The sequence below is a fragment of the Deltaproteobacteria bacterium genome (assembly GCA_035063765.1).
Lineage (GTDB): Bacteria > Myxococcota_A > UBA9160 > UBA9160 > PR03 > CAADGG01.
Genome location: JAPSFT010000011.1, coordinates 55,758 through 112,163 on the forward strand (window position 1 = coordinate 55,758; position 56,406 = coordinate 112,163).

General features: G+C 75.0%; 52 protein-coding genes and 2 pseudogenes (2 of these 54 running past the window's edge). 32 read left to right on the top strand and 22 right to left on the bottom strand.

Translation table 11 applies throughout. From position 1 onward, the window contains the following. The 6 genes from tatC to OZ948_10500 form a co-directional block, all read right to left on the bottom strand. Positions 1-692 carry the 5' portion of a twin-arginine translocase subunit TatC gene (gene tatC / locus OZ948_10475; protein ID MEB2345159.1) on the bottom strand. It extends 85 nt beyond the left edge of the window, so the window shows 692 of its 777 coding nt (coding positions 1-692); it begins with the start codon at positions 690-692; its stop codon lies beyond the left edge, outside the window. Then, positions 685-1,002, bottom strand: coding sequence for a Sec-independent protein translocase protein TatB (gene tatB, locus OZ948_10480; protein MEB2345160.1), 318 nt, complete (start codon positions 1,000-1,002; stop codon positions 685-687). The genes tatC and tatB overlap by 8 nt, the downstream gene beginning before the upstream one ends. Positions 1,003-1,044: 42 nt before the next feature. Then, positions 1,045-1,368, bottom strand: coding sequence for a PilZ domain-containing protein (locus tag OZ948_10485; protein MEB2345161.1), 324 nt, complete (start codon positions 1,366-1,368; stop codon positions 1,045-1,047). A gap of 122 nt (positions 1,369-1,490) precedes the next feature. Beyond that, positions 1,491-2,702, bottom strand: a complete 1,212-nt coding sequence (locus tag OZ948_10490) for a response regulator (protein MEB2345162.1) — start codon at positions 2,700-2,702, stop codon at positions 1,491-1,493. 250 nt (positions 2,703-2,952) lie between these two features. Beyond that, the gene (locus OZ948_10495; protein ID MEB2345163.1) at positions 2,953-4,320 is read right to left on the bottom strand and encodes a sigma-54 dependent transcriptional regulator; all 1,368 of its coding nucleotides are present in this window, start codon (positions 4,318-4,320) and stop codon (positions 2,953-2,955) included. A gap of 33 nt (positions 4,321-4,353) precedes the next feature. Then, on the bottom strand, positions 4,354-6,327 hold the full coding sequence (locus tag OZ948_10500) for a hypothetical protein (protein MEB2345164.1): 1,974 nt from the start codon (positions 6,325-6,327) through the stop codon (positions 4,354-4,356). 287 nt (positions 6,328-6,614) lie between these two features. Here OZ948_10500 and OZ948_10505 point away from each other — a divergent pair, with 287 nt between their 5' ends. From OZ948_10505 to OZ948_10520, 4 genes are read left to right on the top strand one after another with little or no spacing between them, the layout of a single operon-like run. Continuing rightward, complete coding sequence (locus OZ948_10505) at positions 6,615-8,204, top strand: FAD-dependent thymidylate synthase (protein MEB2345165.1); 1,590 nt, start codon at positions 6,615-6,617, stop codon at positions 8,202-8,204. Next, positions 8,204-9,190, top strand: coding sequence for a hypothetical protein (locus tag OZ948_10510; protein ID MEB2345166.1), 987 nt, complete (start codon positions 8,204-8,206; stop codon positions 9,188-9,190). Before OZ948_10505 ends, OZ948_10510 begins: the two co-directional genes overlap by 1 nt. Further along, positions 9,187-9,660 (top strand): GNAT family N-acetyltransferase, encoded by a 474-nt coding sequence (locus tag OZ948_10515; GenBank protein ID MEB2345167.1) that lies wholly within the window; start codon positions 9,187-9,189, stop codon positions 9,658-9,660. Before OZ948_10510 ends, OZ948_10515 begins: the two co-directional genes overlap by 4 nt. 33 nt (positions 9,661-9,693) lie before the next feature. Next, complete coding sequence (locus OZ948_10520; GenBank protein ID MEB2345168.1) at positions 9,694-11,031, top strand: aminotransferase class I/II-fold pyridoxal phosphate-dependent enzyme; 1,338 nt, start codon at positions 9,694-9,696, stop codon at positions 11,029-11,031. On the opposite strand, the gene OZ948_10525 is transcribed toward OZ948_10520, so the two are convergent. Next, positions 11,028-12,428 carry a M20/M25/M40 family metallo-hydrolase gene (locus OZ948_10525; protein MEB2345169.1) on the bottom strand — a complete coding sequence of 467 codons (1,401 nt, stop codon included), beginning with the start codon at positions 12,426-12,428 and terminating at the stop codon, positions 11,028-11,030. The two genes, OZ948_10520 and OZ948_10525, sit on opposite strands and share 4 nt — an antisense overlap. Before the next feature lie 882 nt (positions 12,429-13,310). Here OZ948_10525 and OZ948_10530 point away from each other — a divergent pair. From OZ948_10530 to OZ948_10565, 8 genes and pseudogenes are all read left to right on the top strand, one after another. Beyond that, positions 13,311-14,165, top strand: a complete 855-nt coding sequence (locus tag OZ948_10530; protein ID MEB2345170.1) for a peptidoglycan DD-metalloendopeptidase family protein — start codon at positions 13,311-13,313, stop codon at positions 14,163-14,165. 209 nt (positions 14,166-14,374) lie between these two features. Further along, positions 14,375-15,736, top strand: coding sequence for a glutamate-cysteine ligase family protein (locus OZ948_10535; protein ID MEB2345171.1), 1,362 nt, complete (start codon positions 14,375-14,377; stop codon positions 15,734-15,736). Between the two features lie 31 nt (positions 15,737-15,767). Further along, on the top strand, positions 15,768-16,316 hold the full coding sequence (locus tag OZ948_10540; protein ID MEB2345172.1) for a YkvA family protein: 549 nt from the start codon (positions 15,768-15,770) through the stop codon (positions 16,314-16,316). A 22-nt stretch (positions 16,317-16,338) separates the two neighbouring features. Beyond that, complete coding sequence (locus tag OZ948_10545; protein ID MEB2345173.1) at positions 16,339-17,505, top strand: response regulator; 1,167 nt, start codon at positions 16,339-16,341, stop codon at positions 17,503-17,505. A 55-nt stretch (positions 17,506-17,560) separates the two neighbouring features. Next, positions 17,561-19,249 (top strand): hypothetical protein, encoded by a 1,689-nt coding sequence (locus OZ948_10550; GenBank protein ID MEB2345174.1) that lies wholly within the window; start codon positions 17,561-17,563, stop codon positions 19,247-19,249. A 108-nt stretch (positions 19,250-19,357) separates the two neighbouring features. Beyond that, positions 19,358-19,591 (top strand): annotated as a pseudogene (gene grxC / locus OZ948_10555) (glutaredoxin 3). 60 nt (positions 19,592-19,651) lie between these two features. Further along, positions 19,652-20,572, top strand: a complete 921-nt coding sequence (trxB, locus tag OZ948_10560) for a thioredoxin-disulfide reductase (protein ID MEB2345175.1) — start codon at positions 19,652-19,654, stop codon at positions 20,570-20,572. Between the two features lie 17 nt (positions 20,573-20,589). Next, on the top strand, positions 20,590-21,663 hold the full coding sequence (locus OZ948_10565) for a response regulator (GenBank protein MEB2345176.1): 1,074 nt from the start codon (positions 20,590-20,592) through the stop codon (positions 21,661-21,663). Between the two features lie 87 nt (positions 21,664-21,750). Here the strand turns inward: OZ948_10565 and OZ948_10570 are convergent, their stop codons facing one another. From OZ948_10570 to OZ948_10615, 10 genes and pseudogenes are all read right to left on the bottom strand, one after another. Next, positions 21,751-22,242, bottom strand: a complete 492-nt coding sequence (locus OZ948_10570) for a hypothetical protein (GenBank protein MEB2345177.1) — start codon at positions 22,240-22,242, stop codon at positions 21,751-21,753. A gap of 213 nt (positions 22,243-22,455) precedes the next feature. Beyond that, the gene (gene gpmI / locus OZ948_10575) at positions 22,456-23,976 is read right to left on the bottom strand and encodes a 2,3-bisphosphoglycerate-independent phosphoglycerate mutase (protein MEB2345178.1); all 1,521 of its coding nucleotides are present in this window, start codon (positions 23,974-23,976) and stop codon (positions 22,456-22,458) included. Positions 23,977-23,987: 11 nt separating this feature from the next. Then, positions 23,988-24,356, bottom strand: a complete 369-nt coding sequence (gene rsfS, locus OZ948_10580) for a ribosome silencing factor (protein MEB2345179.1) — start codon at positions 24,354-24,356, stop codon at positions 23,988-23,990. Further along, the gene (gene nadD / locus OZ948_10585) at positions 24,353-25,051 is read right to left on the bottom strand and encodes a nicotinate-nucleotide adenylyltransferase (protein MEB2345180.1); all 699 of its coding nucleotides are present in this window, start codon (positions 25,049-25,051) and stop codon (positions 24,353-24,355) included. Before nadD ends, rsfS begins: the two co-directional genes overlap by 4 nt. A 2-nt stretch (positions 25,052-25,053) precedes the next feature. Continuing rightward, on the bottom strand, positions 25,054-26,322 hold the full coding sequence (locus OZ948_10590; protein ID MEB2345181.1) for a glutamate-5-semialdehyde dehydrogenase: 1,269 nt from the start codon (positions 26,320-26,322) through the stop codon (positions 25,054-25,056). A 56-nt stretch (positions 26,323-26,378) separates the two neighbouring features. Further along, positions 26,379-27,509: a glutamate 5-kinase gene (proB, locus tag OZ948_10595; GenBank protein MEB2345182.1), complete on the bottom strand. Its 1,131-nt coding sequence runs from the start codon at positions 27,507-27,509 to the stop codon at positions 26,379-26,381. Continuing rightward, on the bottom strand, positions 27,506-28,585 hold the full coding sequence (gene obgE / locus OZ948_10600) for a GTPase ObgE (GenBank protein ID MEB2345183.1): 1,080 nt from the start codon (positions 28,583-28,585) through the stop codon (positions 27,506-27,508). The genes proB and obgE overlap by 4 nt, the downstream gene beginning before the upstream one ends. Positions 28,586-28,689: 104 nt before the next feature. After that, a complete protein-coding gene (gene rpmA / locus OZ948_10605) occupies positions 28,690-28,944 on the bottom strand; it encodes a 50S ribosomal protein L27 (GenBank protein ID MEB2345184.1) in 255 nt (84 codons plus the stop codon). 10 nt (positions 28,945-28,954) lie between these two features. Continuing rightward, positions 28,955-29,266, bottom strand: coding sequence for a 50S ribosomal protein L21 (gene rplU / locus OZ948_10610; GenBank protein ID MEB2345185.1), 312 nt, complete (start codon positions 29,264-29,266; stop codon positions 28,955-28,957). Between the two features lie 519 nt (positions 29,267-29,785). Next, positions 29,786-31,303, bottom strand: a pseudogene (locus OZ948_10615) (Rne/Rng family ribonuclease). A gap of 717 nt (positions 31,304-32,020) precedes the next feature. Here OZ948_10615 and OZ948_10620 point away from each other — a divergent pair. The 6 genes from OZ948_10620 to rho all read left to right on the top strand — a co-directional run bounded on the left by OZ948_10620 (position 32,021) and on the right by rho (position 38,252). After that, complete coding sequence (locus tag OZ948_10620; GenBank protein ID MEB2345186.1) at positions 32,021-32,716, top strand: HNH endonuclease; 696 nt, start codon at positions 32,021-32,023, stop codon at positions 32,714-32,716. Beyond that, entirely contained in the window at positions 32,713-33,756 is a 1,044-nt protein-coding gene (locus OZ948_10625; protein MEB2345187.1) for a P-loop NTPase, read from the top strand. Before OZ948_10620 ends, OZ948_10625 begins: the two co-directional genes overlap by 4 nt. An 18-nt stretch (positions 33,757-33,774) precedes the next feature. Next, positions 33,775-34,626, top strand: a complete 852-nt coding sequence (locus tag OZ948_10630) for a helix-turn-helix domain-containing protein (GenBank protein ID MEB2345188.1) — start codon at positions 33,775-33,777, stop codon at positions 34,624-34,626. A gap of 9 nt (positions 34,627-34,635) precedes the next feature. Beyond that, entirely contained in the window at positions 34,636-35,610 is a 975-nt protein-coding gene (locus OZ948_10635) for an RluA family pseudouridine synthase (GenBank protein MEB2345189.1), read from the top strand. Then, on the top strand, positions 35,607-36,332 hold the full coding sequence (locus tag OZ948_10640) for a polyphenol oxidase family protein (GenBank protein MEB2345190.1): 726 nt from the start codon (positions 35,607-35,609) through the stop codon (positions 36,330-36,332). The genes OZ948_10635 and OZ948_10640 overlap by 4 nt, the downstream gene beginning before the upstream one ends. Positions 36,333-37,034: 702 nt before the next feature. Further along, positions 37,035-38,252 (top strand): transcription termination factor Rho, encoded by a 1,218-nt coding sequence (gene rho / locus OZ948_10645; GenBank protein MEB2345191.1) that lies wholly within the window; start codon positions 37,035-37,037, stop codon positions 38,250-38,252. Positions 38,253-38,311: 59 nt separating this feature from the next. On the opposite strand, the gene OZ948_10650 is transcribed toward rho, so the two are convergent. Further along, a complete protein-coding gene (locus tag OZ948_10650) occupies positions 38,312-38,806 on the bottom strand; it encodes a hypothetical protein (protein MEB2345192.1) in 495 nt (164 codons plus the stop codon). 331 nt (positions 38,807-39,137) lie between these two features. Between OZ948_10650 and prfA the strand changes: the two genes are divergently transcribed. From prfA to hisF, 9 genes are read left to right on the top strand one after another with little or no spacing between them, the layout of a single operon-like run. Beyond that, on the top strand, positions 39,138-40,217 hold the full coding sequence (gene prfA, locus OZ948_10655) for a peptide chain release factor 1 (protein ID MEB2345193.1): 1,080 nt from the start codon (positions 39,138-39,140) through the stop codon (positions 40,215-40,217). After that, positions 40,214-41,179 (top strand): peptide chain release factor N(5)-glutamine methyltransferase, encoded by a 966-nt coding sequence (gene prmC, locus OZ948_10660; GenBank protein ID MEB2345194.1) that lies wholly within the window; start codon positions 40,214-40,216, stop codon positions 41,177-41,179. Before prfA ends, prmC begins: the two co-directional genes overlap by 4 nt. An 8-nt stretch (positions 41,180-41,187) precedes the next feature. Further along, positions 41,188-42,450 (top strand): UDP-N-acetylglucosamine 1-carboxyvinyltransferase, encoded by a 1,263-nt coding sequence (murA, locus tag OZ948_10665; protein ID MEB2345195.1) that lies wholly within the window; start codon positions 41,188-41,190, stop codon positions 42,448-42,450. A 2-nt stretch (positions 42,451-42,452) separates the two neighbouring features. Next, positions 42,453-43,832, top strand: coding sequence for a histidinol dehydrogenase (gene hisD, locus OZ948_10670; GenBank protein ID MEB2345196.1), 1,380 nt, complete (start codon positions 42,453-42,455; stop codon positions 43,830-43,832). Next, entirely contained in the window at positions 43,829-44,422 is a 594-nt protein-coding gene (hisB, locus tag OZ948_10675) for an imidazoleglycerol-phosphate dehydratase HisB (GenBank protein ID MEB2345197.1), read from the top strand. The genes hisD and hisB overlap by 4 nt, the downstream gene beginning before the upstream one ends. Before the next feature lie 4 nt (positions 44,423-44,426). Continuing rightward, complete coding sequence (gene hisH, locus OZ948_10680; protein MEB2345198.1) at positions 44,427-45,089, top strand: imidazole glycerol phosphate synthase subunit HisH; 663 nt, start codon at positions 44,427-44,429, stop codon at positions 45,087-45,089. Then, on the top strand, positions 45,086-45,736 hold the full coding sequence (locus OZ948_10685; protein ID MEB2345199.1) for a hypothetical protein: 651 nt from the start codon (positions 45,086-45,088) through the stop codon (positions 45,734-45,736). Before hisH ends, OZ948_10685 begins: the two co-directional genes overlap by 4 nt. Before the next feature lie 13 nt (positions 45,737-45,749). Then, entirely contained in the window at positions 45,750-46,520 is a 771-nt protein-coding gene (hisA, locus tag OZ948_10690) for a 1-(5-phosphoribosyl)-5-[(5-phosphoribosylamino)methylideneamino]imidazole-4-carboxamide isomerase (protein ID MEB2345200.1), read from the top strand. Next, a complete protein-coding gene (gene hisF / locus OZ948_10695) occupies positions 46,511-47,332 on the top strand; it encodes an imidazole glycerol phosphate synthase subunit HisF (protein MEB2345201.1) in 822 nt (273 codons plus the stop codon). Before hisA ends, hisF begins: the two co-directional genes overlap by 10 nt. Here hisF and OZ948_10700 read toward each other — a convergent pair. Next, a complete protein-coding gene (locus tag OZ948_10700) occupies positions 47,329-48,351 on the bottom strand; it encodes a hypothetical protein (protein MEB2345202.1) in 1,023 nt (340 codons plus the stop codon). The genes hisF and OZ948_10700 overlap by 4 nt on opposite strands. A 255-nt stretch (positions 48,352-48,606) precedes the next feature. Here OZ948_10700 and rpsU point away from each other — a divergent pair, with 255 nt between their 5' ends. The 3 genes from rpsU to rpoD are packed head-to-tail and all read left to right on the top strand — an operon-like array spanning position 48,607 to position 52,585. Then, a complete protein-coding gene (gene rpsU / locus OZ948_10705) occupies positions 48,607-48,804 on the top strand; it encodes a 30S ribosomal protein S21 (GenBank protein MEB2345203.1) in 198 nt (65 codons plus the stop codon). A 42-nt stretch (positions 48,805-48,846) separates the two neighbouring features. Further along, positions 48,847-50,658 (top strand): DNA primase, encoded by a 1,812-nt coding sequence (dnaG, locus tag OZ948_10710; GenBank protein ID MEB2345204.1) that lies wholly within the window; start codon positions 48,847-48,849, stop codon positions 50,656-50,658. A gap of 22 nt (positions 50,659-50,680) precedes the next feature. After that, positions 50,681-52,585, top strand: coding sequence for an RNA polymerase sigma factor RpoD (rpoD, locus tag OZ948_10715; protein ID MEB2345205.1), 1,905 nt, complete (start codon positions 50,681-50,683; stop codon positions 52,583-52,585). Between the two features lie 42 nt (positions 52,586-52,627). Here the strand turns inward: rpoD and OZ948_10720 are convergent, their stop codons facing one another. Beyond that, positions 52,628-53,953: an FAD-dependent oxidoreductase gene (locus OZ948_10720; GenBank protein MEB2345206.1), complete on the bottom strand. Its 1,326-nt coding sequence runs from the start codon at positions 53,951-53,953 to the stop codon at positions 52,628-52,630. A gap of 118 nt (positions 53,954-54,071) precedes the next feature. Continuing rightward, positions 54,072-54,623: a DUF456 domain-containing protein gene (locus tag OZ948_10725; protein ID MEB2345207.1), complete on the bottom strand. Its 552-nt coding sequence runs from the start codon at positions 54,621-54,623 to the stop codon at positions 54,072-54,074. 69 nt (positions 54,624-54,692) lie between these two features. Between OZ948_10725 and OZ948_10730 the strand changes: the two genes are divergently transcribed. Then, complete coding sequence (locus OZ948_10730) at positions 54,693-55,163, top strand: PaaI family thioesterase (protein MEB2345208.1); 471 nt, start codon at positions 54,693-54,695, stop codon at positions 55,161-55,163. Between the two features lie 27 nt (positions 55,164-55,190). Next, the gene (locus tag OZ948_10735) at positions 55,191-56,090 is read left to right on the top strand and encodes a sterol desaturase family protein (GenBank protein MEB2345209.1); all 900 of its coding nucleotides are present in this window, start codon (positions 55,191-55,193) and stop codon (positions 56,088-56,090) included. Here the strand turns inward: OZ948_10735 and OZ948_10740 are convergent. Continuing rightward, on the bottom strand, positions 56,087-56,406 hold the 3' portion of the coding sequence (locus tag OZ948_10740; GenBank protein ID MEB2345210.1) for an adenylate/guanylate cyclase domain-containing protein. Its footprint extends 220 nt past the window's final position; the window shows 320 of its 540 coding nt (coding positions 221-540); its start codon lies beyond the right edge, outside the window — the gene reads right to left on this strand; the stop codon is at positions 56,087-56,089. The genes OZ948_10735 and OZ948_10740 overlap by 4 nt on opposite strands.

Below are 56,406 nucleotides of genomic sequence, written 5' to 3' on the forward strand. Positions count from 1 at the left end.
ACCCCGAGCAGGTAGAGCACGCACATCGGGACGGCGAGCATGCTCTGGCTCACCCAGTCGGGCGACGGGGTGAGCACGGCGCCGATCACGAAGTTGATCAGGATCGCGTAGGGGAAGTAGCGGAGGAGCTGGCGCACCGTGAGGATGCCGGCGCTGGCCAGGAAGAAGACCACGACGGGGAGCTGGAAGGCGACGCCGAAGGCGAGGAACATGCTGGTCGTCATCGACCACACCTCGCGCATGCTCCAGGCCGCCTGCACGAACTCGCTCTCGAACTCGCCGAGGAAGGTGAACATCGCCGGGAACACGAACCGGTGGCCGAAGAAGGCACCCGCCACGAAGAGCAGCGTCGAGGTCAGGACGAAGGGCACCGCGAGCTTCTTCTCGCCCGGGTAGAGGCCGGGCGCGATGAAGGCCCACACCTGCCAGAGCACGCCGGGGAGCGCCAGCACGAAGCCGGCCAGGGCGGCGCCCTTCAGGTAGGTGAAGAAGATCTCGCCGGGCGCGATCGCCTGGAGGTGGCCGCCCTCGCGCGCGAGCGCCGCGACGGCGGGCCGCAGGAGCTCGCGGAAGATCGCCTCCCGGAACCACCAGGCGACCCCCGTCCCGGCCACCCAGAAGAGCAGCGCGCGCACGATCCGCCGCCGCAGCTCGGCCAGGTGCTCGGTCAGCGGGAGCCGGGTCTCATCCATTCGCGGGCGAGGAGGACGGCGGCGGAGCCGCCTGCCCGGCAGGCCCTGCCTCGGCCGCGGGCTGGTCGAGCGGGGCGGGGGCGGCCGCCGGGGGCGGGATCGCCGACGCCGGGTGGGGCGGCTCCGGGCGCGGGGGCGGGGGCGGCTCGATCGCCTCGTTGAAGCTCGCGCGCAGGTCGTTCGAGGCGCGCCGGAACTCGTGCATGGCGCGCCCGAGGGAGCGCGCCAGCTCCGGCAGCTTGGTCGGCCCGAAGACGATCAGGGCCACGACGAGGATCACGAGCAGCTCCGTCATCCCGATGCCGAACATGGCGGCAAATTAGCGGTCGCCTCGACGGACGGCAGGCAGGGGTCAGGAAGCCAGGGCGACGGGCCCCCCCGTGATCAACGCACCCCCGTCCGCGGCCGGTACCGTGATCGGCCGGCGGTCGCGCGCGGCCACGATCTCGAGGCCCATGCGCGGGTGCGCGCCCGGCGCGTGCGCGATCCACGCCACGCGGGCCACCGCGTCGAGGGACGGCCGCCCGTCGACGCTGCGGACGATGATGCGGAGCAGGGAGCCGATGGGCGCGACGACCTTCGCCCGGACACACAGGCCCCGCGGCGATAGATCGAGGGTGAAGCCGTGCCGCCACTGCTGGTCGCGATGGACCCGCGGGAACGGAGCGTACTCCACCAGTCGCACGGTCGCGTCCCGCCGCACCCTGCGAACGGTCCACGACCCTCCCGTGCCCGCGCTCCCCCCGAAATCGAACGCGAGCTGACCCCCTGCTCCGCGCATCGGTTGCCCCCCTCTGCTCACCATGCGTTCCGCAGCGCCGACGGTCCGGCCGAAGATCGCGTCCCGGCGGCTGCGGCTCCGACCGCGACCGCCACCAGCTCGAGGTCGGTGTCGCACGCGCCGCTCTCGACGAGCGCCGTGAGCTCCTTCGCGAGCGCCGGATCGAACTGGCGGCCCGCCTCCTGGCGCAGCTCGGCGAGCGCGGCGCCCTGCGTGCGCGCTCGGCGCCAGGGGCGGTCGCTCGTCATCGCGTCGAAGGCGTCGGCCACCTGGACGATGCGGGCGCCGAGCGGGATCGCCTCGCCGGCCTTGCCGTCGGGATAGCCGCAGCCGTCCCAGCGCTCGTGGTGGGACCGGACCGCCGCGACGACGCCCTCGCCGAGCCCGAGCGGCTCGAGCAGGCGGCCCCCGATCTCGGGATGCTGCTCGACGATGCGGCGTTCCATCTCGGAGAGCTCGCCGCGGCGCACGAGCAGGTCGGTGGGCACGCCGATCTTGCCGACGTCGTGCAGGAAGGCCGCGACGCGGGTCGCCCGCTTCTGCTCGTCGGGGAGGCCGAGGCGATCTGCGAGCAGGGTCGCAAAGAACGCGACGCGCCTGCCGTGGCCGCGCCGGTAGGGATCCTGTCCCTCCACGGTCTGGGCGAGGCGCTCGAAGAAGGGCAGCACGCGGTCCGCGTCGAAGCTGTCCGCGGGCGGCAGCTCGGTGACCTGCCTGGCCAGCAGCTCGCCGAGCCGCCCGCGCAGATCCGCGCTCCCCTCCACCCGCTCGAGGATGCTCCGCACGTCGGCGTCACGGCCGACCAGGTCGCCGAGATCCTCCAGGAACTGCACCAGGCGGGTCCGCCCGCGCCGGCGGCTGAGGGCACGCTGGACGGCCGTGCTCACCTGCATCACGTCGAAGGGCTTCTGGAGATAGTCCGCGACTCCCCAGCGGATGCCCTCGGTCGCGGACTCGATGCTTCCCTGCCCGGTGATCACGATCAGCTCGACGTCGGGGAACTCGCCGCGGAGCTTGCGCATCAGCTCCGCGCCCCGCAGGCCGGGCATCGCCAGGTCGAGGGTCACGACGTCGACCGGCGTCGCGCGCAGCGCCTCGACGGCCTCGGCGCCGCTGCCGACCGCGAGCACGCGGTACGCCGGCGACAGGATCATGCGGAGCGACTCGCGCGGACCGCGTTCGTCGTCCACCACCAGGACGGTGGCTCGGTGCTTGCTCCGATCGGACACGGGGAGCCTCCGGGGTTGGCCTCGCGTGCGACCCGGCGGGGTTTCCGCAAGCGCCGTGCCAACCTCGGAAGGATGTGCAGGAGAAAGGTCAACCCACTGGAGTAGAAGGGATTTCCATGAGGCCACCGGGGCTGACGCGGCGTTCGGGAATCGTTCCGCCAGGAACAGCCACTTGCTGCCGGCGCACCCAAGTCCGCGGTTCCGATGGGAAAGAGACGGCGTTCCAGACCGAACACGGGTCCCGGTCCGTTCAGTCCCCGCCGATCGCGTAGGCGTCCATCTTGAGCTTCAGGACCCGGCGCGTGAGGCCGAGCAGCTCGGCAGCGCGGGTCTGGTTTCCTCCGGTTCGCGTCAGGGCCTCCCGGATCAGCTCGGTCTCGAAGCGGGCGACGGCTGCGGGCAGGTCGAGGCGTCCGGCCCGGACTTCCTCGCGCAGGACGTCCCCGCGGGCTGCCTGCTGGATCTCCTGGGGCAGATCCGCGAACCCGAGCGCCTCCCCGTCGGCGAGCGCCACCGCGCGCTCGATCGCGTTCTCGAGTTCGCGCACGTTGCCGGGCCACGCGTGGCGCTCGAGCGCGGCAAGCGCAGCCGGCGCGATGCGCGCGGGGCCACGGCCCGCGTCCGCGCGCACCCGGGCCAGGAAGGTCTCGGCGAGCAGTCGGATGTCCTCGCGCCGCTCGCGCAGGGGGGGCAGCACGATCGGCACCACGTGGATCCGGTAGTAGAGATCGGAGCGGAAGCGCCCGGCGGCCACCTCCTGCTCGAGATCGCGGTTGGTCGCCGCCACCACCCGCACGTCCACGGGGATCGGCTGGGTCGAGCCCACGCGGTCGATCGTGCGGTCCTGGAGCGCGCGCAGGAGCTTCGCCTGCACCGCGAGCGGCAGCTCGCCGATCTCGTCGAGGAAGAGCGTCCCGCCGTGGGCGGCCTCGAAGCGGCCGATGCGCCGCTCGCGCGCGTCCGTGAAGGCGCCCTTCTCGTGCCCGAACAGCTCGCTCTCGAGCAGCGTGTCCGGGATCGCCGCGCAGTTCACGACGACGAAGGGCGCCTCGCGGCGCGGCCCGAGCTCGTGGACCGCGCGTGCCACGAGCTCCTTGCCGGTGCCGCTCTCGCCGCTGATCAGCACGTTCGAGCGCGACTCCGCCAGCCGCTCGATGCTGCGGTACACGAGCCGCATCGCCTCGCTGCGCCCGATCAGCCGCCCGAGCCGCGCGCGGCCCGCCACCTCGTCGCGCAGGCGCACGACCTCCTGCTCGAGCGCCCGGTGCTCCAGGATCTGGCGCACCTTGATGCGCAGCGCCTCGACCTCGAAGGGCTTGGTCACGAAGTCCGCGGCGCCGAGCTTCATCGCCTCGACGGCGGCCGCGACCGCCCGGGTCGCCGAGACCACCACCACCGGCGGGCTGTCGCCGCGCTCGGCCAGCTCGCGCAGCATGTCGAGGCCGCTGCGGCCGGGCATCACGAGATCGAGGAGGATCACGTCGACGCCGCCCGCGTCGAGGGCCCGCAGCCCCTCCTCGACGCTGCCGGCCGTGGCGACCTCGTGCTCCTCCTTCAGCAGGAGGCGCAGCGACTCCTGGACGCCGCGCTCGTCGTCCACCACCAGCACCCGTCCCATGGCGGCGCAAGGTACCGCGCCGCGTCCGGGGGGTCAGGGCGCGGGAAGCTCGATCAGCACGAGCGTCTCGCCGGGCTCTCCGGGCTCGACGGCGAACGAGCCGCGATGGGCCCGCACGACCGCCTCGACCACCGCCACCGCGAGCGTGTTCTCGCTCATCCGCAGCGCGAGGTCCGGCGTCGTGCCCGCGCCGCGCGAGCGCAGGAGCACGCGGAGCCGGGCGGCGCCCGTGCCCTCGCCGCCGTGGTGGCGCGTCCCGAGGTAGAGGTCCCCCTGGTCGGGCAGGGAGGCGAGCGTCTCCTCGAGCAGCAGGCCGAGCGCGAAGCGAAGCTGCTCGAGATCCCCGAGCGCGAGCGGGTGCTCGCGGTCGAGCTCCTCGAGCACCACCAGGCGGTGCTCCTGGACGCGCGCGGTCTGGAGCTGGAGCAGGCGGGCGAGCAGCGCCGACACGTCGACCGGCTCGCGCGCGGGCGCCGGCAGCCAGCCGAGCCGCGCGAGCGTCTCCACCACCGCCTCGATGCGCCGCGTGTCGGCCTCGACGCGCTCGGCGAACTGGGCGCGGAACTCGGGGTCGTCGAAGCGGCCCGGCAGCATCTGCGCGAAGGTGCGGATGCCGACGAGCGGGTTGCCCACCTCGTGGGCGACGGCGGCGGCGAGGCGGCGGATGGGCGCGGGGTCGGAAGGAGGGGCGGCCGCGAGGGGCTCGGAGGTGACCAAGGGCGCGCGAGCACCGGCGCTCGCACTCGTCGCCGGCGCGCTGGCGTCCTCATGACTTCGCTCGCCTGCGGCTCGCTGCGCGCTCGCTGGGCTCGCTTGCTGCGGGGTCGCTCCGGCTGCCGGTGCCGGTGCCGGCGGCTGCGACTCGCTCGCGCAGGCCTCGCCGAGCGACTCGAAGACGAGCTCGCTGGCGGGGATCGGGTCGCGGGAGGCGGTGGCGAGCGTCCGGCGGACGACGGCTTCGAGCTCGCGGGCGTTGCCGGGCCACGCGTGGGCGTGGAGCACCGCGAGCGCGTCGTCGGCGAAGCGCGGGACCGGCCGGCCGGCGGGGCGCAGGGCGCCCCAGGCCCGAAGCGTCCCGGCCGCGATGCGGTCGATCGCGGCGGGCCGCTCGCGCAGGGGCGGGATGCGCACGACGAGTCCCGCGAGTGCGCTCGCGAGGGCGGGCTCGAGCCGGTCCTCCACGGCCGGGTCGCCGGCGGTTGCCATCCAGCGCACGGCGGCGGCCGGCAGCGCCCCGGGCGGCGGGCCGTCCTCGATCCAGCCGGCGAGCCGGTGCTGGGCCGTGGGATCGAGCGCGTCGGCCGCCTCGACGCAGACGGTGAGCACACCCGCCGGCCCCGGCGACTCCGGCACCAGGCCGGCGAGCAACGCGGCGGGCTCGAGCCCGTGCGCGCCCGTGACGCTTGCGAAGGCGCCGGGCGACGCGCCGCCGAGGCCCGCCTGGAGGTGCAGGGTCCGGGCCAGGAGTCCCCGCCCGGTGCCGCCCTCGCCGCGTACCAGGAGCGGGAGCTGGCGGCGGGCGGGGTCGATCGCGGCGAGCAGCGCGCTCTCGTCGAGGTCCCCGAGCCAGCGCTCGAAGCGCGCCGCGAGCGCCTCGCGCCGGCTCCGTTCGGAGAGCGCGGCGGCGCCGCGCCGCGCGAGCGCCGCGCGCAGCCGCTCGCGCAGCTCGCGCGCGTCGCTGGTGACCGTGACGACCTCGGCTGGGAGCGCGTCGAAGAGGCGGCGCGCCTCCGCGACGTCGCGCGGCTCGGCCAGGATCAGCCAGGAGGGACCCGGCCCGCCGCGCCGCGCGGACTCGCCGGCCAGGCGCGCGGCGGCGCCGTACGCCCAGGCGAGCTCGACCTCGAAGTCGCCGCTGGCGCCGAGCAGCACGGCCCGCGGAGCGGGCTCGCTGGCGAGCGCGCCTGCCTCCCCCGGGTCGGCGACGAGCGGCGTGCCGCCCACGAGTCGCCGCAGCGCCTCGCGCCACCGGGGGTCGCGGTGCACGATCCACAGCCTCGCCGCCACTTCCGCATTCTCCGCAACAGACGATCCGCGAGCGCAGCGCTCGCCTCGGGGCCGGGGCAAGCCGCGTGCCAAGGGTGGCGCGGGAGTGCGCGATCCGCAGCTCGGGTGCAGTGCCTCGCCCAAGGTCTGTCGCGCCCGGCGGAAGTCGGTTCCGGCCGGCGACCGTCGCGCCGTGCCCGGCCCCGGGCTCGCTGCGCGCGCGGAGGCAGGGAGCTGTCCAAAGTGGGAAGCGCGCGGGAGCTTCCTTGCTGGGGGTGGGGGGCTCTGCCAGAGTAGGCGCCAACCCCATGGCGGCACTCCACGGCGCGAGCGAAGTCCTCGGCTCCGGCGCGGATCCGGCCCCGTCCGTCCGCGACGGTGGCCCGGAGGTCCGGCTCCGCAACGGGTTCGAGCGCCCCTACGACGACGCGATCGCCGCCGCCCGCACCTGCTACTCGCCGCGCGTCATCGAGGCCGGCGAGGTCACGGCCCGCCAGCGCCGCCAGATCGGCCCGCTCACCTTCCAGGGCGGACACCACACGGTGTACCAGCACGCAACCTTCGAGTTCTCGCTCTCGGGGGTGTCGCGCCAGCTCGTCTGGTGCTTCCTGCACGCCTTTCCCTTCTACAACACCGAGCAGCAGAGCCAGCGCTACGTGCGCCTCGACGAGCCGCGCGCGCACGTCCCGCCCGCCCTGCGCGGCGAGGCGCGCGAGCTCTACGTGGGCGCCATCGAGCGCGCCTGGCAGGCGTACCGCGAGCTGACGCAGCGGCTGGTCCCGGTGACGCGCGGGATCCTGTCGGGGCTCTGGCGCCTCGACCGGCGCAAACAGACGGCCTTCGCGCGCGACGTCGCCCGCGAGGCCGAGAAGAAGGCGATCGAGACCGCCCGCTACGTGATCCCGATCGCCTGCCACACGGCGATGGTCTACACGGTCTCGGGGCTGGTGCTGCACCGCCTGCGCCGGATGGCCGCCGCCAGCGACGCGCCCGACGAGGCGCGCGACGTGGTGGGCCGCATGGTCGCCCTGGTGGAGCGCGTCGACCCGGCCTTCTTCTCGGAGGTGGGCGACCCCCCGCGCGCCGGCGACGAGGTGGTCGAGAGCCGGACGGCGCCGGCGCGCGTCGGCGACGCCGCCGCGGCCGCCGCCTTCGACGCCGCGCTCGGCGGGCGCCGCTCGCTGCTCGTCGACTGGGGCGCCCGCGCGCCGCAGGTGGTGGCCGAGGCCGTGCGCCACGTGCTGGGCCGTCCCGAGCTGTCGGACCCCGAGGCCCTGGCGCTGGCCCTCGACCCGGCGCGCAACCCGTACCGGCTCGACACCCTGAACGTCTCGACCCACGCCCCCGTGATGCGCGCGCTCGAGCACGCGCACTACACCTTCCGCAAGAAGCTCTCGCACACGGCCGACTCGCAGGACCAGCGCCACCGGATGGTGCCGGGGTCGCGGCCGCTGCTCTCGCGCACGGTGCCGGCCGCCGTCGACGTCGTCGAGCCGGAGCTGATCCGCGGTGACCCGGGCTGCCACGCGCTCTTCGTCGAGGCGGTGGAGGCAGCCTGGGACGCCCGGGCGCGGCTCCTGGCGCTCGGCGCCACGCCGGAGCTCGCGCTCTACGTGCTGCCCAACGCGCTGGCGGTGCGCTTCGAGGAGTCGGGCTCGCTCCTGCACCTGCTCCACAAGTGGACGATGCGCACCTGCTTCAACGCGCAGCGCGAGATCTACGAGGCCTCGCTGGACGAGCTGGCCCAGGTGCGCGCGCTGCACCCCGAGCTGGTGCGCCACGTGGGGCCTCCGTGCTTCGTGCGCGACGGCCTCGCCAGGCCGCGCTGCACCGAGGGCAGCCACTTCTGCGGCGTGCCCGTCTGGCGCAGCTTCCCCGACGTCGAGCGGAGCATCTGATGAGGCGTTCCGGGCTCGCCGCGGCGCTGGCCGCCGCCCTGCTGGCGGCCGCCACGCCGGCTGCCGCCCTCGACCTCGCGGGCACCTGGTACGTGCTCGTGCACTACCAGGACGCCGGGTCGAGCAAGCCGGAGGCCTGGCGCTGGGACGACCGCGTCTGGCGCCTGCAGCGCGCGGGCGACGCGCTCGAGTGGACCGAGTACTCGATCGTCGTCTTCGAGGACGAGGCCGGGCGCTTCGAGGGGCTCGGCGGGAACCGCGCGGCGCGCGTGGTGGCGGCCTGGGAGCCGAGCCCGGCGCAGCTCGCGGACATCCGCGACGGGCTCGCCGTGAACAGCGCCCGCGGCGTGAAGACCAAGACCCTGCGCCCGGGCGAGGGCGGCACGCTCGCCTCGGGCGCGAGCGCGCTCGCGGCCGGCGGCGCCTCGGTGATCTCCTACACCGAGGACTGGACGATCGAGGATCCCGGCGGGCTTCCCGTCTTCGTGCGCGAGGACTCGCTCGGTGGCGCGAGCGCCGAGGCCATGGAGGGCCGCACCGAGTACCGCGCCGAGCAGGTCGCGCCAGACGGCTCCGAGATCACGGGCCGCTTCGAGCGCGACGGCACCCGCGTGGGACGCTTCCGCATGATCCGCTCCGGCGAGGCGTCGGCGGTCGGCAGCAGCGACCAGTCCGAGCGCCAGCGCAAGGTCCTGCTCGACCGCGCGGTGCAGCAGGGCGTCGTGAGCCAGGAGGAGGTGGCGGCCGCCTTTGCGGCGCAGGTCCAGCTCGGCGAGGGCGCCGGCGCACCGGTCGATCGCGCCCAGGCGCGCCAGACGATCCGCGAGAACGTCGAGTCCGCGATCCGCGCCCAGGGCGAGGACCCCCGCGTGCTCGCGCCGCAGGTCGAGAGCCTCACGCGCAAGATCGAGCGGGCGCTCCTCGACGACGGCAAGAGCGTCGCCGAGGTGCAGCGCATGCTCGAGACCGGGCAGCTCCAGCCTTGAGCACGGGCGCCGCGCGCCTCGCGCGGCGCGCCGACCTGGCCGCGGTGGCGGCGCTCTGGGCGGCGCTCGTCGAGGAGCACGCGGCGCTCGATCCCGCCTTCGCGCTGGAGGCCGGCGCAGAGGCCGGACTGCCGGCAGAGGCCGCGCGCATCCTCGAGGATCCCGCGGCCGCCCTGTGGGTCTGGGAGGGTGCGGAGGGCGTCGCCGGCTTCTGTGCCGCCCAGCGCCGGCCCGCGCCGGCCGCGGCGCGCGAGCGGGCGCGGGTCGAGATCACCGAGCTGGCCGTGGCGCCGGCGGCGCGCCGGCGGGGAGCGGGCCGCGCGCTCGTCGCCGCGGCACTGGCCTGGGCCGCCGCGGGCGGCGCGCGCCGGATCGAGGTGCGGGTGGCGGCGCGCAACCCCGCCGGCCAGGCCTTCTGGCGCGCGCTCGGCTTCGCGGACTTCGTGGACGTGCTCGATCGCCGGCTGTAGCTTGACCGGCTCCCGAGATCCAGGAGCCCCTCCGTGGCGTTCAAGACCCTCCCCCTCGCCCAAGAGCTCAACGAGCGCCTCGCGCAGGCCGCCCCCGAGGTGCTCGCGATGCTCTCGCCGCTCGGGCGCCGGCTCTACTTCCCGAAGGGCATCCTCTCGCAGTCGGCGGAGGCGAAGCAGAAGGGCACGCGCTTCAACGCGACGATCGGGATCGCGACCGAGGGCGGGGCCCCGATGTACCTGCCCTCGATGCACCGCCACCTCGACGGGATCGCGCCGAACGACGCCTACAACTACGCGCCGCCGGCTGGCCGCCCGGCGCTGCGCGAGCGCTGGCGCGAGAAGATCCTCGCCGAGAACCCGTCGCTCCGGGGCAAGGTCTGGGGCCTGCCGATCACGACCAGCGCCCTGACCCATGGCCTCGCGCTCGTCGGCGACCTGTTCGTCGGCGAAGGCGATCGCGTGCTGCTCCCCGACCAGCTCTGGGGCAACTACCGGCTCACCTACGAGGTGCGGCTCGGGGCCGAGATCGTCACCTATCCCTTCTACGCGGGCGGCGGCTTCGACGTGGCAGGGCTCACGCGCGCGCTCGAGGAGCAGGCGCGGGGTCGCGACAAGCTCGTCGTGCTCCTCAACTTCCCGAACAACCCGACCGGCTACATGCCGACCCCCGCCGAAGGGCGCGCCATCGCCGACGCGCTGGCGGCGCAGGCGGCGCGCGGCACGAAGATCGTGGCGGTCACCGACGACGCCTACTTCGGGCTCTTCTACCACCTGGGCGCCGAGTCGATGACCGAGTCGCTCTTCGGCCTGCTGGTCGGGCGCCACCCGAACCTGCTGGCGGTGAAGCTCGACGGCGCCACCAAGGAGCTCTTCGTCTGGGGCCTGCGCTGCGGTTTCGTGAGCTTCGGCCCCGGCGATCCGGCGAGCGCCGAGCGGGTCTGCGAGGTGCTCGACACCAAGGCGCGTGGAGCGATCCGCGGCGCGCTCTCGAACAGCCCGATGCTCTCGCAGACGCTGGTCGAGAAGGCGCTCGAGACGGCGTCGATCGCCGACGAGCGCAAGGGGAAGGCGGAGCTCCTGCGTGCGCGCGCGGCGCGCGTCCACGAGGTGGTGCAGCGCCCGGCCTTCCGCGAGACCTTCGACCCCTACCCCTTCAACAGCGGCTACTTCATGTGCGTGAAGGTGAAGGGCGTCGACGCCGAGACGCTGCGGGTGCACCTGCTCGAGCGGCACCAGACGGGCCTCGTCGCGACCAGCCCGACCGACATCCGGGTCGCCTTCTCCTGCCTCGAGCTCGACCAGATCGAGCCGCTCTTCGCGACCCTCGACCAGGCGATCCGGGAGCTGCAGGACCCGGGAAGCAGCTAGGGCCTGCCGCCCAGCTCGGTGAGGATCCGCACGGTCGCGTCGATGCCGCGCTCGAGGTTCTCGATCGAGACGCGTTCGTTGGGGCCGTGGATGCCGCGCGTTTCGCTGGGCGGCAGCCAGCGCGGGACGAAGCCGTAGGAGACGATCCCGAGCTCGCGGAACCAGTGCGCGTCGGTGAAGCCCGCGATCACCCGGGGCACCACCAGCGCGCTCGGGTCGATCTCGAGCGCGACGTGCTCGATCGCCCTGAACAGATCGGTGTCGGGAGGGGACGCCAGCGGCTCGAAGGCGAGCAGCGGCTGGAGCTGGATGCCGGGGTCGGCGATCTGCGCGGCGAGCTGGTCGAGGAAGGCGTGGCAGCTCTCGCCCGGGAGCAGCCGCACGTCGAGGTCCGCCCGCGCCTCCTCGGGCGCGACGTTGGTGTGCGAGCCGGCCTCGAGCACGGTGATGTTGACGGTGTTGCGCACCAGCGCCGCGCGCGCGCCGTCGGTGAGGAAGCGCTGCCGGAAGGCCGGATCGTGGTGCAGCGCGTCCGCCAGGTCCGCGTAGCCGGCCCGGTCCTCGGGTGGCGCCATCGGCGCGAGCGCGGCGAACATGTCCGCCACGGTCGGCACCACCCGCAACGGCGCCGGCATCCGGCGCACCCGCTCGAGCGCCGCGACCAGGCGCGGGACCGCGCCGCTCGGGCCGGCCGTCGAGGCGTGCCCCGGCGTACCTCGGGCGACGAGTCGCACCCAGCAGGGCCCCTTCTCGGCGATCCCGACGCCCCACACGTTCGGCTCGCCGCCCTCCCCGACCAGGATCCCGCCCCCTTCGGTGAGCAGGTACTCGGCGTCACCCAGCAGGTCGCGATGGCTGCGGACCAGCCAGCCGGCACCGTCGCGGCCGCCCGCCTCCTCGTCCGGCGTCGCGAGCAGGATCACGTCGCGCCCGAGCGTCACCCCGCGGCGGCGCAGCTCGAGCATCGCGAGCAGGTGCACGACCGCGACGCCCTTCGCGTCGAGTGCCCCGCGGCCCACCACGTAGCCGCCGGCCACGAGCCCCGAGAACGGGCCGACCGCCCAGCCCTCGCCGTCGGCGGGAACGACGTCGAGATGGGAGAGCAGGATCACGGGCCGCCGCTTGCCGCTGCCGGGAAGCCGTGCCCACGCAGCGGCGCGGCTGCGGCCGGCGTCCTCACCCGGTGTCGGCAGGAGGCGGGCCTCGAGCCCACCCCGCGAAGCCACCTTCACGAGCAGCTCCGCGAGCGGCCGCTCGTTCCCGGGCGGGTTCACGGTGTCGAGCTGGATCGCGCGGGAGAGCAGGGCGGCGGCGGCGCTCCCGAGGTCACCCCCGGAATCCGGGTCGTCGCGGCCGAAGGGCCAGATGGCATGCGCGGGGGTTGCGAGGGCGATCACCCCCAGCAACAAGAGCGAACGAGCGATCTGGTCGATGCCGGGGCGGTGAATTCGGGTTCTCCGGAAGATCGCGCGCAGCACGCGCGCGTATGACGCCCTGTCACTTACAGTACGACGCCGTCCCGACCGATCGGCTAACAGTAGCGCCCACGTTCACGGGCCAGGAGGGGCTGTTTGGACGTCTGGTCGGACGACGTCCTGAAGGAAGTGTTGCGGGAGACGCAGCGGCAGCGGTCCCAGCGCCGCACGCGACGTCTCTCGGCGGCCGGCGTGGCGCTGGCCGCCGGCGCCGCACTCGCCTGGCTTGCCGCCGGATCCCTGGCGCGGACGCCGCCCGCCGCCCCGGTGGCGCCGCCGGCTCCGGTCAGCGCGATGCCGCCGGCCGCCGCGGCTCCGATCGTACTACCGCCCGTCGTCGACCTGCTGGCCACGACCGGCGCGCCCCCTCCGCTCGTCGCCTTCGCCACGGCACGGGCCGAGCTCGAGGCATCGCTCGGCGCCCTCGCGACCCCGGCGCCGCCGGCGCTGGCTCCCGCCCCGCACGACCCCGCTGCCCGCGCGCTCGCCGCCACCAGCGGACTCGGCGAGGTGGCCGCTCCGCCCGTGCCGAGCCCCGTCGTCGAGGACCGCCTGGAGGCAGGCGACACCCTGGTCGAGGCCCTGTCGCGCCACGGTGTGGCGGCCTCGACCGCGGCGGTGATCGTGCGCGAGCTGAAGCCCCACTTCGACTTCCGCCGTGCCCGCCCGGGCCACCGCTACCGGCTCGAGCGCGCCGAGGGCGGCGCGTTGCTCTCGTTCCGCTACGACGTCTCCGCGCACGAGCACTACGAGCTGGTGGCGCGCACCGGCGGCGGCTTCGAGGCGCGCGGCGCCAAGCGCGGCATGGTGCGCCAGCAGGCGCGCCTCGCCGGCATCGTGGCCACCACCCTGCACGACGCGATCGGGGATCTCGGCGAGCGCGCGGAGCTGGCGGCGCGCTTCGCCGGCATCTTCGCCTGGGAGGTGGACTTCGCGAAGGGCACCCGGCCCGGCGACGAGTTCCAGCTCCTCTACGAGCGCAACTACGTGGCTCGCGAGGGCGGCGAGGGAGGGCTGCGCTACGTCGGTCCGGGGCGGATCCTGGCCGCGCGCTACACGAGCGGCGGGCGTACCCACGAGGCGATCTACTACGAGACGGCTCCGGGTGTCGGCAGCTACTACCGGGCCGACGGGGGCTCCGTGAAGGAGGCCTTCCTGGCGGCGCCGGTCAAGTACACGCGCATCACCTCCGCCTTCACGCAGGCCCGCTTCCACCCGATCCTCCGCCGCACCCGGCCCCATCCCGGGATCGACTACGCCGCCCCCGCCGGCACCCCGGTCTGGGCCGTCGCCAGCGGCCGGGTGACGCACGTCGGCTGGCTCGGCGGCTATGGCCGGCTCGTGAAGATCCAGCACGCCGACGGCTACGAGTCCTATTACGCCCACCTCTCGCGCTTCGCCAGCGGGCTGCGCGTCGGGCAGATGGTCCAGCAGAAGCAGGTGATCGGGAACGTCGGCTCGAGCGGGCTCTCGACCGGCCCGCACGTGTGCTTCCGCATCACCCGCGACGGCCAGTTCGTGAACCCGGCCTCGACCCGGATCCCCACCGGCGACCGCATCGCGGCACGCCAGCGCCAGGACTTCGAGACGGTCCGTGACGCGCGCCTGGCCCAGCTCGGGCCGGCGCAGCGCCTGGTCGCCACCGACGAGGCGCTCTGAGCCGCCGCACCGCCCGGGGTGCCGCCCGCCCGCGTCCTCTACCGGCTGCTCGGCTCGTGTGCCACGCTTCGCGCCATGCGCGACGCCCCCCGCGCGGCGGCCCGACCCGAGCCGGCCGCCTCGCTGCCCGAGCCCCTGCGCACACGCCTCGCCCCGGCCGGGCCTGCGCCCGGCGGGCGGGGGTGGCTGCCCGAGGAGGCCGACACCCCGTGACGCTCGATCGCGAGGCCTCGGCCGAGCTCGAGCGCCCGATCGGGTCGCTCGACGACCTGGTCGCGTACTTCCGCAGCGGCGAGAAGCCGCGCGCGCGCTGGCGGCTCGGCGTCGAGCACGAGAAGCTCGGCGTGCGCCTGCCGGGGGTCCAGCCGGTGCCCTACGACGGCCCGGGCGGGGTCGAGGACCTGCTGCGCCGGATCGCACGCGAGCCGTCCGAGCCCGCCTGGCGCGTGATCGAGGAGGACGGCCACGCGATGGGCCTCGACGGGCCCGGCAGCGTGTCGCTCGAGCCCGGCGCACAGCTCGAGCAGAACGGCCGCCCGCTCCATGCGATGGCCGAGGTCTGCGCGGAGTTCCAGGAGCACCTGGCCTTCCTGCGCCGCGTCTCGGAGCCGCTCGGGATCGCCTGGCTCGGGCTCGGCTGCCATCCCTTCCACAAGCTCGGCGAGCTCACCCGCGTGCCCCGCGAGCGCTATCGCATCATGCGCCAGTACCTGCCCGCGCGCGGCCGGCTGGCCCTCGACATGATGCACGCCACCGCCTCGGTGCAGGCGAGCTACGACTGGAGCGACGAGGCCGACCTGGTCGCGAAGCTGCGCACGGCGCTCGCCGTGACGCCGATCGCCTCGGCGCTGTTCGCGAACTCGAGCCTGTGGGAGGGGCGCCCGGCCGGCTTCGTCTCGCGCCGGATGGCGATCTGGCGCGACACCGACCCGGATCGATGTGGCCTCCTGCCGGTCGCCTTCGAGCCGGACTTCGGCTACCGCCGCTACGCCGAGTGGGCCCTCGACGTACCGATGTTCTTCCTCGTGCGCGAGGGCGTCTATCACGCGCTGGGTGGCATGAGCTTCCGGCGTTTCTGGCGCGAGGGCTTCGAGGGCGAGCGCGCCACGCTCGCCGACTGGGATCGCCACCTGACGACGCTCTTCCCCGAAGTGCGGATCAAGCGCATCCTCGAGATCCGCAACGCCGACGCGGTGCCCCCCGACCTGCTCTGCGCGATGCCAGCCCTCTGGAAGGGGCTGCTCTACGACGACGAGGCGCGCGCCGCGGCTGGCGCACTGGCGCCCTGGAGCCCGGTGGAGCGTGACGACGTACACCTCGATGTGGCGAAGCACGGCCTCGGGGCCCGGGCGCCCCGCGGTCCCCTGCTGCCGCTGGCGCGCGAGCTGGTCGCGATCGCGCGCGAGGGGCTGCGCCGGCAGGCGCCGCCGGGCATCGACGAGACGGGCTACCTGGAGCCGCTCGAGGCGGTGGTTGCGCGGGGAACCAGCCCCGGCGAGGAGGTGCTCCGGTGCTGGCAGGGCGCCTGGGGCGGCCTGCCAATGCGCTTGATCGAGCACGCACGCTACTGATAGAGTCCCCTGCCACGCGGCGGAGGCCCCGATGTCGCAGCACTTCAAGATCTCGTTCAGCCTCGACGAGGGCGACATCGCCTACTTCCGGAAGCTGTTCCGGAACGCCCGCAAGCAGGTGAGCGACCAGGACGCCGCCCAGGTGCTGGCGGCGGTCCAGCACCTGGTCGACCGGGTCCGCCAGGCGAAGAAGACGCCGAGCTTCGTGCAGGAGGCGGTGGCGGTCCTCGAAGACCTGAAGCAGATGCTCGAGGACCCCGACTACGAGCTGCCCAAGGCGCCCCGCACCGAGGTGCTGGCGGCACTCTCGTACTTCGCGAATCCGGAGGACCTGATCCCGGACCAGGTCCCGGGCCTGGGCTTCCTCGACGACGCGATCATGATGAAGATGCTCGAGAGCGAGTTCCGCCACGAGCTGTGGGGCTACCGGCAGTTCCGCCGCTTCCGCACCGGTGCCGAGCAGCGCCCCTGGACCACGGTGGCACGCCAGCGCCTCCCGCAGCGCCTCGCCGACTACCGGCGCAAGATCCGGAGCGAGGTGGACCGCAAGAAGAAGGAGCGCCCCTTCTCCTGGTGGTAGACTCCCCGCGAGCCCACCGCCCATGACGACGCCCGCGCGCGCACGCATCCTGATCGTGGACGACGAGGAGGCCATCCTCGAGACGATGGCCTACACCTTCGAGGACGAGTACGACGTCCTGACGGCGACGAGCGCCCGCCAGGCGCTCGAGATCCTCGACGAGGGTCCGGCGATCGCCGCCGTCGTCACCGACCAGCGCATGCCCGAGATGACCGGCGTCGAGTTCCTGGCCCGGGTCTGCGAGCGACACCCGAACACGACGCGCATCATCCTGACCGGCTACGCCGACGGCGAGGCGATGGTGCGCGCGATCAACGAGGGCCACGTCTACGCCTACGTCACCAAGCCCTGGGAGCCCGAGGAGCTGAAGCAGCTCGTGCACCGGGCGGTCGAGGTGCACCGGCTCCGCGTCCAGAACGACACCCTGGTCGAGGACCTGCGCCGGGCCAACGCCTTCCTGGCGGCGGCGATCGACGAGATCCCGATCGGCGCGCTGGTGATCGACGCCACCGGCGTGGTGCGCGCGTCGAACCGGCCGGGTCGCGAGTACCTGGGCCTGCACGGCGATCCGAGCGGCCAGCCGCTCGAGCAGGTGCTCGGCGCCGAGGCGCTGCGCGAGGTGCGCGAGGCGTCCCGGCGGCTCGGGATCGGATGCGAGCGCGGCAGCGAGGCGCAGACCGACTACGAGGAGCTCGACGTCGTCACGACGGGCGTGTCGCTCCGGCTGCGTGTCGCCCTGCGCACGCTCTCGGACGCGGCGCGCCGCACGCTCGGGCGCGTGATCCTGATGCGCGAGATCTCGCACGAACCGCTGCGCCGGCGCTTCGAGGAGATCCTGCACGAGATCCAGTCGGCCGGCGACGGCCTGCGCCCGCGCCTCGACCAGGCGCTCCAGGAGCTCGGCGAGTTCGCGGGCAAGGTCCAGCACAGCGGGGTCGCCTCGCCGGGCATGGCGGAGCTCGCCGAGCGCATCTCGCGCACGCGGACGGCGATCGAGAACTGGCTGGCCGTGGACGACGCGTTGCTCCGCGAGGGCTATCCCGACGCCCGCCTGCTGGTCGAGCGCATGCGCGTGGCGGGCTCGCGCTGGCCGCTGCCCGAAGAGGTGCCGGAGCGGGTACGCCGGCTCGCGGAGCGCGTCGAGGCCTACTACGCGAGCGGCGAGAACCCTGGCCAGCCCGTCCTCTGAGCGCGTCGCCGGCGCCGCGCCGGCGGCGCCGCGGGCCGACCCGGCGGCGGGCGGCGTGCCGGCGCTCGAGGTCGTGATCGAGCGCGTGGGCCTGGGCGTGCGCCTGCGCTGGGCCTTCCATGCCCGCGAGGTGCGCTTCGAGCGCGTCCGCGAAGGCAGCGCGCCGGCGGAGCTCTTCCCCGAGACCTTCTCGTTCCACCTCGACCGCCACGATCCCTTCGAGCTGCACCTCCAGGTCGAGGACCTGTGGGCGGACCCGCGACGGCTCGGCGAAGGAGCGACCCGGCGCGAGGTGCAGGAGGCCGTGCGCCGGCTGCTGGCCGCGCTGCCCGGCTACCTCGAGCGCGTGCTCGACCACCTCGTCGCGAGCGGCCGCCTCGCCGGTGCCGCCAGCACGCGCATCCACGGCGACCTGGTGGTGCTGGCCCGCGAGGTGGCGCGCTTCCTCGCCGAGAAGGAGCTCGCGAGCCAGCCCGACCTGCGCCTCGCGACCCTGCACCTGCGCAAGCTCGCCTGGCGCGGGCTCGCGGCGCTGGTGCGCGAGCGGGTCGCGCCCGCGTCGGTCGAGGCCTGGCTCGCGGCGCGGCCCGCCGGTGCGCGCGGAGCCGTCCCGGGCGTCGCTGGGGCCCCCTGGAGCGCCGGGCCGGCGCCGGCCGCCGAAGCCTCCTCGCGCGCGTTGCTCCAAGCGCTCGCCGCCGAGCCCGACCCGCGTGCCGACGAGCTCCTGCTGGAGCTCGCCGCCCGCGCCTTCCACGACTGGCTCGAGGACACCTGCCTCGACGAGTCCAACGAGGCCTTCGAGGGGGAGGACTCGCCCTTCGCGACGCGCGAGGTCGAGGTGCTGGCGGCGGCCGTCGTCGAGCCTGCGGGCCGCCTGCGCCGGACCGCGCACCTGTCCCCGTTCCTGCGCCGGATGGGCTCGCGCGACTGCCTGCGCCTCCTCGGCAAGCTCGAGGTCTGGTTCCTGCGCCAGTACGACGTGCCGCGCGCCGCCGCCGTGATCCGGCACGCCGAGAACCTCTCACGCGGCAAAGGCCATTTCGGCGGCGTGCTCTCGTGGCACTCGACCGCGGCGTACTGCGCCGCGATCGCGCTGCTCGTGTGGCCCTTCGCCGGCGCCGCCTTCGCCTACCGGCGCGCACCGCTCCTCTTCGACGCGGTGGCGAGCTTCCAGATGCTGGCCGTGCTCGGAGTCGTCGTCTGGTACCTGCTCTGGCGCTTCGTCGTGCAGAAGGACCTGTCGTTCTTCCACGGTGCGGTGCCACGCATCGGTGCCGGCATCATCGTCGGCTACATGCCGGTGTTCCTGATCGACGAGGTCTGGGACCTGTCGCGGCGGCCCTGGTTCCCCCTTGGGGTCACGGTCACGCTCCTCGGCTTCATGACGCTCCTCTACCTCTACGTCGAGGTGCGCCGGCGGATCCCGGATCCGGGCGAGGCCTTCTCGCGCGCCCGCCGGATCTGGCTGCTCGGGATCCTGCAGGCCCTCGCGCTCGGCGTCGTGATCACCACGCTCCTCGGCGGCTTCATGGTCTCGCGCACCTGGGGTCCCGAGCCGGGGCTCGGGATGGAGGCGCTGCGCGCGGTGGTGCCGCCCGTCCTCGGGGATCTGCCGCGGATCATGGGGATCGCGCCGATCTACGCCTTCCCGACCGCGATCCTGCTGATGACCTTCCTGTCGCTCTTCATCGGCACCTTCCTCCAGCTCCTCTGGGAGGACCTGCCGATCACGGAGCCGCTCTAGGCGGGCGCTCGAATCCCGCCCGGGCGCCGGCGTCCACCCGAAGCGGGTCGCCCGGGCCCCCCTGGGCCGTTACCCTCGCCCCTTCGTCGCCGGCGCCCTGGAGGTCCGATGCCCGCGATCACGATCTACTCCAAGCAGACCTGTCCCTATTGCGACATGGCCAAGCGCCTGCTCGCGGGGAAGGGCCAGACCTGGACCGAGATCGACATCGAGGCGGACCCGGCGCAGCGCGACGCGATGATCCGGCGCAGCGGCCGGCGCACGGTGCCCCAGATCTGGATCGGCGAGCGCCACGTCGGGGGCTTCGACGACCTGGCCGCGCTCGAGCGCGCCGGCGAGCTCGATCCGCTCCTCGGGGTCCACGCCGGGGGCCCCGGCGCGGCCGGTGCCCCGCCCGAGCACGTGAAGCTCGTGATCGTGGGCTCCGGCCCGGCCGGCTGGACGGCGGCGATCTACGCGGCGCGCGCGGAGCTCCAGCCCGTGGTCGTGGCCGGCCTCGCGGTCGGCGGCCAGCTCATGCTGACCAGCGACGTCGAGAACTACCCGGGCTTCCCCGAGGCGGTGGCGGGCCCGGAGATGATGGAGCGCTTCCAGAGGCAGGCCGAGCGCTTCGGCGCGCGCGTCTACCAGGAGGACGTGGTCCGGCTCGACCTCGCGCAGCGACCCTTCCGCATCGAGACCGAGGAGCGGCGCTTCACCGCCGACGCGCTGATCGTCGCGACCGGCGCCAGCGCCAAGTGGCTCGGGATCCCGTCGGAGCAGCGGCTCATGAGCCGGGGCCTCTCGGCCTGCGCCACCTGCGACGGGGCGCTCTACCGGGGCAAGGCGATGGCCGTGGTCGGGGGCGGCGACACCGCGATGGAGGAGGCGCTCTTCCTCACCCGCTACGCCACCAAGGTGACGGTGATCCACCGCCGCAACGAGCTGCGCGCCTCGAAGATCATGCAGGAGCGCGCCCGCAAGCACGAGAAGATCGAGTTCGTCTGGAACGCCGTCGTCGACGAGGTGCTGGGCGAGGAGTTCGTGACCGGGGTGCGGCTGCGCGACGTCGAGACCGGCGCGAAGCGCGAGATCCCCGTCGAGGCCGTCTTCGTGGCGATCGGGCACGAGCCCAACACCGCCCTGGTGAAGGGCCAGCTCGACACCGATCCCGTCGGCTACATCCGCTTGAAGCCCGGCTCCACCTACACCTCGGTCGAGGGCGTGTTCGCGTGCGGCGATGCCACCGATCCCGTCTACCGGCAGGCGGTCACCGCCGCGGGCACGGGCTGCATGGCGGCGATCGACGCCGAACGCTGGCTCGCCGCCCGGGGCATCCACTAGCCGGAGCGCGCACCGCGATGGCCCTCACCCGCGAACGACTCGAGCAGCTGATCGCGCGCTCCACCGACATCGTGGTGGGCACCGACCGCAAGGGCGTCGTCGTCTACTACAACGACGGCGCGAGCCGGATCCTCGGCTACAAGTCCGAGGAGATCCTCGGCCAGTTCGTCGCGAAGCTCTATCCGAGCCTCGAGGAGGCGCGCCGCGTGATGGCGGCGATGCGCAGCCCCGAGCACGGCGGGCCCGGCCGGGCCGTGTACCTGCGCACCACCTTCCTGTCGAAGGCCGGCGAGCAGATCCCGGTCGCGATCTCGGGCACGATCCTGCACGACGAGCGCGGCCGCGAGGACGGCACGATCGGCTTCGCCAAGGACCTGCGCGAGATCCTCCAGCGCGACCAGCTCGCCACCCTCGGCGAGGTGGCGATCGGCCTCTCCCACGAGATCAACAATCCGCTCGCGGTGATCCTGAACCAGGCGGAGCTGCTCGAGCGCGACGTCGAGCGCCTGTCGGGCGAGGTCGACTGCTCGGTCGAGAGCGAGCGCCTCGACGCGATCCGGCGCGAAGTGGCGCGCATCTCGGAGATCGTCGAGCGGCTCGGCGAGATGGCGGCCGGCGACAAGTACGAGACCGTCGAGTACGTCGGCCCCGCGCGCATGGTCGACCTGCGCCCGCACCGGCCCGGCTCGCACGAGCCCGACCCGCGGCTTGCCGGGGCGCGCATCCTGATCGCCGACGACGACCTCGGCATCCGTAAGTCGCTCGGTGAGCTGCTGGCGGGCGAAGGCTGCGTGGTCGAGACGGCGGCCGACGGCGTGGAGGCGCTCGAGAAGATCGAGCGCGACGGCTTCGACGTCCTGATCAGCGACGTCGTGATGCCGCGCATGGACGGCTACGAGCTCTTCAGCGCCGTCCGCCGGCGCTACCCGCGGCTGCCCGTGCTGATGATGACCGCCTTCCACTACGACCGCGACCACGTGATCAAGCGCAGTCGCGTCGAGGGGCTCGAGGGCGTGATCTTCAAGAAGCCGGTGGACCCGGACCGGCTGCGCGAGAAGCTCGTCGAAGCGCTGGCCACCCGGCGCGGCTGAGAAGCGACGAGAAGAGCCCCGTCTCCTGACGAGCGGGCCCCGTGGGCTTCCCGAACGGCGCGGGCGACGCCCCGCCGCGGCGCAGGGCTACTCGGCCCGCGCCACGCAGACCGCGACGACGCGCCGGGCGCCGGCGCGGCGCAGCGCGCGGGCGCAGGCGCACAGGGTGGCGCCGGTCGTCGCGACGTCGTCCACGAGCGCGACGCAGGCGGGCGGCGCGAAGCCCGCGCGCGCCGCGAAGGCGCCGCGCACGTTGCGCCGGCGCGCCCCGCGGTCGAGGCCGGTCTGGCTCGGGATCTCGCGCAGCACGACGAGCGCGTCGAGGGCGACCGGCGCGCCGAGCCGGCGCCCGGCCGCGGACGCGAGCACGCCGGCCGGGTGGAAGCCCCGCGCGCGGCGGCGGCGGGGGTGCATCGGCACCGGGACGACCAGCGCCGGCGCGAGGGCGGCCGCGCGGGCCGCCGCGTCGCGGGCCAGGGCCTCGACGAGCGCGAGCGGCCGGGCGTCGAGCCCGGCCAGGCCCCGTGCGGGGTACTTGAAGCGCTGGATCCAGGCCTCGATCTCGCCCGCGTAGGCCACCTCCGCGCACCAGGCGGCGAGGGGGGCCGGCGGCGCCGGCGCGAGGCCGGGCGGCAGCCGCGGGAGGGCTCCGCGACAGGGAGCGCAGAGCGCCGTCCCGGCCGCGAGCGAGCGCCCGCAGCGCGCGCACGCGCGCGGCAGCAGGAGGTCGAGGAACGCGGCGGCGAGCGAGCGCAGGATCCGGGGCTCCGCGGGACCGCGGGGCGAGGGGTCTCAGGCCGGGACGAGCAGGCTGCGGCCGGTCATCTCGGGCGGGACGGGCAGCCCGAGCAGCTCGAGGATCGTGGGCGCGAGGTCCGCGAGGCCGCCGTCGCGCAGCCGGCGCCCGCGCGGATCCGCGGTGACCCACCAGATCGGCACCGGATTGGTCGTGTGCGCGGTGTGGGGGCCGCCGGTCGCGGGGTCGATCATCTGCTCGCAGTTGCCGTGGTCGGCGGTGACGAGCGCCTGGCCGCCCTGCGCGAGCAGCTTCCCGAGGACCCGCTCGAGGCACTGGTCGATCGTCTCGACCGCCTTCACCGCGGCCGGCAGGACGCCCGTGTGCCCGACCATGTCGGGATTCGCGAAGTTCACGAGCACGAAGGCGTAGTCGCGCTCGGCGAGCTTCTCGAGGATCGCGCGGGTCAGGACGGGAGCGCTCATCTCGGGCTTGTGGTCGTAGGTGGCGACGTCGCGGGGCGACGGGATCAGCACGCGCTCCTCGCCCTCGAAGGGCTCCTCGCGCCCGCTGTTGAAGAAGAAGGTGACGTGCGCGTACTTCTCGGTCTCCGCCATGCGGAGCTGCGGGAGGCGCGCCGCCGCGAGGATCTCGCCCAGGATGTGGCGCGTGGTCTGGGTGCCGAAGGCGACCGGCAGCCCGAACTCCGCGTCGTATTCGGTCATGCACACGAAGAGGGCCGGCTGCACGCCGACGCGCCGCTCGAGCTGGCCCTCGAAGCGGCGCGGCGCCGCGCTGGTGAGCGCGTTGGTGAGCTCGCGGGCGCGGTCGGCGCGGAAGTTGAAGAAGAGCGCGACGTCGCCGTCCGCGAAGGCCTCGCCGCCCTCCACGACGGTGGGCTGCACGAACTCGTCGCCCTCGTCGCGCGCGTAGGCGGCCTCGACGGCGGCCTCGGCGCTCGCCGCGGTCAGTCCCTCGCGGGCGACGATCGCGTGGTAGGCGCGCGCGATGCGCTCCCAGCGGTCGTCGCGGTCCATCGCCCAGTGGCGCCCGATCACGGTGGCGACCTGGCCGCCGGCCGCCGCGAGCTGCGGCGTCACCTGCCCGAGGTAGCCGAGCCCCGAGCGCGGCGGCGTGTCGCGCCCGTCGAGGAAGGCGTGCAGCACGGGCCGCACGCCTGCGCGCCCGCAGGCGGCGAGCAGCGCGAGCAGGTGGTCGAGGTGACTGTGGACGCCACCGTCGGAGACGAGGCCGAGGAGGTGCAGGCAGCCGCGGCCCGCGCGAGCGGCGGCGAGCGCCCGGGCGATCGCCGGCACGCCCTCGGGCCCGACCTCCGCGAAGGTCTTCGAGATGCGCGTGATGTCCTGGTACAGGATGCGCCCCGCGCCCATCGTCATGTGACCCACCTCGGAGTTGCCCATCTGGCCCGGCGGCAGGCCGACGGCCGCGCCCGAGGTCTCGATCCGCGCGTGCGGGTAGAGCCGGTTCGCCCGCGCGAAGAAGGGCGCGTGCGCCGCGGCGGTCGCGTCGCCGGGGCCGCCGTCGCCGAGGCCGAAGCCGTCGAGCACCACCAGCATCACGGGGCCCGTCACGGCGCGGCCTGCTCCGCCCGCGCCGGCAACCCCTCGATGTGCGGGGCGTCGCTCCACAGCCGCTCGATGTCGTAGTGCAGGCGGGTCTCGGGCGTGAAGACGTGCACGATCACGTCGTCGAGGTCGATCAGCACCCAGCGCCCTTCGGCGTAGCCCTCGATCCCGAGCGGCGGCTCGCCGGCCTCCCGGGCGGCCGCTTCGACGGAGTCGGCGATCGCGCGCACCTGGCGGTCCGAGCGGCCCGTGCACACGACGAAGACGTCGGCGAACGAGGAGAGCTCCTTCACGTCGAGCGCCACCACCGCCTCCGCCTTCACCTCGAGCGCCGCTTCCACGGCCTTGCGGGTCTTCTCTGCGGAGGTCATCGGCTGGCGCGCACTCCCCGGGAGCTCCCCGTGTCGCCATAGAGGCCGCTCGCCCGGACGGCGTCGCGAACGGCCTCGGGGAGGAGATAGCGCACGGATCGGCCCTCGCGCAGGCGCCGGCGCAGGTCCGACGCGGAGAGGTCGAGCCCGGCGATCTCCACGAGCCGCAGCCAGGTGCCGGCGCTGCGGTGAAGGCCCGAGCGGCCGTCGGCGGCGATCTCGAAGAGGTCGCGCACCGCCTCGGGGAGCCACTGCGCGAGATGGCCCGTGCGCAGCGGCGGGCGCGGCGTCACCGCGAAGTGGGCGAGCCCGAAGAGCTCGCGGGGGGAGCGCCAGCCGCCCATCTCGGCGAAGGCGTCGGAGCCGACCAGGAAGACCGGCTCCTCGCCGGCGGCGCGCAGGCGCTCGCGCAGGGCCGTGAGCGTGTCGACGAGGTACGAGGGGCCGCCGCGCTCGATCTCGATCGCCTCGACCGCGAAGCGCGGGTTGTCGGCCACCGCGAGCCGGACCCAGGCGAGGCGCTCGGCACCGGGCGCGATCGGGTCGCCGCCCTCGCCGGCCTTGTGGGGAGGCACCGCGCTCGGCACGAAGAGCACGCGCGCGAGACCGAGCGCCTCGGCCATCTCCTCGGCCGCCCGCAGGTGGCCGAGGTGGATCGGGTTGAAGGTGCCGCCGTAGACGCCGACCGGCTGCAAGGTCAGTCGGGCCGCAGCTGGCCGTCACCGAAGAGCACGAACTTCTGCGTGGTGAGCCCCTCGAGCCCCATCGGGCCGTAGGCGTGCAGCTTCGAGGTGGAGATGCCGATCTCGGCGCCGAGCCCGAGCCGGTAGCCGTCCGCGTAGGCGGTCGAGCAGTTGACCCCGACCGTGGAGGAGTCGATGCGGCGCACGAAGGCCTGCGACGCCGCGTAGTCGCGGGTCACGATCACCTCGGTGTGGCTGCTGCCCCAGGTGCGGATGTGGTCGATCGCGGCGTCGAGGCCGTCGACGACGCGCACCGCGAGGATCGGCGCCAGGTACTCGGCAGCCCAGTCCTCGTCGGAGGCGGGCTTCGCCGCCGGGAAGAGCGCCCTGGTGGCGGCGCAGCCGCGCAGCTCGACGCCTTCGGCGGCGAGCGCGCCGAGCACGCGCGGCAGCAACGCGGGCGCGGCCTCCCGGTGCACGAGCAGCGTCTCGAGGCCGTTGCAGACCTCCATCTGGCGCAGCTTCGAGTCGAGGACGATCGCGGTCGCCATCTCCGGGTCCGCGCTGGCGTCGAGGTACACGTGACACACGCCAGCGTCGTGCTTGATGACGGGGATCGTCGAGGTCTCGCTCACCTTGCGGATCAGCCCGGGGCCGCCGCGCGGGATCACGAGGTCGATCTCGCGGTCGCGGCGCAGCAGGAGGTCGATCGCGGCGCGGTCGGTGGTCGGCACGATCGCGACGGCGTCCTCGGGTACGCCCGTGTCGCGGGCGGCCGCGCGCAGCTCGGCGCCGAGCGCGAGGTTGGAGCGGATCGCCTCCGAGCCGCCGCGCAGGATCACCGCGTTGCCGGCCTTCAGGCACAGCGCCGCCGCGTCCACCGTCACGTTCGGGCGCGACTCGTAGATGATCGCGACGACCCCGAGCGGGATGCGCATGCGGCCGACGCGCAGCCCGTTCGGCCGCACCCACATGCCGGTGATCTCGCCGGCCGGGTCGGGCAGCGCGGCCACGTCGCGCAGGCCGGCCAGCATCGTGCTCCACTTGCCGCCCTCGAGCGCGAGGCGCTTCACCATCGCGGGCTCGAGACCCGCGCGCTCGGCCTCGGCCCGGTCGGCGCGGTTGGCGGCGAGGATCGCCTCGCGCGCGGCCTCGAGGCGTTCGGCGGCGCGCAGCAGCCAGGCGTCCTTGCGGTCGCGGGTGAGCTCGGCCGTGCGCCGCGAGGCGGCGCGCGCGGCGAGCGCGAGGTCGGCGATCGTCTTCTCGAGCGCGGGGTCGGCCATCGGTCCTAGCTCTCCGCTCCTCGCTCTCCGGCCTTCGGTCCGCGGCCGTCGGGCCGTCAGTCCCCGGCCACCAGCACGAGGTCGTCGCGATGGATCACCTCGCTGCCGTTCGAGTACCCTAGCACCGCCTCGATCTGGCGCGTCGAGAGCCCGCGGATCCGCGCCACGTCGCGCGCCGAGTAGGCGACCAGTCCGCGCGCCACCTCGCGGCCCGCGGGATCGGTGCAGCGCACCGGGTCGCCGATGCCGAACTCGCCGGCCACCGCCGTGATGCCCGCCGGCAGCAGGCTGCGCCCGCGCTCCTGGAGCGCCTGGGCCGCGCCCGCGTCGAGGCGCAGCTCGCCGCGCGGGCGCGCGGTGAAGGCGAGCCAGTGCTTGCGGCTGCCGAGCCGGCGCGCGGGCTCGGGCAGGAAGAGCGTGCCCTCCGCCTCGCCCGCCGCGATCCGCTCCAGGACGCCGCGGCGCCGGCCGTTCGCGATCACCGTCGCGGCGCCCGAGAGCGCGGCGGTCCGCGCCGCCTCGAGCTTCGTGATCATCCCGCCGCGCCCGAAGGCGTGGTCGCTGCCGCCCGCGGCGCGCTCGATCTCGGGCGTGATGCGCTCGACCACGTCCCAGCGTGCGGGCCGCGGGTTGTCCGCCGAGGGCGCCTCGCGGTACAGGCCGTCCACGTCGGTGAGCAGCACCAGCAGCTCGGCCGCCACCAGGTTCACGACGTTCGCCGACAGGTTGTCGTTGTCGCCGAAGCGGATCTCCTCGGTCGAGGTGGTGTCGTTCTCGTTGACGATCGGAACCACGCCGAGCCCGAGCAGCGTGAGGAGCGTGCGGCGCGCGTTCAGGAAGCGCTCGCGGTCCTCGAGCCCGATCCGGGTCACGAGCACCTGCGCCACCTGCCGGCCGCGCCGGGCGAAGCCGACCCGGTAGCGCTCCATCAGCGCGATCTGGCCGACGGCCGCCGCCGCCTGCTTCTCCGGGATCGAGCGGCCGGGGTGCGACCAGCCGAGCCGGTGCGAGCCCATCGCGATCGCGCCCGACGAGACCACCACCACCTGGCGGCCCTCGTCCGTGAGCGCGGCCACCTGGCGGATCAGCTCCGTGAAGACGCGCGGCCGCACGGCGCCCGCGGCGGTCAGGATCGAGCTGCCCACCTTGACGACGATGCGCCGCGCGCGGCGCGCCGCAGCCCTCATCGCGCCGCCTCCGCGGCCGCGGCGCTCGCCGCGTCGGCCTCGTCGAGGGCGCGCAGCATCGCGAAGCGCAGCGCGTCGAGGCCCTCGCCGGTGGCGCCCGACACGCAGAGCACGCGGCGGCCGCGCGCGCGCAGCGCCGCCTCGAGCGGCCCGAGGCGCGCCGCCCGCTCGTCCTCCGGGATCAGGTCGAGCTTGTTCAAGGCCACGATCTCCGTCCGCCCGGCGAGCTCCGCCGCATAGGCGCCGAGCTCCGCGCGGATCGTCTCCCAATCGGCCAGCGGCGCCAGGGGCTCGCGCCCTTCGAGCGCGGCCGTGCCGGCGTCGACGAGGTGCACGAGCACGCGCGTGCGCTCGGCGTGACGCAGGAAGCGGTCGCCGAGCCCCGCCCCGCGGCTCGCGCCCTCCACGAGGCCGGGCAGGTCCGCCGCCACGAAGCGGCGCGCGCCGGCCTCGACGACCCCGAGCGACGGCACGAGCGTCGTGAAGGGATAGGCGCCGACCCGCGGGCGGGCGGCCGAGAGCCGGCGCAGGAGCGTCGACTTGCCCGCGTTCGGAAGCCCGACGAAGCCCACGTCCGCGAGCAGCTTCAGCGCGAGACGCAGCCGGCGCGCTTCGCCGGGCCGGCCGTCCTCGGCGCGGTCGGGGGCCTGCCGGGTGGGGGTCGCGAAGCTCATGTTCCCGCGCCCGCCGCGCCCGCCGCGCGCCACCACCACCCGCTGCCCGTGCTCGACGAGGTCGGCGAGCGGCGCCGCGCCGGCGGCCGCGCCCGCGTCGTGGACGAGGGTTCCCACCGGGAGCCGCAGCTCGGCGTCCGCGCCGGCGCGTCCGTCGCGCTGGTTGCCGCCGCCGTGGGCGCCGTCCTGCGCCCGCACGAGCGGCCGCAGCTTCTGGTCGATCAGGGTCGAGAGCCCGCGGTCGGCCACCAGCACGACGTCGCCGCCGCGCCCGCCGCCGCCGCCGTCGGGCCCGCCGCGCGGCACGAACTTCTCGCGCCGGAAGCTCACGCAGCCGTTCCCGCCGCTGCCCGCGGCGACCTCGACCACGGCCTCGTCGATGAAGGAGTCGGGGGAGTTCATGGGCCTGCCGCGAGCCAGCGTAGCGGGTGCGCCGCGTGGCGGAGGCGAGCGGGGATCCGGCGCGCGCGAAGCCCCGGCCCGAGCCGGCGCCCGGGCGGGAAGCGCTAGGCCGCCGGCTCGACGCGCGCGGTCACGCGGCCCTTGGAGGGACCGTAGTGCACGACGCCGTCGACCAGCGCGAAGAGCGTGTAGTCGCGGCCCATGCCCACGTTGCGCCCGGGGTGGATCCGCGTGCCGACCTGGCGGACCAGGATCGTGCCGGCGTTCACCTGCTGGCCGGCATAGCGCTTGACGCCGCGGCGCTGGCCGTTGCTGTCGCGCCCGTTGCGGGAGCTGCCCTGTCCCTTCTTGTGAGCCATGGCGCCCCTCTCAGCCTTCGATCCGCTCGACGCGGATCTGCGTGTAGCCCTGGCGATGCCCCTGCTTGCGGCGGTAGCGCTTGCGGCGCTTGTACTTGAAGATCGTGAGCTTCTCGCCGCGCCCGGAGCCCACGATCGTCGCGACCACGCGCGCGCCGGCCACGTGCGGCGCGCCGACGCGCGGCTCGCCCTCGCCGCCGAGCAGGAGCACCTCGTCGAGGGTCACCTGCTCGCCGACCGCGCCGGGCAGCCGCTCCACCCAGACCGCCTCGCCGGGCGCGACCCGGATCTGCTTGCCGCCGCTGCGAACGACCGCGTACATGGCGCTTCCATCCTCACCGAGCCTGCTCCTGCCGAGCTCGCTCGCACCAGGATCCCGTCCCACCGCGCCCGCGCCGACCGCGCGCGGGCGCGAGCCGCGCGCTCAGGAGTCCTCGCGCTCGGGCGCCAGCGAGGCGGGCAGTATCCGGGATTCCCGTTCCCCGTCAACCGATTCCAGGGCTCCGATGCCCGCCTCCCCCGCGGGAGACAGGCTGTTCGCGACCAGGCTCCGGCGCTCCGCGGGCTCGAGCTCGTCGGCGGGGCCGAGGTGGACGGGATCGGGCTCGGCCCCGGCGCCGTCGGCGCGCGGCGGCGCGGGCTCGCCCTCGCCCGGCTCGCTCTCGAGCTCGGCCAGCACCACCTCGGGCCGGCCCTCGATCGGACCGGGCAGGGGTGCGGGCTCGGGCACGTCGGGCTCGAAGGGCTCCGAGACGAAGACCGGCTCCGGCTCGGGCCCGGCGCCCGCGAGCCCGAGCCAGGGCAGCCGCAGCGACACGGGGGGGCCCGCGTCGAGGGCGACGAGCTCGAAGTGCTCCTGGTGGACGCCCGGCACGGCGCGCACCTCGATCGCGCGGCCGAGCTGCTGCTCGAGCTCGAGGAGCGCCGCGCGCTCGGTGCCGAGCAGCAGCTCGGCCACGCGCGGGTGCAGCGCGATCGCGATCCGCCGCCCGCCGAAGCGCGGCAGGTCGTTGCGGATCTCGCGCAGCACCTTGTAGGCGACGCTCTCGCGCGAGAGCACGTAGCCGCGCCCCTCGCAGTGGGCGCACGGCTCGCAGAGCTGCTGCACCAGGTTCTCGCGCGTGCGCTTGCGGGTCATCTCCACGAGCCCGAGCTCGGAGATCTTCAGGATGTTGGTCTTGGCCTTGTCCTGGCGCAGCGCCTCCTGGAAGGCGCGGTAGACCTTCTCGCGGTTCTCGGCCGTCTCCATGTCGATCAGGTCGACGATGATGAGCCCGCCGATGTTGCGGAAGCGGAGCTGGCGCACCACCTCCTTCACCGCCTCGAGGTTGGTCTTGAGCACCGTCTCCTCGAGGTCGCGCTTGCCGACGTAGCGCCCGGTGTTGACGTCGATCGCGGTCAGCGCCTCGCTCTGGTCGATGATCAGGTAGCCGCCGGACTTGAGCCACACCTTGCGGCCGAGGTTGGCCTCGATCTCCGCTTCGATCCCGAAGTGGTCGAACATCGGCCGGTTGCCCTGGTAGAGCTCGACGCGCGGCCGCGGCTCGGCGCAGAAGCGCGCCACGAACGCGTGCATCTCCTCGTACACGGATCGGTTGTCCACCACGATGCGCCGGGTGTCGGAGCCCGCCACGTCGCGCACCACGCGCAGGGGCAGCGCCGGCTCGGCGTAGAGCACGGCCGGCGCGCGCGCCGTGTCGCGCTGGCTCTGGATCTGCTGCCAGGCCGCCACCAGGTAGCGGACGTCCGCCTCGAGGTCGGCCTCGCGGGCCCCCTCGCCGGCGGTGCGGATGATGAAGCCGACGTCGCGCGGGCGGACCCGCTCGACGATCTCGCGCAGCCGGCGCCGCTCGCGGTCCGAGTCGATGCGGCGCGACACGCCCACCCGCGAGCCCGACGGCGTCAGCACCAGGTGGCGGCCTGCGATCGCGACGTGCGAGGTGATGCGCGCGCCCTTGGTGCCGATCGGCTCCTTGGCCACCTGCACCACGATCTCCTGCCCCTCGGAGAGGATCGTGTCGATCTTCGGGACCTGGCGGCCGGCGCCGTTGCGGCCCGGCCGGCCACGCCCGCGCCGCCCGCGCGCGGGGCGCGGCGCGTCCTCGTCGTCGCCGAGATCGACGTCGCGGTCGTACTCGAAGTAGTCGCCGGCGTAGAGGAAGGCGGCCTTGTCGAGGCCGATGTCCACGAAGGAGGCCTGCATGCCCGGGAGCACCCGGGTGACGCGGCCCTTGACCACGCTGCCGACCATGCTCTGCCCGCCGGCGCGCTCGATCAGGAGCTCGGCGAGGGAGCCTCGTTCCAGGATCGCGACCCGGGTCTCGCCGCGGATCGCGTTGATCAGGATCTCGTTGTGCATCGTTCCGGCCTGGCTGGCGAGCCGGCACGGACAACGGGGGAGGTCGCGTTTCCTCCGGCCCGCGGGCCGGCAGGAGTCTCGGGGTGCAGATCCGCGCGCGAGAGCCGGCTAGCGGCCTCCCGCGCCGGTCGGCAAGGCGCCCGGCCCGGGCCCGAGGGCCGGAGCCGTCCCGCGCCTGCCGGACGGGCGTCGATCGCGTTCTCTCGTTGTCCCGGCGGGCACCGGAGCGCCCGGTAGATCGACTCGCACTGGGTGTCTCGAACCGTTTTTCGACGGTGGCGCCGGGCTTGGCCTCTGCGTTCTGGCTCGGCCTTCTGGATCCAGGCTGCGGGCGCGCTGCACCCCGATGCCCGTCGGCCCGGCCCGGCGCCCGGCGGGACCCCATGCCCCACCCCGCGCCGGAGATGCCTGGATCCACCCGTTCGGAACCACCGACAAAACCCGGCCTACGATCCCCCATCGAGCCTCCGAGTGCAACCACGGAAACGAAGCTCCCGCCCCGCAGGGTGGGCGCTGCGGCGGTGCCCCGGCCGGTCCCTTCTCCGCGTGGCGAGGCGGCGCGCCGGGCCGATGCGCGCAGCAGCCGGCGGACCGCGCCGCCGCGCGTGCCGTGCAGGCGGGAACGAGGCGCGCAGCGCGGCCCACTCGCGCACGCAGCGCAGCGCCGGAAGGAACGGCAAGCGATGCGCAATGCCGCCACACCGCAGGTTCCGATTGATGGCGATCTTCGCTTGGGATACCGTGCCGGCGCCCCGGGTCGTGATGCTGAACGCGTCGGTACTGGTCCTCAATCGCTCGTATCTGCCGATCCACGTGACGTCGGCACGGAGAGCGTTTTCCCTCGTGTACCAGGGTTTTGCGCGGGTGGTCGACGCGGAGCACCGCACCTTCGCCTTCGAGGAGTGGACCGAGCTGCGCGTGATCGGCGGGCACGACGGGGTCGGGACGAGCCGCGGGCGGGTCCGGCTCCCGCGCGTGATCGTGCTCACCGTCTTCGACCGCATGCCGCGCCGCCACGTCCGCTTCAGCCGCTCCAACGTGATGACCCGCGACGCCTTCACCTGCCAGTACTGTGGTGTGCGGCCGCCGCGATCGGAGCTGAACCTCGACCACGTGGTGCCGCGCGCGCACGGCGGGCGCAGCACGTGGGAGAACGTGGTCGCGAGCTGCGTCGCCTGCAATCGCAGCAAGGGCGGGCGCACGCCCGAGCAGGCCGGCCTGCGCCTGCGCCGGCCGCCGTCGCGCCCGCGCTGGACGCCGCTGGCGGCCCTGCCCCTCGCGAGCGCCCGCCACGAGGAGTGGCGGCCCTTCCTGCGCGTGGTCGACGGGCGCGGGGGCGCGAGCCTCCCGGGTCATCCCGGGAGCCCCCTGGGTCATCAGGCCAGCCCCCTGGGTCGCGGGACCCGCGCGTGAGGCCGAGCCCGCTCGGGCAGGGGAGGCTGCCCGGCCGCGCCGGCGAGCGCCCGGGCGTCCTGCGTCCGGGGGGGCCGCGCCTGCTGGCGGTCGGCGGCGGCAAGGGCGGCGTCGGCAAGACCATGCTCGCGGCCAACCTGGCCGCGGCGATGGCCCGCGCCGGCCAGCGCGTGATCGCGGTCGACACCGACCTCGAAGGCGCGAACCTCCACACCGCGCTCGGCGTGCCGGCGCCGCGGACGAGCCTCGCCGAGTTCGTGGCGCGCCGCGAGCTCGACCTCGAGCGCCTCGTCGCCGACACCCCGATCGCCGGGCTGCGCCTGATCGCGGGCACCCAGAGCCACCTCGGCCTCGCCCAGCCGCGCCACTTCCGGCGCGTCGAGCTGCTCGCCAAGCTGCGCAAGCTGCCCGCCGACTGGGTGCTCGTCGACCTCGGTGCGGGCACCCACCCGTCGGTGATGGACTACTTCCTGGTGGGCGACGACGGGGTGCTCGTGATGACGCCCGAGCCGACCTCGGTCGAGAACGCCTACGCCTTCCTGCGGGCGGCCTTCTACCGCCGGCTGCGGCTCGCGATGACCGGCGAGGCGGCCCGCAAGCTCGTGAACCAGGCGATGGACCAGGGTAACGAGCGCGGCATCCGCACGCCGCTCGACCTGCTGCGCGCCGTGCGCGAGAGCTCGCCGAGCGAGGGGGAGCGCTTCGTCGCGGCCGTGCAGGGCTTCCGCCCGCGCCTCGTCGTGAACGGCGTCCGGACCAGTGACGACGTGAAGCTCGGCTTCGCCGTCCGCAGCGTGTGTCGCAAGTACTTCGGGCTCGAGGCCGAGTACCTGGGCTACGTGAACCACGACGACGCCGTGGCGGAGGCGATCCGCGCGCGCCAGCCGGTGGTCGTGAGCCACCCGCAGGCCGATGCGTCGGTGTACCTGACGCGCATCGCCCGCAAGCTGATCGACGATCGAGCGCGGGAGGGGACGGGACGGGGGCGGCCGGCGCCGCGCCCGCACGCGTCCTCCCCCGCACCGCGCCCGCCGCTCTAGAACCCGGGGCCCCTCTCGATGATGAAGTCGCTGTCGGAGCTGGATCACTACGAGGTGCTCGAGGTGGCGCGCGGCGCGCGCCCCGACGAGATCGAGCGCGCCTTCACGCTGGTGCGCGGCGCCTACGAGGGCGACGCGCTCGCCGCCTACTCGGTGATCCCGCCCGACGAGGCGAAGCTGTGGCGCGAGCGGATCGACGAGGCCTTCCGGGTGCTCTCGGACCCTGCCGCGCGCAGCGCCTACGACGACGCGCTCGCCGCCGCCCCGGCCGGGTTCGCGTCCGTGCCCGCCGATCCGGTCGCGGTGCCCTCGGATCCGGCCGCCGTGCCCTTCGACGCGGAGACCGATCCCTTCGCGGACGCGGCCGGCTCCGGCGAGCGGCCGCCCGCCGCGCGGGGCTTTGCCGAGGCGGCCGCCGGGGTGCTCGACCGCGCGCCCCTGCCCGCCGCGCCCGATGCGCCGCCCGTCTCGCTCGCGGCGACCCACGCCGCGCGCCCGCTGCGCTTCGAGGAGCCGCGGCGCGAGGGATCCTTGCCGCGCGAGCTCGAGGCCTTCGACGAAGCCGGCGACGACGAAGGCGCCGAGTGGACCGGGCCCCGCCTGCGCCGCGCGCGCATCCTGCGCGGCCTCGAGATCGACGACGTGGCCGCCGTCACCAAGGTGAACCCGACCTATCTGCGCTTCCTCGAGGAGGAGCGCTTCGACGGCCTGCCCGCGCTCGTCTACGTGCGCGGCTTCGTGAGCGCCTACGCGCGCATGCTCGGGATCGAGTCCGCGCAGGTCGCGCCGAGCTACGCGGCGCGCTACGAGGAGCATCGCCGCCAGCAGCACGCGCGCGGGCGCCCCCACGGCCGCAGCCAGGGCCGCTGAGCCGGGGCCATGCTGCGCTTCGTGGCGTCCGAGCTCGAGGCGGGCCGGCGCCTCGACGTGGCGCTCGCGGAGCTGGCCGCCGTCCCGCGCGCCCGGGCCCAGCGCTGGATCGAGGCGGGCCTCGTGCGCGTGGCGGGCGCCCCCGCGCGCGCCGCGCAGCGCGTGCGCGCGGGCGATGCGATCGAGGCCGACCCGCCCGAGGCGGTGGCGCCCTCGCTCGAGCCCGAGGCGATCCCGCTCGCGATCCTCCACGAGGACGCCGACCTGATCGTGATCGACAAGCCGCCGGGGCTCGTCGTCCATCCCGCCCCCGGCCACCCGCGCGGGACGCTCGTGAACGCGCTCCTGCACCACTGCCGCGACCTGGCCGGGATCGGGGGCGTCCTGCGCCCGGGGATCGTGCACCGGCTCGACCAGGGCACCTCGGGCGTGCTGGTCGCAGCCAAGCACGACGCCGCCCACCTGGCGCTGGCCGCCCAGTTCCGCGAGCACACGGTCGAGCGCGTGTACCTGGCGCTGGTGCGGGGTGTCCCGGGCGCCGCCGGCGGGAGCGTCGACCGCCCCGTCGGCCGCCACCCCCAGGATCGCAAGCGGATGTCGGTGCGCACCGGCGCCGGCCGCGCGGCCCGGACCGATTGGCGGGTCGCGCGCCGCTTCGCGGCGAGCGGCGTGTCGCTGCTCGAGGTCCGGCCTGCCACCGGGCGCACGCACCAGATCCGGGTGCACCTGGCCTCGATCGGGCTCCCGATCGTCGGCGATCCGGTGTACGGGCGCCGGCAGGCCGGGCGAGCCCCCTCTGCGGACGGTGCCGCAGGCTCCTCGGCGGGCGCCGCCTTCGGCCTCGCGCGGCCGGCGCTGCACGCGCAGGTGCTCGGCTTCGACCACCCGCGCAGCGGCGCGCGCCTGCGCTTCGAGGCGCCGCCGCCCGCGGACCTTGCCGCCGCGCTCGCGGCGCTCGGCGCGCGCGAAGGAGCGGCCGCGTGAGCGCCGGAACTCCCGCGGCGGGCTGGCTCACCCATCCCCTGCTCGGTGCCGCCGCCGCGCACGGCTTCGGCACGCGCGGGTGCCGGCCGCCCGCGGCGCTGCTGCGCGCGCGCCAGGTGCACGGCACGCGCGTGGTCGTGCTGCGCCGCGGCGGCCCGCCGCCCGCCGATCCCGGCGAGGCGGACGCGCTCGTCTCCGAGCGGGCATCGCTCCCGATCGGTGTCGTCACCGCGGATTGTCTGCCGATCCTGGTCGCGACGCCGGCGGGCCGCGTGGCGGCGGTGCACGCCGGCTGGCGCGGGCTCGCGGCGGGCGTGATCGGCGAGGCCCTGGCGGCGCTCGCGTCCCTCGCGCCCGAAGGCGTGGCGGGGGGCGCGGCGGTGATCGGCCCGCGCGTCGGGGCGGGCTGCTACGAGGTGGACGAGCCGGTCGTGGCGGCGCTGGCGCGGCGCTTCGCGGGCGCGCTCGACGCGGCGCTCGTGCCGGTGCGCGCCGGCCACTGGCAGCTCGACCTGGCGGCGCTCGCGCGCGTGGACCTGGTGCGCGCCGGCCTCGCGGCGGACCGCGTCCGCGCGCTCGCGAACGCCTGCACCTCGTGCGACGAGCGGCGTTTCCACAGCTACCGGCGTGACGGTCCGGGCTCCGGCCGGCTCTTCCACTGGATCGCCGCGCGCGGCGCAGGCCCGGACATCGGCCTTGACACGCCAATCGGGCCGGCATAGGCTGCTCGTCGCTCGCTCCCGACGCGCTCCGCGCCGTCTCCCCCGCCCAGGTCCGTCGTGCTGGCCAGTCGTACCGGTCGGCCGTGTCTGCCAGGCGCCCGGCGATCAGCGCTCAACCTCCGGGAGCGACGTTCCGAACGAAAGAGGGAAGCCAGACCCTTCGGACCTCCACGTACCGCCAAGCGTCGTGCATGGCCGCCAGGCCCGACGCCGGTCCCGGCCGGACGCCGGTTCCGAGAGATGGAACGTCGCCGGCCGCTCCGGATCGCGCCCTCCACGCCCGGTGAGCCACCCGGCGCACGAATCCGCGAGTCCATCGCGAGCCCCACGAACCAAGACCACGAGCCAAGACGACGCATCGGGACCACGAGCCACGAGTCGGCAAGCCGACGGACGACCGAGACGGCCGACCCTCCCACCCCGAACGCACCCCCTGGATCTCCAACCCTGGACGAACGAGCGAAGAGGCGACCCGTGAGCATGGACCGTTCCGGCGATCACTCGAACATGGGCGGGATGCAGGGCAACCGGCCGCGCCGCGGCCGCCGCCGCCCCCGCAGCGGGGGCAACGGCATGGGGCGGGGCGGGCGCGGCTCGCCGATGGACATCCTCGACGTGGCCGACGAGCTCACCGAAGAGGATCTCCTCGACGAGGGCGAGGCGGGCGAGAGCCTCGACGTCGCCGACCTCAAGCGCAAGACCATGGAGGAGCTCACCGAGCGCGCCGAGTCGCTCGCGGTCGAGAACCTGGCCGGGATGCGCAAGCAGGACCTGGTCTTCGCGATCCTCAAGGCCAACGCCGACGCGCGCGGCCGCATCTACTCCGAGGGCGTCCTCGAGACGCTGCCCGACGGCTTCGGCTTCCTGCGCTCGCCCGACGAGAGCTACCTCGCCGGCCCCGACGACGTCTACGTGTCGCCCTCGCAGATCCGCCGCTTCGGCCTGCGCACCGGCGACTCGATCCGCGGCCAGATCCGCCCGCCCAAGGACGGCGAGCGCTACTTCGCGCTGCTCAAGGTCGAGACCATCAACTTCGAGCCCCCGGAGCAGATCCGGCACCGCATCAACTTCGACAACCTGACCCCGCTCTACCCCGAGGAGAAGTTCCGCCTCGAGTCGGCGAGCGCCGGCTACACGGGCCGCATCATCGACCTGATCGCGCCGCTCGGAAAGGGCCAGCGCGCGCTCATCACCTCGCCGCCCAAGGCCGGCAAGACGATGATCCTGAAGGACATCGCCAACGCGATCGCCGAGAACCACCCCGAGGTCTACCTGATCGTGCTGCTGATCGACGAGCGGCCCGAGGAGGTGACCGACATGCAGCGCAACGTGAAGGCCGAGGTGATCTCCTCGACCTTCGACGAGCCGGCCACCCGCCACGTCCAGGTGGCCGACATGGTGATCGAGAAGGCCAAGCGCCTGGTCGAGCACAAGCGCGACGTGGTGATCCTGCTCGACTCGATCACGCGCCTCGCGCGCGCCCACAACACGGTGGTGCCGCACTCGGGCAAGATCCTCTCGGGCGGCGTGGACTCGAACGCCCTGCACAAGCCGAAGCGCTTCTTCGGCGCCGCGCGCAACGTCGAGGAGGGCGGCAGCCTCACGATCGTGGGCACCGCCCTGATCGAGACCGGCTCGCGGATGGACGAGGTGATCTTCGAGGAGTTCAAGGGCACCGGCAACAGCGAGCTCGTGCTCGACCGCAAGCTCGCCGACCGCCGCACCTACCCGGCCATCGACATCAACCGCTCGGCGACGCGCCGCGAGGAGCTGCTCCTCGACGAGAAGACCCTGAACCGCATGTACATCCTGCGCAAGGTGCTCTCGCCGCTGAACCCGGTGGACTCGATGGAGTTCCTGCTCGAGAAGATCAAGGCCACCGACAGCAACGACGAGTTCCTGGAGTCGATGAACTCGTAGGACAGGGCCGGCGCGAGCGCTCCGTCACCACCGCGGGTACGGGCGAGCGGGGCCCGGTGTCAGGGCGCGGTCGAGGGCGGCGCGAGCTGCATCGCCTGCACGTCGCGGTTGCCCGTCGGCGGATCCATCGGGACGAGCGTCGCGCGCACCATCCCGGGCGGCGCCTCGACGAGCAGCTGCACGTACGCGGTCTGGCCCGCCCGGAGCGGCACCGTCGCGTTGCCGCTGTCGCCCTGGGTGCCGAAGGCGGCGTCGCGCTCCTCCGTCCCGATCGTGAGCACGTGCAGGCCCGGCGGCCGCTCGGCGACCAGGAAGGTGAGCTCGCGCGAGCGCCCGATCGGCGCGCCGTCGACGAGCACCTCGGGGTGCCACTCGAGGGCCTCGTCGCGCACCGCGCCGTAGACGACGATCCGGCCCTGGCCCGCCGGTGGGGGCCCGCTCTGTGCGACCCACTCGGGCCAGGTCGGCAGCGCGGTGCCGCCGCCCGCGGAGCCGGCGCAGCCCAGGGCCAGGGCGGCAGCGATCGCGAGGCAGGCGAGGAGCGGTCTGCGCATCCGCCCACGCTAGCGCGGGATCCGATGCGCCGTGCCCCGCCCGCCGCTTCCGTTCGTCAGGTGCGCCCCACCGCGGCTTCCGTTCGTCAGGTGCGCCCCACTCGCGGCTTCCGTTCGTCAGGTGCGCCCCACCGCGCGCTTCGCTATCTCCCCGCCGTGACGACGTTCCCCAGCCACGGCCCGCTCGCCTCCGCCTCCCCGCGGCATCACCACGCGGCGCACTAGCGCCCCTCCCGTGGCCCCGCGGGGCCTTCTGTCGTCGCCTCCGCCTCCCACCCCCGACCGTCCGAACCCACCCCCCGACCGACCGAGTGGGGTTTCCGAGCGCCGCATGTCCGAGCTGCTCCGCCGCATCGAAGAGACCGAGGCCCGCGCCCGCGCGCTCGAGGAGCAGCTTGCCGACCCGGCCGTGGCCGGCCGCTCGGGCGAGTACCAGACGCTCGCGAAGGAGCTCGGGCGGCTGCGCCCGCTGCTCGAGGCGGGGGCGCGCCACCGCAGGCTCGCGGCCGACCTGGCGGGCGCCCGGGCGCTGCTCGAGGAGGAGGACGAGGAGCTGCGCCAGGAGGCGCGCGACGAGATCGCGCGCGCCGAGCCCGAGCTGGCCGCCGTCGAGCGGCGGATCCGGCTGCTCCTGGTCCCGCCCGACCCGAACGACGAGCGCAACGTGATCCTCGAGATCCGCTCCGGGGCGGGCGGCGAGGAGGCCTCGCTCTTCGCGGGCGAGCTCTACCGCATGTACTGTCGCTACGCCGAACGGCGGGGCTGGAAGGTGGAGCCGCTCTCGTTCTCCGCGAGCAGCACCGGGGGCGTCAAGGAGGTGATCGCGACCATCGCGGGCGCCGGCGTGTGGAGCCGCCTCAAGCACGAGCGCGGCGTGCACCGCGTGCAGCGCGTGCCGGTGACGGAGGCGGCGGGCCGCATCCACACCTCGACGGTGACGGTCGCGGTGCTCCCCGAGGCGGAGGAGGTCGAGATCCAGATCGACGCGAAGGACCTGCGCATCGACGTGATGCGCGCCGGCGGCCCCGGCGGCCAGAGCGTCAACACGACCGACTCCGCGGTGCGCATCACGCACCTGCCGAGCGGCCTCGTCGTGCACTGCCAGGACGAGAAGTCGCAGCTCAAGAACCGCGCCCGCGCGATGAAGATCCTGCGCGCCCGCCTGCTCGAGCAGGAGCAGGCGCGCGCCGACGCCGAGCGCGCCGCCGACCGCCGCTCGCAGGTCGGCACCGGCGAGCGCAGCGAGCGGATCCGCACCTACAACTTTCCGCAGGCGCGCGTCACCGATCACCGCGCGGGCGTGACGCTCCACAAGCTGCCGGCCGTGATCGAGGGCGAGCTCGACGAGCTGCTCGACGCGGTGGCGCTGAACCTCGCCGAGGGCGTGCGCGGCAGCGCGGAGGACGCATGAGCCACGAGCAGCGCGCCTCCGTGCCGGAGACGCCGGCCGCCGCGGCGAGCGAGCGCGCGGCGGCCGCGCGCCGCGAGCCGGCCGGCCGCCCGCCGGTCTGGACCGTGCTCGAGCTCCTGCGCTGGACCGCGCAGCACTTCGCCGAGCGCGGGATCGACACCGCCCGCCTCGACGCCGAGCTCCTCCTCGCCGACGTGCTCGGCTGCGACCGCCTGCGCCTCTACGTCGACCACGACAAGCCGGTCGCCGAGGACGAGCGCGCGCGCTTCCGCGAGCTCGTGCGCGCGCGCGCGGGCGAGCGCGTCCCGGTCTCGATCCTGCTCGGGCGCCGCGAGTTCTGGTCGCTGCCGCTCGCCGTGACGCGCGACGTCCTGACCCCGCGCCCGGAGACCGAGACGCTGGTCGCGGCCGCGCTCGACGCGCTTCCCGACCGCGAGGCGGAGTGGCGGGTGCTCGACGTCGGCACCGGCTCGGGGGCGATCGCGCTCGCGATCGCGCACGAGCGGCCGAAGGCGCGGGTGACGGCCACCGACGTCTCGCCGGCGGCGCTCGCGGTGGCGCGCGGCAACGCCGAGGCGCTCGGGCTCGGCCTGCGCGTGCGCTTCCTGGAGGGAGCGCTCTTCGCGCCGGTGGCCGCCGAGCTGGCGGCCGGCGCGCGCTTCGACGCCGTCGTCTCGAACCCGCCCTACGTGGCGCGCCGCGACGCGGAGAGCCTGCCGCCCGAGCTGCGCCACGAGCCCGCGCTCGCCCTCTTCGGCGGCGAGGACGGGAGCGAGCTCCTGCGCGCGCTCGCGGCGGAGGTGGCCGGCGCGCTCGCGCCGGGCGGCTTCGCGGCCTTCGAGCTCGATCCGCGCCAGGCGGAGGCGATGGCGGCGTGGCTCGCCGCGGGCGGCCTCGCCGGGGCGACGGTCCACCGCGACGCGGCCGGCCGGCCGCGCGTGGTGTCGGCCCGCAAGGCCTAGGGGGAGGCATGGACCGCATCGTCGTGCGCGGCGGCAACCGGCTCGCGGGCGAGGTGCGCGCGTCGGGCTCGAAGAACGCGACGCTCGCGCTGATGGCGGCGGCGCTCCTCACCGACGAGGAGACCGTGCTGCGCGGCGCGCCGCGGGTGCGCGACGTCGAGACCATGCGCCGGATCCTGGCGGCGCTCGGCGTGCCCTCGGCCTGGGAGGAGGCGGCGCCGCAGGTGCTGCGCCTCGGCGGGCGCGGGCGGCCGGGCCACCCCGAGGCGCCCTACGAGCTCGTGCGCCAGATGCGCGCCTCCTTCCTGGTGCTGGGCCCGCTCCTCGCGCGCTGCGGGATCGGCCGCGTCTCCGAGCCCGGCGGCTGCGCGATCGGGGTGCGGCCCGTCGACCAGCACTTGAAGGGGCTCGAGGCGCTCGGCGCCAAGGTGCGGCTCGACCACGGCTACGTGGAGGCGGCGGCGGCGCGCCTCGAGGGGGCGCGCTTCGCCTTCGACCTGAACACCGTGAACGGGACCCAGAACGTGATGATGGCCGCGGTGCTGGCGCGCGGCCGCACGGAGATCGAGAACGCGGCCCGCGAGCCGGAGGTGAGCGAGCTCGCCGCCGTCCTGAACGCGATGGGCGCCCGGGTGCGCGGCGCCGGCAGCGACCGGATCGAGATCGACGGCGTCGAGCGCCTGCACGGCATCGACCACGAGGTGTGGGCCGACCGCATCGAGGTCGGGACCCTGCTCGCGGCGGGCATGATCACGGGCGGCTCGGTGCGCGTCCTGGGCGTCGCGCCGGCGCTGCTCGAGACGACGCTCGAGAAGCTGCGCGAGGCGGGGGCGGAGATCGAGACCGACGCCGCCAGCGTGTCGCTGCGGGCGACCGGCCGCGCGCGCGGCGTGAAGGTGGTGACCGCTCCCTACCCCGGCTTCCCGACCGACATGCAGGCGCAGCTCATGGCCGTGCTGGCCCTCGCGAGCGGCTCGAGCGTCGTCACCGAGACGGTCTTCGAGAACCGCTTCATGCACGTTCCCGAGCTCGTGCGGCTCGGCGCCGACGTCGCCGTGGACGGCCGCAGCGCGCACGTGCGCGGGGTGCGCGCGCTCTCGGGCGCGCCCGTGATGGCGACCGACCTGCGCGCCTCGGCGGGCCTGCTGCTGGCGGGCCTCGCCGCCGAGGGCGAGACCGTGGTGAACCGCGTCTACCACATCGACCGCGGCTACGAGCGGATCGAGGAGAAGCTCCGGCGCCTCGGCGCCGAGATCCGCCGGGAGGGCTGAGCATGGCGGCGAGGACCCGATCGGGGGGCAAGGCGGCGCTGCGCGCGCTCGCGAGCGGCGAGGCCGGCTTCGCGCGCGCCTTCGACGAGCTGGTGCGCCGGCGCGAGGCCGGCCGCGAGGACGTCGAGAAGGCGGCGCGCCGGATCCTCGAGCGCGTGCGCGAGGGCGGCGACGACGAGCTCGTGGCCTGCGTGCGCAAGTTCGACGGCGCGAAGCTCGACGCCGTCGAGGTCACCAAGGCGGAGTGGGACGAGGCCGTGGCCCGCGTGGACCCCGCCGACCGCGCCGCGCTCGGCAAGGCCGCCATGCGCGTGCGCGAGTTCCACCGCAAGCGGGTGCCCTCGAGCTGGGAGATGCGCGAGGAGGGCGGCGCCTACATGGGCGTGCGCGTGCGCCCGCTCGCGCGCGTGGGCCTCTACGTGCCGGGCGGCAAGGCCTCGTATCCCTCGTCGGTGATCATGAACGCGGTGCCGGCCTCGGTGGTGGAGGTGCCCGAGATCTGTGTCGCCACCCCGCCGCGCCCCGACGGCAGCCTGCGTCCCGAGGTGCTGATGGCGGCGCGCCTGGCCGGCGTCCACCGCGTCTTCAAGATGGGCGGCGCGCACGCGGTGGCGGCCTTCGCCTACGGGACGGAGTCCGTGCCGCGCGTCGACAAGGTGGTCGGGCCCGGCAACCAGTGGGTGGCGGCGGCCAAGCGCCTCGTCTTCGGCGAGGTCGGGATCGACGCCGAGGCGGGGCCCACCGAGGTGGTGGTGGTGGCCGACCGCACGGCGACCGCCGCCTGGGTGGCGGCGGACCTGGTCTCCCAGGCCGAGCACGACGAGCAGGCCCAGGCGATCCTGATCACGCCCGCGAAGGCGCTGGCGGCGAAGGTCCAGGAGCTCGTCGCGAAGCAGGCGGCGGAGCTCGCGCGCGCCGCCGTGATCCGCGAGTCGCTCGCGAAGCGCGGCGCCGTCGTCGTGACCCGGGACCTCGACGAGGCGATCGAGCTCGCCAACCGCTACGCCCCCGAGCACCTGGTGCTGGCGGTGGACAAGCCGGAGGTCGCGCTCAAGAAGGTGACCAACGCCGGCGCGGTCTTCCTCGGCCACTACACGCCGGTGGCGGCGGGCGACTACCTGGCCGGGCCGAACCACGTGCTGCCGACCGGCGGCACCGCGCGCTTCTTCTCCCCGCTCGGCGTCGAGGACTTCCTGAAGCGCTCGAGCTTCGTGCGCTTCGAGCCGCCCAAGCTGCGCGAGCTCGGGCTCGACCTGATCCGGCTGGCGGAGCTCGAGGGGCTCCCGGGCCACGCGCGCTCGGTGGACCTGCGGCTGGCCAAGATCCGGCGCGAGCGGCGCGAGCGCGAAGCCGCCCGCGAGGCGGAGGGGGACATCCTGTGACGGACGAACGCAAGGCGACGCTCGCGCGCAAGACGCGCGAGACCGACATCCAGCTCGAGCTGAACCTCGACGGCAGCGGCCAGTACGAGATCGCGACGGGCATCGCGTTCTTCGACCACATGCTCGAGTCCTTCGCGAAGCACGCCGCCTTCGACCTGCGCCTGCGCGCGAGCGGCGACCTGTCGGTGGACCTCCACCACACGGTCGAGGACGTCGGCATCGCGCTCGGCCAGGCGCTCCGCCAGGCGCTCGGCGACGCCGCCGGCATCCGCCGCTACGGCTTCTTCGTGCTGCCGATGGCGGAGGCGCGCGCCGACGTCGCCGTGGACGTCTCGAACCGCCCCTACCTGGTGTACCGGGTCGAGCTCGCCAACGACCGGGTCGGCGCCTTCGACGTGGCGCTCGTCGAGGACTTCGTGCAGGCGCTCGCGCAGAACGCCGGGCTCGACCTGCACGTGGAGCTCCGCTACGGGCGGAGCCCCCACCACGCGGTGGAGGCGATCTTCAAGGGCCTGGCCCGGGCGCTGCGCGCGGCCGTCGAGCGCGACCCGCGCACGGCGGGCGTGCCCTCGGTGAAGGGGGTCCTCTAGCGCCGTGCCCGCCGCCGCCCCCCGGATCGCGCTGCTCGACTACGGCGCCGGCAACCTGCGCAGCGTCGCCAAGGCGCTCGAGCGCTCGGGCCTCGCCGCCGACGTGACCAGCGACGCCGCCGCCGTCGCGCGCGCCGACGGGCTCGTGCTGCCCGGGGTGGGCGCCTTCCGCGACGCCCGCGCGCAGCTCGCCGCCAAGCACCTCGACGACGCCGTGCGCGCGGCGATCGGCGCCGGGCGGCCCTATCTCGGCCTGTGCCTGGGCCTCCAGTTCCTCTTCGAGGAGGCCGAGGAGCACGGCCGCACGCCGGGCCTGGGCCTCCTGCGCGGGCGCGTCGTGCGCTTTCCCGAGCGCGGCGCCAGCGGCGAGCGGCTGCTCGTCCCCCACATCGGCTGGAACGAGGTGCGCTGGGTCCGCCGCGGGCCTGCCGACCACCCGATGCTGGCGGCGCTTCCGCTCCGCGACCACTACTACTTCGTGCACTCCTACCATGCGCTGCCCGCGGACGCGGACACGGTGGTGGGCTGGACCGACTACGGAAGCCCGTTCGCGGCGGCCGTGGCGAGCGAGAGGATCTTCGCCGTGCAGTTCCATCCCGAGAAGAGCCAGGCCGCCGGGCGGCGCCTGCTCGACGCCTTCGCCCGCTGGGTGGAGGGCGCCCGATGAGCGCACTGCGACGCCTCGTCGTGTCGTCCGCCGCCGCGGCGGCCCTCGTCGCCTGCGCCGACGAGACCCGCTTCGTGCAGGTGCGCCAGGCGAGCAACGAGCCGATCCCGATCACCCGGCTCGCGGTGGCGCCCTTCCGCGCCGTCGAGCGGCCCGGCGGGCCCCGGCTCCCCGACGACGCCGCGCCGCTCGTCGGCGGCTACGTCGCGTCGGCCTTCGAGGGCCGCGGCGTGGACGTCGTGCCGCCCTCCGACGTGGCGAGCGCGCTCGCCCTCCCGATCGCGCCGGGCGAGGCGCCCGACGCCCGCGCGGTGGCGGCCGCGGCGCACGCGAAGTTCGGCGCCGACGCCGTGGCGCTCGGCAGCGTCCACCGCTTCCGCGACCGCTCGGGCGAGGCGATGGGCTCGACCCACGCGGCCAGCGTCGGCTTCGAGGTGCGCATCGTCTCGGCGCCCGCCGGCCAGCTGCTCTGGGTGGGCGCCTTCGACCAGACCCAGGTGGCGCTCACCGAGAACGTGCTGAAGGCGCCGCAGTACCCGGGCGGCGGCACGCGCTGGCTCAGCGCCGAGGAGTTCGCGCGCTGGGGCGCCGGGCTCGTCGTGAACCAGGTGCCGATCGCGAGCGCGCCGGTGGCGGCCTCGCCCTAGCGCCCGAGGAGCGATGGCCCCCTTCGAGCTGATCCCCGCGATCGACCTCCTCGGCGGGCGCTGCGTGCGCCTCGCGCAGGGCGACTACGGGCGCGCGACGGTGTATGGCGACGACCCCGGCGCGGTGGCGGCCGGCTTCTGCGCGGCCGGCGCGCGCCGGGTCCACGTCGTCGACCTCGACGGCGCCCGCAGCGGGGAGCAGCACAACGGCGCCGCGCTGGCGGCGATCCTGCGCGCGGCGCGCGCGGCCGGCGTCCCGGTCCAGCTCGGCGGCGGCCTGCGCTCGCTCGCCGCGGTGGAGGCGGCGCTCGCCGCCGGCGTCGAGCGCGCGATCCTCGGCACCGCCGCGCTGCGCGACCCCGCGCTCGTGCGCGAGGCCGCCGCGCGCTTTCCGGGCCGCGTCGCCGTGGGGCTCGACGCGCGCGCGGGCCGCGTCGCGGTGGCGGGCTGGCTCGAGACCAGCGAGACCACCGCCCTCGAGGTGGGGCGCCTCTTCGAGGACGCGGGCGTCGCCGCGCTCGTCTACACCGACATCGCCCGCGACGGCATGGGCAGCGGCCCCGACCTCGACGGCGCCGCCGCGCTCGCCGCCGCCGTCGCGATCCCGGTGATCGCCTCGGGAGGCGTGGGCTCGCTCGCGCACGTGCGCGCCGCCGCGGCGCGCGCCCGGGACGGCGTCGCCGGCGTGATCGTCGGCCGCGCGCTCTACACCGGCGCGGTGGACCTGGCCGCCGCGCTCGCGCTCACCGGCGTGCACCCTCCGGACCCGCACCCGTGCTCCTGAAGCGCATCATCCCCTGCCTCGACGTGGACCGCGGGCGCGTCGTGAAGGGCGTCCAGTACGTGGACCACGTGGACGCCGGCGACCCGGTCGAGGTGGCGCGCCTCTACGACGAGCAGGAGGCCGACGAGATCACCTTCCTCGACATCACGGCGAGCCACGAGCGGCGCCGGATCCTGCTCGACGTGGTGGCGCGCACGGCGGAGACCGTCTTCATGCCGCTCACGGTGGGCGGCGGCGTGCGCCGGCTCGAGGACATCCGCGACCTCCTCAACGCGGGCGCCGACAAGGTCTCGATCATGACCGCCGCCGTCGAGAACCCGGACCTCGTCGGCGAGGCCGCCGTCAAGATCGGGAGCGCGAACCTGGTGGTCGCGATCGACTGCAAGGCCGTCGGGCCGGGCCGTGCGCCCGCGGCCGGCGCGGACGCGCCGGCGGGCGCCGGGCGCTGGGAGGTCTTCACGCACGGCGGGCGCCGCCCGACCGGCCTCGACGCCGTCGCCTGGGCGCAGCGCATGGCCGCGGCCGGCGCCGGCGAGATCCTGCTCACCAGCATGGACCAGGACGGCACCCGCAGCGGCTACGACCTCGCCCTCGTGCGCGCCGTCGCCGACGCCGTCCCGATCCCCGTGATCGCCTCGGGCGGCGGCGGGAGCGCCGAGGACCTGGCCTCGGCCCTCGACGACGGCCCCGCCGGCGGCCACGCCCAGGCCGCCCTCGCGGCCTCGATCTTCCACTTCCGCCAGACCACGGTCGGCGACGTGAAGCGCCGCCTCCTCGCGCTCGGCATCCCCGTCCGCCCCCCGGCGGCCTAGCGGGGCGCGCTCGGTCGCGTCGCGCTCGGCGGCGTGTGCGCGGCTCGCTGGTGGCGGCGGGCGGCGAGCCCGAGCAGGGCGAGCACGGCGTGCAGGCGCATCCACACCGACCCCGGCTCCGGCGCCGCGTAGAGGACGTCGCGCCCGAGCCGATCGTCGGGCTGAAGCTCCTGGAACAGCAGGGCCAGGCAGTAGTCGGTGGTCGCGAACGGTCCGCCGCAGGGATCGTTCGACATGATCCCGCTCTGGAGGAAATTCGGGGAGTCGAGGATCCCGGCGAACGGGTCGAGCGGGTCGACGAGGGCACCGGTGTCGGGATCGAGGTCGGTGTCGAAGTTGCGGGCCTCGTTGGGATGCGCGAAGCCGAGCGTGTGACCGATCTCGTGCATCAGCAGGCGCGTCAGCGCCCAGGCGGCCACCTCGATGCTGATGCCGAGGTCGGCCTGGGTCTGGCGCAGCAGGGTGGCGTTGAGCGCCACCTCGCCGCCCGTGATGACAACCCCGTCCGCAAGCTGGCCGTTCGGCAGCAGGCGCGCGGGGAGGTACTGCTCGGAGACGTCTCCGAAGCCGAAGGTGGTGGGCGAGGACAGGAACGGATCCTCGCTCGCGGAGCGCGTGAACACGTCGATCTCGCCGCCGGCAGACGGGCCCGCGATCGTGCCGGGGGAATCGAAGGTGATCCGGAAGTGCAGGGCGGGGTTCTCCCAGGCCGCGAAGGCGATCCGGACGGCCTCCCGGGCCACCTCGACCTCGGACGGATCGGCGGCGCCCAGGTCCTCCTCGAAGTCCGGGTGCACGAACACCTCGATGCCATTCCGGAGGCTGCGGGCCACGCGCGCGTCGGCGCTCCAGCGGGGCGCTTCCCCGAGCACCTGCTCCACGGGCGTGCTCAGGTCCGACGGCGAGCCGGCGTTCAGGACCGCGAAGGCGCGGGCCGGATCGGGCGCCGCGACCAGGATCGCGGCGAGGCCCACAGGGGCGAGGGTCGAGGCGACCGCGCGTCGGTGGATGGAGGGCACCCGCCTCCTCCTTCAGCGTCGCGCAGCACCATATCAGAGGGCGGTGAGCCCCCGGCAGGGCTCCCGCGGACGGGCTAGCCCGCCCCGGGGCGCTTCGTTACGGTCCCCCTTCGCGCCGGAAGGCCTGGGCGGGCGGGGCCCGGCCGGCGTCTCCTGCGCACGTCGGATCCCTTGCGGGCGTCCTCCGCCAGCCCCCGGGCTGACACGCCGCCCGCGGCCCGCGCCACTCACCCCCTACGGAGACGGAGAGCCTTCTTGCCGGTCGTCAAGGTCAAGGAGAACGAGTCCTTCGAGGCGGCCATGCGCCGCTTCAAGAAGCAGGTCGAGAAGGCCGGCATCCTGACGGAGCTGCGCCGCCGCGAGGCCTACGACAAGCCGAGCGTGCGCAAGAAGAAGAAGGCGGCCGCGGCGCGCAAGCGCGCCCTCAAGAAGCTCCGCAAGATGGTGCGCTAGCGCGCACCCGGGCCGCGCCGGCCGGGCGGCGACGGAGGCGGCGTGGGACGGATCCCCGAGGAGACGATCGAAGCGATCCGCAATCGCGTCGACATCGTCGATCTCGTGGGCCGCTCCGTGTCGCTGCGCCAGGCCGGCCGCAGCTTCAAGGGCCTGTGCCCCTTCCATCACGAGAAGACCCCCTCCTTCCACGTCAACCCGCAGCTCGGGATCTTCCACTGCTTCGGCTGCAACGCGGGCGGGAACGCGTTCGCGTTCCTGATGCGCCACGACAACCTGACCTTCCCGGAGGCCGTGCGCGCGCTCGGGCGCGAGTGCGGGATCGAGGTGCCCGAGGAGCACGCCGGCGCCGAGCAGGGGGTGGGGCGCCGCCTGCGCGAGGCCTGCGCCGTGGCCGAGCGCTTCTACCGCGCGTCGTTGCAGAGCGCCGAGGGGGCCGCCGCGCGCGCCTACCTCGCCGGGCGCGGCTTCGACGCCGAGGCCTGCGCGCGCTTCGCGATCGGCTTCGCGCCCGACCGCTGGGAGGCGCTCGTGCGGGCGCTCGCGGCCGCCCGCGTCCCCGTCGCCGCGGCGCTCCAGGCGGGCCTCGTCGGCGAGGGCCAGCGCGGGCACTACGACCGCCTGCGCGGGCGCGTCGTCTTCCCGATCCGCGACGTGCGCGGCGACCCGGTCGCCTTCGGCGGCCGCGCGCTGCCCGACGCCCAGGGCCGCGCGCCGGACCCGAAGTACCTGAACACGCCCGAGAGCCCGCTCTTCAGCAAGCGCGAGGCCTTCTACGGCATGCCCGACGCGCTCGAGGCGATCCGCCGCGCGGGCCGCGCCGTCGTCGTCGAGGGCTACTTCGACCGCATCGCGCTCGCGCGCGCCGGCCTGGAGGAGGCGCTCGCCACCTGCGGCACCGCCCTCACCGAGGACCACGCGCGCCAGCTCCGCCGCCGCACGCAAGAGGTCGTGCTGCTCTTCGACGGCGACGCCGCGGGCCAGCGCGCCGTCGAGCGCTCGCTCGCACTCCTCCTGCCCGAGGGCCTGCGCGTGCGCGCGGCCGAGCTGCCGGCGGGCGACGACCCCGACACCTATCTCGAGCGCCACGGCGCCGAGGCCCTGCGCGAGCTCGTCGGCCGCGCGGCGCCGGCGCTCGACGGCGTGATCCGGCGCGCCGTCGAGCGCGGCTGCGCGACCCCCTGGGAGAAGGCCGACGCCGTGGCCGCCGTGGTGCCGCTCCTCGCGCTCGTCCCGGACCCGGTCGAGCGCGGCGAGACCGCGCGCCAGCTCTCCTTCGCGGCCGGCGTGCCGGCCGCCGAGGTCGAGGCCGCGCTACGCCGCGCGCGCCCCGGGCGCACGGGGTCCGACGACCCGGATGCCATCTCGGAGCGGACCCGATCCGGGCCGCGTGTCGAGAGCACCGAGGCGCGCTGGGCGCGCAGCCTGGCCGGGTACCTGGTCCACTTCCCGGCGCTCGCGGGCACGATCGACCCCGACGAGCTCGCGAGCCTCGTCCCCGCACCCTGGGACCGCGTGCTCCCGGCGCTCGCCGACACGCTCGCCGATCACGCCGGCGCCGACGTCGCGGCGCTCGCCGAGACGCTCGGCGGCGAGGCCGCCGCGGCGCTGCGCGCGGTGGCCGTCGAGGCGCTCCCTGCCGAGAGCCCGGAGTCGGCGGGATCGGGGATGAGCGATACGCTCCAGAGACTCCGCCAGCGTCGCCTCGCCGAGCAGGAGCGCGAGCTCACCCGGCGACTCCGGCAGGCGACCTCCCTGGCCGAGCAAGAGACCATCCTCGCGGAGAAGCAGCGAATCCAGGAGTTGAAGCGCCGCACGCAGGACCCCCGCCCCCCGCGTGCCCTGAGAGCCTGATGCGCCAACGAGGAGCCCTCCGATGTCCAGCTCGCCGCGCGCCCCCGGCCGCTCCGCCCCGTCCCGCCGGCGGATCACCGACCCGACGCTGACGAGTGTGGAGTCCGGCGCGGCCGACACGGCCTCCGGTACGGACGAGGCGATCGGCCGCCTGCTCGACGAGTCGCGGCGCAAGGGCTTCGTCACGAGCGACGAGGTGAGCGACGCGCTCCCCGAGCCGGCCTCGCGCACCCAGATCGAGGAGGTCTTCGAGGTCTTCGGCGAGCACGACCTCGCGCTGCGCGAAGAAGGGCGCCCGCGCGTGCGGGGCCGGGGCTTCGGCGCCCGCCGCCTGGGCGACGAGGAGGCCCCGAGCAACGATCCCGTGCGCGTGTACCTGCGCGAGATGGGCCAGGTCTCGCTCCTCACGCGCGAGGGCGAGGTGGAGATCGCGCAGCGCATCGAGGCCGGGATCGAGGCGCAGCTCCGCGCCGTCGTGGCCTCGCCCTACGGGCTCGCCGAGGTGCTGCGCCTCGGCGACGAGCTGCGCAAGGGCCGGCTGGCGCTCGCGGACCTGGTCGACGGCCTCGAGCTCGAGACCGACGAGGGCGAGGAGGCCGACGCCGACGAGGGCGAGGCCGGCGAGGACGGCGAGCGCCCGGCGGCGGCTGCGCCCGCGGCGCTCCCCGAGCCCGGCGACGACGGCCTCGAGGAGCGCCGCCGCGAGCTCCTGCGCTGCATGAGCCAGCTACGCCGCATCGACGGCGAGGTGACGCGCCGGCTCGGCACGATGGCGAACCCGCGCACGGGCCAGACCGCGCGCGCGCGCCTGCGCGGCGAGATCGCGGGCCTCTTCGACCAGGCGGCGGCGCTGCTCGCCGCGGCGCGCTTCGCGGCCGGGCGCGTGGGCGAGATCCAGGCGGGGCTGCGCGCGCTCGGCGAGGAGTTCGAGCGCTTCGAGACCGCCAGCTTCTGCGTGACGCGCCCCTTCGGGATGCCGCCCGAGGAGTTCCGCGAGCTCGCGCTCCTCGCCACCCGCCGCAGCCGCCGCGGGCGCGAGGCGCTCCTGCGCCTCGGCGCCGACGCGGAGCGCGTGGCCGCCGCCGCCCAGCAGCTCCTGCGCATCGAGGAGGAGACCGCGCGCCGGGAGACCCAGGCGCGCATGAGCCGCGACGACGTGCGCGCGGCGCTCGACGCGCTGGCCGAGGCGGAGGGCCGCACGCACCAGGCCAAGTGCGAGCTGATCGAGGCCAACCTGCGCCTCGTGGTGTCGATCGCGAAGAAGTACACGAACCGCGGCCTCCAGTTCCTGGACCTGATCCAGGAGGGCAACATCGGCCTCATGAAGGCGGTCGAGAAGTTCGAGTGGCGGCGCGGCTACAAGTTCTCGACCTACGCCACCTGGTGGATCCGCCAGGCCATCACCCGCGCGATCGCCGACCAGGCGCGCACGATCCGCATCCCCGTGCACATGATCGAGACGATCAACAAGCTCGTGCGCACGACCCGCTACCTGGTCCAGGTGCTCGGCCGCGAGCCCACGCCCGAGGAGCTGGCCGAGCGGATGGAGATGCCGCTCGACAAGGTGCGCATGGTCCTCAAGATCGCGAAGGAGCCGATCAGCCTCGAGACCCCGGTCGGCGAGGAGGAGGACAGCCACCTCGGCGACTTCATCGCGGACCAGGGCACCCCGAACCCGCAGGAGGCCGTGATCCACGGCGACCTCCAGGTCCAGACCCAGCGCGTCCTCTCGACGCTCGCGCCGCGCGAGGAGAAGGTGCTGAAGATGCGCTTCGGGATCGGCGAGCGCGCGAACCACACCCTCGAGGAGGTGGGCCAGGACTTCGACGTGACGCGCGAGCGGATCCGCCAGATCGAGGCCAAGGCGCTGCGCAAGCTCCGCCACCCGAGCCGCAGCAAGCTGCTCAAGTCCTTCGTGGAGAGCTGACGGAGCGCGGCCGCGCCGGAGCCGGCGGCGCCGCGCGCCGCGCTACTCGAGGTCGGGCGGGGTGACGCGGGCGATCCAGGTCGGGTAGTCGGCCGGGTAGCCGACGGCCTCCTGGCGCGCGCGCACGCGGGCCTCGAGCGCGGCCGCGGCAGCGGCGTCGTGCGGCGGCAGCGCCGCGACGGCGTCGGCCACGCTCCCCGCGAGCTCGCGGGCGCCGGCGCGCAGCGCGTCGTGCACGTGCCGGGCCACGTGGGTCGCGTGCTTGCGCGAGGCCACGATGTTGCCCTTGCCGGTGACGACGTTGCCTGCCGAGAAGACCGTCGGGTGGGCGGCGAAGCGGCCGAGGCTCGCGTCGTCGAAGGCGAAGAGCTCGCCCCGGGTGGGGATCCCCGGGATCGGCTCGGGGATGCTCCCGATCGACGAGATCACGTAGGCGCCGCGGCGCTCGAAGGTCTCGCCCGTCGCGACGAGCCGGCCGTCCGCGAGCTTCGTGCGCCGGAAGCGCAGGCCGACCAGGCGCCCGTCCTCGACCACGAGGCCGTCGGGCGCCGCGAGCGGCTCGACCCGGAAGCGGTACTTCTCGATCGCCTTCTCGAGGAGCTTGCGGCGCGCGCCCCCGACCTTCGCGGCGCGATCGGGGGTCGCGTCCTCGGGCATCTCGACGAGCGGCATGTCCTCGAGGCGGCGGCGGTAGAAGAGCGTGCAGCCGGCGAGGCCCAGCTCCTCCCAGGCGAGGCCGTGGCGCTCGAGCACCTTCGGGATGCCCTTCACCTCGAGCTCGAGGAGCGAGGCCTCGATGCCGCGCTCGCGGAGCTTCGCGCGCGTGGTCTCGAGCATCAGCACCTTGGCGACGTCGATCGAGGCGAGCCCGCCGCCCACCACCAGCACGTCGTCGGCCGGCTCGAAGACGGGCCCCTGCCAGTCCTTCTCGCCCGCGTGGTTGAACCAGATGACGAAGGGGTTCTGGTAGACGAGGCCGCGGCCCACGTACGTCTCGGCGCCCTCGATCGGGAGCGGCCGGTCGCGCCAGGCGCCGTTCGCGAGCACCACCGCGTGGAAGCCCCACTCGCGGGTCAGCGCCTCGAAGGCGACGTCGCGCCCCACGCCCGTGTCGGGCACGAAGGCGACGCCCGGATGCGCGAGCTTGGCGTCGATCGTCCGGTACTCCTTCCTGCGCAGCTCGGTGTGCCAGCGCGGGAGCCCGTCCTCGATCTTTCCGTAGGGCCTGCGGTTCTGCTCGAAGACGACGACGCGCGCGCCCGCCTCGGCCAGCCGCCCCGCGACCTCGGCGCCGGCCGTCGCCGCGCCGATCACCGCGATCGCGCGGCCGGCCAGGGGCGCTTCGGAGGAGGCGGGGGCGGCGGGCATGGCGGCGGAGATTGGCACTCGCCGCCCGGGCCATCAACCGCGCGCGGCGGGGCGCGCGCGGCGCGGCGGAGCGCGTGGGAGCGCGGCCGGCGAGGCGCGGCGCGGCGCGCGCGCGGCGCTAGCCGGGCAGCGCCGCCCGCACGAGGAGCAGCCAGACGACGCAGCCGATCGCGAGCTTCGCGATCGTGCCCCCGAGCTTGCCCACCGCGGCGCCGAAGGCGGCGCGCAGGTTGCGCTCGCGGGTGTGCGCCTCGGGCCCCGTCGCCTCGCCCACGAACGCGCCGAGGAAGGCGCCGATCATCGCACCGGCGAGCGTCCCCAGGACCGGGATCGGCAGGACCGGTGTCAGCACGATCGCGCCCACGATGCCGCCCAGGAAGGCCCCCACCATCCCGCGCCGGGTGCCCCCGCCGAGCTTCGTGCCGGCGGCGCCCGCCAGCGCCTCGATCCCCTCGCCGAGGAGCGCGAGCCCCGCGCAGGCCGCGAGGAGCCCCCAGCCGAAGGTCACGACCTCGCCCGCACCCGGCGCGAGCGGCGCGTCGGCGAGCTCGAGCCCGAGGGCGATCCCGAGCAGCAGCCAGACGCCCGGGAGGCCCAGCACCACGAGCAGCAGGCAGCCGAGCCCGAGGAGCGCGAAGAGGGCCGCGAGGCCCCAGCCGAGCCAGTCCATGGCCGCGAGGGTGGTACGGACCGGCGCCCGGCGCTACTCCGCACGGGCGCGCGAACCCGGGAGGACGGCATGAGCGGAGCGGAGCAGGGCGCGGGCGCCCGCCGGAGCATCGGGCCCGACGGCTGGGGCGAGCAGGTGGGCCAGGAGTTCCTCGAGGTGACACCCGAGCGCGTGCGGGCGCGCGTCGAGATCACGCCCCGCCACCACCAGCCCTACGGGATCGTGCACGGCGGCGTGTACTGCTCGATCGTCGAGGGCGTGGCGAGCGTCGGTGCCGGCACCGCGGCGATGAAGGCCGGCGTCGCGGGCGTCGTCGGCGTCGCCAACGCCACCGACTTCCTGCGCTCGCACACGGCCGAGCAGGGCCCCCTCCTCGCCGAGGGCCACCCGATCCACAGCGGGCGCTCGATGGCGCTCTGGCAGGTCGAGATCCGCCGCGAGCGCGACGCCAAGCTCGTGGCGCGCGGGCAGGTCCGCTTCCACGTCCTCTCGGAGCTTCCCGCGGCGAGGCGCCGTCTGGCGCCGAGCAGCGAGGCGTAGGCGAGCGAGGTCCATCAGGGCGCTCCCGTGGATCATCCTCTGGTCTACTACGCGTTCCCGGTCTTCCTGGCGCTGCTCGTGCTCGAGCTTGCCTGCGCGCGCCGCGCGCGCCGCGCGGGCCGCGACGTGTGCGGCGAGCGCCCGGCCGACACCTGGTCGAGCCTCGCGATGGGCGTCGGCAACGTGCTGATCGGCGCCGCGGCCGGCGGCACCACCTTCGCGCTCTACTTCTGGCTCTACCAGCACCGGCTCCTCGAGATCGGCACCGGCCCGCGCGCCTGGGTGCTGCTCTTCTTCGCCGAGGACTTCACCTACTACTGGTGGCACCGCGCCTCGCACGAGGTGCGCCTGCTGTGGGCCGCGCACGAGAACCACCACTCGAGCCGCTACTTCAACTACTCGACCGCGCTGCGCCAGTCCTACACCACGCCGTTCACGGCGCCGCTCTTCTACTGGTGGCTGCCGCTGGCCGGCTTCCATCCTTTGCTGGTGCTGACCCAGGTCTCGATCAGCCTGATCTACCAGTTCTGGATCCACACCGAGCTGATCGGCCGGCTACCCCGCTGGTTCGAGGTGATCTTCAACACGCCCTCGCACCACCGCGTCCACCACGGCGCCAACGTCGAGTACCTGGACCGCAACCACGCCGGCATCCTGATCGTCTGGGACCGCCTCTTCGGCACCTTCGAGCCCGAGCGCGCGCGCGTGCGCTACGGGCTCACGAAGGATATCCACACCTGGAACCCGCTGCGGATCGCCTTCCACGAGTGGGCGGCGATGCTGCGCGCGGTGGCACGCGCGGACGGCTGGCGCGCGCGGCTCGGGTTCCTGCTGGCGCCGCCCGGCTGGAGCCCGGACGGGTCGAGCCTCACGGCGAGCCAGCTCCGCGCGCGGCTCGCGCTCGCGGCCGGCGAGGGCCGCAGCTAGCGGCGGAGCGCGAAGAGCGGCCGCGGCGTACTGAGCCCCTTCAGGACGTGCTCGCCGCGCGGCTCGAAGTCGAGCCCCGAGCCGTCGAGCAGGTCCCGCGTCGTTCCCGACACCAGGACCTCGTCGGCCGCGGCGAGCGCGGCGACGCGCGCCGCCGCGTGCACCGTGACGCCGCGCGCCTGCCCGCCCACGATCTCCACCTCGCCGGTGTGGACCCCGCAGCGCACGCGCAGCCCGAAGGGCGCGATCGCCGGCGCGATCGCCGCGGCCGCCCGCACCGCGCGGGCCGCGCCGTCGAAGAGCGCGAGGAAGCCGT

Bases quoted from the DNA above. Each gene is read 5' to 3' on its own strand.
- tatB (MEB2345160.1), bottom strand. From the start codon at position 1,002: ATGTTCGGCATCGGGATGACGGAGCTGCTCGTGATCCTCGTCGTGGCC.
- OZ948_10495 (MEB2345163.1), bottom strand. From the start codon at position 4,320: ATGGGACGGGTGCTGGTGGTGGACGACGAGCGCGGCGTCCAGGAGTCG.
- OZ948_10505 (MEB2345165.1), top strand. From the start codon at position 6,615: ATGGCGGCACTCCACGGCGCGAGCGAAGTCCTCGGCTCCGGCGCGGAT.
- OZ948_10510 (MEB2345166.1), top strand. From the start codon at position 8,204: ATGAGGCGTTCCGGGCTCGCCGCGGCGCTGGCCGCCGCCCTGCTGGCG.
- OZ948_10530 (MEB2345170.1), top strand. From the start codon at position 13,311: ATGGTGCGCCAGCAGGCGCGCCTCGCCGGCATCGTGGCCACCACCCTG.
- OZ948_10540 (MEB2345172.1), top strand. From the start codon at position 15,768: ATGTCGCAGCACTTCAAGATCTCGTTCAGCCTCGACGAGGGCGACATC.
- OZ948_10545 (MEB2345173.1), top strand. From the start codon at position 16,339: ATGACGACGCCCGCGCGCGCACGCATCCTGATCGTGGACGACGAGGAG.
- OZ948_10565 (MEB2345176.1), top strand. From the start codon at position 20,590: ATGGCCCTCACCCGCGAACGACTCGAGCAGCTGATCGCGCGCTCCACC.
- gpmI (MEB2345178.1), bottom strand. From the start codon at position 23,976: ATGCTGGTGGTGCTCGACGGCTTCGGCCTCGGCGACGGCGGCCCCGGC.
- rsfS (MEB2345179.1), bottom strand. From the start codon at position 24,356: ATGACCTCCGCAGAGAAGACCCGCAAGGCCGTGGAAGCGGCGCTCGAG.
- OZ948_10590 (MEB2345181.1), bottom strand. From the start codon at position 26,322: ATGGCCGACCCCGCGCTCGAGAAGACGATCGCCGACCTCGCGCTCGCC.
- proB (MEB2345182.1), bottom strand. From the start codon at position 27,509: ATGAGGGCTGCGGCGCGCCGCGCGCGGCGCATCGTCGTCAAGGTGGGC.
- obgE (MEB2345183.1), bottom strand. From the start codon at position 28,585: ATGAACTCCCCCGACTCCTTCATCGACGAGGCCGTGGTCGAGGTCGCC.
- rpmA (MEB2345184.1), bottom strand. From the start codon at position 28,944: ATGGCTCACAAGAAGGGACAGGGCAGCTCCCGCAACGGGCGCGACAGC.
- rplU (MEB2345185.1), bottom strand. From the start codon at position 29,266: ATGTACGCGGTCGTTCGCAGCGGCGGCAAGCAGATCCGGGTCGCGCCC.
- OZ948_10620 (MEB2345186.1), top strand. From the start codon at position 32,021: ATGGCGATCTTCGCTTGGGATACCGTGCCGGCGCCCCGGGTCGTGATG.
- OZ948_10630 (MEB2345188.1), top strand. From the start codon at position 33,775: ATGATGAAGTCGCTGTCGGAGCTGGATCACTACGAGGTGCTCGAGGTG.
- OZ948_10635 (MEB2345189.1), top strand. From the start codon at position 34,636: ATGCTGCGCTTCGTGGCGTCCGAGCTCGAGGCGGGCCGGCGCCTCGAC.
- rho (MEB2345191.1), top strand. From the start codon at position 37,035: ATGGAGGAGCTCACCGAGCGCGCCGAGTCGCTCGCGGTCGAGAACCTG.
- OZ948_10650 (MEB2345192.1), bottom strand. From the start codon at position 38,806: ATGCGCAGACCGCTCCTCGCCTGCCTCGCGATCGCTGCCGCCCTGGCC.
- prfA (MEB2345193.1), top strand. From the start codon at position 39,138: ATGTCCGAGCTGCTCCGCCGCATCGAAGAGACCGAGGCCCGCGCCCGC.
- prmC (MEB2345194.1), top strand. From the start codon at position 40,214: ATGAGCCACGAGCAGCGCGCCTCCGTGCCGGAGACGCCGGCCGCCGCG.
- murA (MEB2345195.1), top strand. From the start codon at position 41,188: ATGGACCGCATCGTCGTGCGCGGCGGCAACCGGCTCGCGGGCGAGGTG.
- hisD (MEB2345196.1), top strand. From the start codon at position 42,453: ATGGCGGCGAGGACCCGATCGGGGGGCAAGGCGGCGCTGCGCGCGCTC.
- OZ948_10685 (MEB2345199.1), top strand. From the start codon at position 45,086: ATGAGCGCACTGCGACGCCTCGTCGTGTCGTCCGCCGCCGCGGCGGCC.
- hisA (MEB2345200.1), top strand. From the start codon at position 45,750: ATGGCCCCCTTCGAGCTGATCCCCGCGATCGACCTCCTCGGCGGGCGC.
- rpoD (MEB2345205.1), top strand. From the start codon at position 50,681: ATGTCCAGCTCGCCGCGCGCCCCCGGCCGCTCCGCCCCGTCCCGCCGG.
- OZ948_10720 (MEB2345206.1), bottom strand. From the start codon at position 53,953: ATGCCCGCCGCCCCCGCCTCCTCCGAAGCGCCCCTGGCCGGCCGCGCG.
- OZ948_10725 (MEB2345207.1), bottom strand. From the start codon at position 54,623: ATGGACTGGCTCGGCTGGGGCCTCGCGGCCCTCTTCGCGCTCCTCGGG.
- OZ948_10730 (MEB2345208.1), top strand. From the start codon at position 54,693: ATGAGCGGAGCGGAGCAGGGCGCGGGCGCCCGCCGGAGCATCGGGCCC.